The 57,671-nt window shown below is 41.3% G+C and carries 43 protein-coding genes, 1 tRNA gene and 4 pseudogenes (1 of these 48 only partly in view); 21 read left to right on the forward strand and 27 right to left on the reverse strand.

Annotated elements, in window-relative coordinates:
- The first annotated feature begins 1,176 nt into the window (after window positions 1-1,176).
- On the forward strand, window positions 1,177-1,839 hold the full coding sequence (locus MSVAZ_RS05215; RefSeq protein WP_048118905.1) for an HAD family hydrolase: 663 nt from the start codon (window positions 1,177-1,179) through the stop codon (window positions 1,837-1,839).
- A 44-nt stretch (window positions 1,840-1,883) separates the two neighbouring features.
- Here the strand turns inward: MSVAZ_RS05215 and MSVAZ_RS05220 are convergent, their stop codons facing one another.
- The 12 genes from MSVAZ_RS05220 to cdhA all read right to left on the reverse strand — a co-directional run bounded on the left by MSVAZ_RS05220 (window position 1,884) and on the right by cdhA (window position 16,923).
- Window positions 1,884-3,797 carry a beta-CASP ribonuclease aCPSF1 gene (locus MSVAZ_RS05220; RefSeq protein ID WP_048118906.1) on the reverse strand — a complete coding sequence of 638 codons (1,914 nt, stop codon included), beginning with the start codon at window positions 3,795-3,797 and terminating at the stop codon, window positions 1,884-1,886.
- Between the two features lie 109 nt (window positions 3,798-3,906).
- Entirely contained in the window at window positions 3,907-4,542 is a 636-nt protein-coding gene (psmB, locus tag MSVAZ_RS05225; RefSeq protein WP_048118907.1) for an archaeal proteasome endopeptidase complex subunit beta, read from the reverse strand.
- A gap of 249 nt (window positions 4,543-4,791) precedes the next feature.
- Window positions 4,792-5,304, reverse strand: coding sequence for an HDIG domain-containing metalloprotein (locus MSVAZ_RS05230; protein ID WP_048118909.1), 513 nt, complete (start codon window positions 5,302-5,304; stop codon window positions 4,792-4,794).
- A gap of 10 nt (window positions 5,305-5,314) precedes the next feature.
- Window positions 5,315-5,809 carry a transcription factor gene (locus tag MSVAZ_RS05235; RefSeq protein WP_048118912.1) on the reverse strand — a complete coding sequence of 165 codons (495 nt, stop codon included), beginning with the start codon at window positions 5,807-5,809 and terminating at the stop codon, window positions 5,315-5,317.
- Window positions 5,810-5,955: 146 nt separating this feature from the next.
- Window positions 5,956-7,131 (reverse strand): ATP-grasp domain-containing protein, encoded by a 1,176-nt coding sequence (locus tag MSVAZ_RS05240; protein WP_048123722.1) that lies wholly within the window; start codon window positions 7,129-7,131, stop codon window positions 5,956-5,958.
- 20 nt (window positions 7,132-7,151) lie between these two features.
- Window positions 7,152-8,216, reverse strand: a complete 1,065-nt coding sequence (locus MSVAZ_RS05245) for a 60S ribosomal export protein NMD3 (protein WP_048118921.1) — start codon at window positions 8,214-8,216, stop codon at window positions 7,152-7,154.
- Window positions 8,217-8,731: 515 nt separating this feature from the next.
- Window positions 8,732-10,141 carry an acetyl-CoA decarbonylase/synthase complex subunit gamma gene (gene acsC / locus MSVAZ_RS05250; RefSeq protein ID WP_048118925.1) on the reverse strand — a complete coding sequence of 470 codons (1,410 nt, stop codon included), beginning with the start codon at window positions 10,139-10,141 and terminating at the stop codon, window positions 8,732-8,734.
- 3 nt (window positions 10,142-10,144) lie between these two features.
- A complete protein-coding gene (cdhD, locus tag MSVAZ_RS05255) occupies window positions 10,145-11,470 on the reverse strand; it encodes a CO dehydrogenase/acetyl-CoA synthase subunit delta (protein WP_048122577.1) in 1,326 nt (441 codons plus the stop codon).
- A 245-nt stretch (window positions 11,471-11,715) separates the two neighbouring features.
- A complete protein-coding gene (locus tag MSVAZ_RS05260; protein ID WP_048118928.1) occupies window positions 11,716-12,477 on the reverse strand; it encodes an ATP-binding protein in 762 nt (253 codons plus the stop codon).
- A gap of 58 nt (window positions 12,478-12,535) precedes the next feature.
- The gene (cdhC, locus tag MSVAZ_RS05265) at window positions 12,536-13,957 is read right to left on the reverse strand and encodes a CO dehydrogenase/CO-methylating acetyl-CoA synthase complex subunit beta (RefSeq protein WP_048118936.1); all 1,422 of its coding nucleotides are present in this window, start codon (window positions 13,955-13,957) and stop codon (window positions 12,536-12,538) included.
- 24 nt (window positions 13,958-13,981) lie between these two features.
- On the reverse strand, window positions 13,982-14,494 hold the full coding sequence (gene cdhB / locus MSVAZ_RS05270) for a CO dehydrogenase/acetyl-CoA synthase complex subunit epsilon (RefSeq protein ID WP_048118938.1): 513 nt from the start codon (window positions 14,492-14,494) through the stop codon (window positions 13,982-13,984).
- 2 nt (window positions 14,495-14,496) lie between these two features.
- Window positions 14,497-16,923 carry a CO dehydrogenase/acetyl-CoA synthase complex subunit alpha gene (cdhA, locus tag MSVAZ_RS05275; protein ID WP_048118946.1) on the reverse strand — a complete coding sequence of 809 codons (2,427 nt, stop codon included), beginning with the start codon at window positions 16,921-16,923 and terminating at the stop codon, window positions 14,497-14,499.
- A 2,080-nt stretch (window positions 16,924-19,003) separates the two neighbouring features.
- Between cdhA and MSVAZ_RS05280 the strand changes: the two genes are divergently transcribed.
- The 3 genes from MSVAZ_RS05280 (at window position 19,004) to MSVAZ_RS05290 (ending at window position 21,130) form a co-directional block, all read left to right on the forward strand.
- Window positions 19,004-19,624 (forward strand): rhomboid family intramembrane serine protease, encoded by a 621-nt coding sequence (locus tag MSVAZ_RS05280; RefSeq protein WP_156150972.1) that lies wholly within the window; start codon window positions 19,004-19,006, stop codon window positions 19,622-19,624.
- Window positions 19,621-20,040, forward strand: a complete 420-nt coding sequence (locus MSVAZ_RS05285) for a hypothetical protein (RefSeq protein WP_231592457.1) — start codon at window positions 19,621-19,623, stop codon at window positions 20,038-20,040. The genes MSVAZ_RS05280 and MSVAZ_RS05285 overlap by 4 nt, the downstream gene beginning before the upstream one ends.
- 505 nt (window positions 20,041-20,545) lie before the next feature.
- Entirely contained in the window at window positions 20,546-21,130 is a 585-nt protein-coding gene (locus tag MSVAZ_RS05290; protein ID WP_048118952.1) for a TIGR00288 family NYN domain-containing protein, read from the forward strand.
- A gap of 39 nt (window positions 21,131-21,169) precedes the next feature.
- Here the strand turns inward: MSVAZ_RS05290 and MSVAZ_RS05295 are convergent, their stop codons facing one another.
- The 6 genes from MSVAZ_RS05295 to MSVAZ_RS05320 all read right to left on the reverse strand — a co-directional run bounded on the left by MSVAZ_RS05295 (window position 21,170) and on the right by MSVAZ_RS05320 (window position 27,211).
- A complete protein-coding gene (locus tag MSVAZ_RS05295) occupies window positions 21,170-22,147 on the reverse strand; it encodes a methanogenesis marker 12 protein (protein WP_048118955.1) in 978 nt (325 codons plus the stop codon).
- Between the two features lie 23 nt (window positions 22,148-22,170).
- Window positions 22,171-22,524, reverse strand: coding sequence for a DUF2103 domain-containing protein (locus tag MSVAZ_RS05300; protein ID WP_048123723.1), 354 nt, complete (start codon window positions 22,522-22,524; stop codon window positions 22,171-22,173).
- A gap of 268 nt (window positions 22,525-22,792) precedes the next feature.
- Window positions 22,793-23,230: an ACT domain-containing protein gene (locus MSVAZ_RS05305; RefSeq protein ID WP_048123724.1), complete on the reverse strand. Its 438-nt coding sequence runs from the start codon at window positions 23,228-23,230 to the stop codon at window positions 22,793-22,795.
- A 450-nt stretch (window positions 23,231-23,680) separates the two neighbouring features.
- On the reverse strand, window positions 23,681-24,985 hold the full coding sequence (locus MSVAZ_RS05310; RefSeq protein ID WP_048123725.1) for a phenylacetate--CoA ligase family protein: 1,305 nt from the start codon (window positions 24,983-24,985) through the stop codon (window positions 23,681-23,683).
- Between the two features lie 724 nt (window positions 24,986-25,709).
- On the reverse strand, window positions 25,710-26,717 hold the full coding sequence (locus MSVAZ_RS05315) for a DHH family phosphoesterase (RefSeq protein ID WP_048118957.1): 1,008 nt from the start codon (window positions 26,715-26,717) through the stop codon (window positions 25,710-25,712).
- A gap of 140 nt (window positions 26,718-26,857) precedes the next feature.
- On the reverse strand, window positions 26,858-27,211 hold the full coding sequence (locus tag MSVAZ_RS05320; protein WP_048118960.1) for a prefoldin subunit beta: 354 nt from the start codon (window positions 27,209-27,211) through the stop codon (window positions 26,858-26,860).
- Between the two features lie 494 nt (window positions 27,212-27,705).
- Between MSVAZ_RS05320 and MSVAZ_RS05325 the strand changes: the two genes are divergently transcribed.
- The 12 genes from MSVAZ_RS05325 (at window position 27,706) to MSVAZ_RS05380 (ending at window position 44,747) form a co-directional block, all read left to right on the forward strand.
- Window positions 27,706-28,779 (forward strand): M42 family metallopeptidase, encoded by a 1,074-nt coding sequence (locus MSVAZ_RS05325; protein ID WP_048118964.1) that lies wholly within the window; start codon window positions 27,706-27,708, stop codon window positions 28,777-28,779.
- 607 nt (window positions 28,780-29,386) lie between these two features.
- On the forward strand, window positions 29,387-31,783 hold the full coding sequence (locus MSVAZ_RS05330; protein ID WP_048118967.1) for a type I restriction-modification system subunit M: 2,397 nt from the start codon (window positions 29,387-29,389) through the stop codon (window positions 31,781-31,783).
- Window positions 31,780-33,084, forward strand: a complete 1,305-nt coding sequence (locus tag MSVAZ_RS18725; protein WP_052727889.1) for a restriction endonuclease subunit S — start codon at window positions 31,780-31,782, stop codon at window positions 33,082-33,084. The genes MSVAZ_RS05330 and MSVAZ_RS18725 overlap by 4 nt, the downstream gene beginning before the upstream one ends.
- Window positions 33,081-36,221 carry a type I restriction endonuclease subunit R gene (locus tag MSVAZ_RS05340; protein WP_048118970.1) on the forward strand — a complete coding sequence of 1,047 codons (3,141 nt, stop codon included), beginning with the start codon at window positions 33,081-33,083 and terminating at the stop codon, window positions 36,219-36,221. Before MSVAZ_RS18725 ends, MSVAZ_RS05340 begins: the two co-directional genes overlap by 4 nt.
- A complete protein-coding gene (locus MSVAZ_RS05345; protein ID WP_048118974.1) occupies window positions 36,221-36,937 on the forward strand; it encodes a M48 family metallopeptidase in 717 nt (238 codons plus the stop codon). Before MSVAZ_RS05340 ends, MSVAZ_RS05345 begins: the two co-directional genes overlap by 1 nt.
- Window positions 36,938-37,380: 443 nt before the next feature.
- Window positions 37,381-38,868, forward strand: coding sequence for a (R)-citramalate synthase (locus MSVAZ_RS05350; RefSeq protein ID WP_084626075.1), 1,488 nt, complete (start codon window positions 37,381-37,383; stop codon window positions 38,866-38,868).
- Between the two features lie 287 nt (window positions 38,869-39,155).
- Window positions 39,156-40,922: an acetolactate synthase large subunit gene (locus MSVAZ_RS05355; protein WP_048118980.1), complete on the forward strand. Its 1,767-nt coding sequence runs from the start codon at window positions 39,156-39,158 to the stop codon at window positions 40,920-40,922.
- Window positions 40,922-41,407, forward strand: a complete 486-nt coding sequence (gene ilvN / locus MSVAZ_RS05360; RefSeq protein ID WP_048118983.1) for an acetolactate synthase small subunit — start codon at window positions 40,922-40,924, stop codon at window positions 41,405-41,407. Before MSVAZ_RS05355 ends, ilvN begins: the two co-directional genes overlap by 1 nt.
- Before the next feature lie 292 nt (window positions 41,408-41,699).
- Window positions 41,700-42,707, forward strand: a complete 1,008-nt coding sequence (ilvC, locus tag MSVAZ_RS05365; RefSeq protein WP_048118985.1) for a ketol-acid reductoisomerase — start codon at window positions 41,700-41,702, stop codon at window positions 42,705-42,707.
- A 76-nt stretch (window positions 42,708-42,783) separates the two neighbouring features.
- Window positions 42,784-43,326, forward strand: a complete 543-nt coding sequence (locus MSVAZ_RS05370) for a nitroreductase family protein (RefSeq protein WP_048118988.1) — start codon at window positions 42,784-42,786, stop codon at window positions 43,324-43,326.
- A 176-nt stretch (window positions 43,327-43,502) separates the two neighbouring features.
- A tRNA-Arg gene (locus MSVAZ_RS05375) sits at window positions 43,503-43,574 on the forward strand.
- 381 nt (window positions 43,575-43,955) lie between these two features.
- Window positions 43,956-44,747 carry a hypothetical protein gene (locus MSVAZ_RS05380; protein WP_157206021.1) on the forward strand — a complete coding sequence of 264 codons (792 nt, stop codon included), beginning with the start codon at window positions 43,956-43,958 and terminating at the stop codon, window positions 44,745-44,747.
- Window positions 44,748-45,148: 401 nt separating this feature from the next.
- Here MSVAZ_RS05380 and MSVAZ_RS05385 read toward each other — a convergent pair whose 3' ends face one another.
- Both MSVAZ_RS05385 and MSVAZ_RS05390 read right to left on the reverse strand, forming a co-directional pair.
- Window positions 45,149-45,415: a type II toxin-antitoxin system RelE family toxin gene (locus tag MSVAZ_RS05385; RefSeq protein WP_048118997.1), complete on the reverse strand. Its 267-nt coding sequence runs from the start codon at window positions 45,413-45,415 to the stop codon at window positions 45,149-45,151.
- Window positions 45,405-45,620, reverse strand: a complete 216-nt coding sequence (locus MSVAZ_RS05390; protein WP_157206022.1) for a hypothetical protein — start codon at window positions 45,618-45,620, stop codon at window positions 45,405-45,407. The genes MSVAZ_RS05385 and MSVAZ_RS05390 overlap by 11 nt, the downstream gene beginning before the upstream one ends.
- Here MSVAZ_RS05390 and MSVAZ_RS20050 point away from each other — a divergent pair.
- The gene (locus tag MSVAZ_RS20050) at window positions 45,615-45,824 is read left to right on the forward strand and encodes a hypothetical protein (protein ID WP_157206023.1); all 210 of its coding nucleotides are present in this window, start codon (window positions 45,615-45,617) and stop codon (window positions 45,822-45,824) included. The two genes, MSVAZ_RS05390 and MSVAZ_RS20050, sit on opposite strands and share 6 nt — an antisense overlap.
- Before the next feature lie 167 nt (window positions 45,825-45,991).
- Here the strand turns inward: MSVAZ_RS20050 and MSVAZ_RS05395 are convergent.
- Window positions 45,992-46,387: pseudogene (locus MSVAZ_RS05395) on the reverse strand (IS1634 family transposase); the annotation flags it as partial.
- A 124-nt stretch (window positions 46,388-46,511) separates the two neighbouring features.
- Between MSVAZ_RS05395 and MSVAZ_RS05400 the strand changes: the two are divergent.
- Complete coding sequence (locus tag MSVAZ_RS05400) at window positions 46,512-48,281, forward strand: IS1634 family transposase (protein WP_048119006.1); 1,770 nt, start codon at window positions 46,512-46,514, stop codon at window positions 48,279-48,281.
- 193 nt (window positions 48,282-48,474) lie between these two features.
- Here the strand turns inward: MSVAZ_RS05400 and MSVAZ_RS05405 are convergent.
- Window positions 48,475-48,699, reverse strand: a pseudogene (locus MSVAZ_RS05405) (IS1634 family transposase); the annotation flags it as partial.
- Window positions 48,699-48,833, reverse strand: a pseudogene (locus MSVAZ_RS20055) (hypothetical protein); the annotation flags it as partial. The pseudogenes MSVAZ_RS05405 and MSVAZ_RS20055, both read right to left, overlap by 1 nt.
- Window positions 48,834-49,441: 608 nt before the next feature.
- On the opposite strand from MSVAZ_RS20055, the pseudogene MSVAZ_RS05410 reads away from it, so the two are divergent.
- Window positions 49,442-50,782, forward strand: a pseudogene (locus MSVAZ_RS05410) (PKD domain-containing protein); the annotation flags it as partial.
- Between the two features lie 151 nt (window positions 50,783-50,933).
- On the opposite strand, the gene MSVAZ_RS21765 reads toward MSVAZ_RS05410, so the two are convergent.
- Window positions 50,934-51,086 (reverse strand): polysaccharide deacetylase family protein, encoded by a 153-nt coding sequence (locus MSVAZ_RS21765; RefSeq protein WP_394297477.1) that lies wholly within the window; start codon window positions 51,084-51,086, stop codon window positions 50,934-50,936.
- A 545-nt stretch (window positions 51,087-51,631) separates the two neighbouring features.
- Here MSVAZ_RS21765 and MSVAZ_RS05415 point away from each other — a divergent pair.
- The gene (locus tag MSVAZ_RS05415) at window positions 51,632-52,141 is read left to right on the forward strand and encodes a hypothetical protein (protein WP_157206025.1); all 510 of its coding nucleotides are present in this window, start codon (window positions 51,632-51,634) and stop codon (window positions 52,139-52,141) included.
- A gap of 1,244 nt (window positions 52,142-53,385) precedes the next feature.
- Window positions 53,386-54,843: a right-handed parallel beta-helix repeat-containing protein gene (locus MSVAZ_RS05420; RefSeq protein WP_232316224.1), complete on the forward strand. Its 1,458-nt coding sequence runs from the start codon at window positions 53,386-53,388 to the stop codon at window positions 54,841-54,843.
- Between the two features lie 242 nt (window positions 54,844-55,085).
- Here MSVAZ_RS05420 and MSVAZ_RS05425 read toward each other — a convergent pair whose 3' ends face one another.
- The 3 genes from MSVAZ_RS05425 to MSVAZ_RS05435 form a co-directional block, all read right to left on the reverse strand.
- Window positions 55,086-55,619 (reverse strand): hypothetical protein, encoded by a 534-nt coding sequence (locus MSVAZ_RS05425; RefSeq protein ID WP_048119016.1) that lies wholly within the window; start codon window positions 55,617-55,619, stop codon window positions 55,086-55,088.
- A gap of 582 nt (window positions 55,620-56,201) precedes the next feature.
- A complete protein-coding gene (locus tag MSVAZ_RS05430; RefSeq protein ID WP_048119019.1) occupies window positions 56,202-56,657 on the reverse strand; it encodes a YqaA family protein in 456 nt (151 codons plus the stop codon).
- Window positions 56,658-56,944: 287 nt separating this feature from the next.
- Window positions 56,945-57,671: the 3' portion of an S-layer protein domain-containing protein gene (locus MSVAZ_RS05435; protein WP_048119021.1), read on the reverse strand. Its footprint extends 1,877 nt past the window's final position; the window shows 727 of its 2,604 coding nt (coding positions 1,878-2,604); its start codon lies beyond the right edge, outside the window; the stop codon is at window positions 56,945-56,947.

Below are 57,671 nucleotides of genomic sequence, written 5' to 3' on the forward strand. Positions count from 1 at the left end.
CTCTAATATACTCACTCTTTTACTTCCTTTAGTACTTAATTCTCAAAGATGAAGGGTGAGGAACTACCAAAATGTTTATATATGTAAGCATAAAATTTTATTGAAAGTCTTATTTCTCTCAGCAAAGCTCTTCTGATTATCCAAGTCAGGGCAATTTTTATATTTTCTTTTATTTATTCTTTTGATGCCATGCTTGACTTCAGAGGCTGACACTATAGTCCTGACATTCGTTTTGATAAAACTTTCTATCAGAGTCTTGCAATTAAATCAGACTGTTTATATTATTACTTTTAACTAGAATTCCCCTCTTAAAAACTGTTTCGGTATTGTTCTGGGATTTAGAGTCTCTTACTTAATTTTTTGAATTAATGTTTTTAAATTAATGTTTTTAAATTAATATAAATGTTTCCATATTTATAATTCACAGGAAATAAGCTCCAGATTCTCTCCTTAATTTTATTTGCTTAGAAAGCTTCGAATTAATTTCTTCAGTGTGCACGGTTTGGAAATTGCCGATAAGAAGGCACATTAAAAAGTAATAAAGTGACAACATCATAAAAAATATCAAATCAATAAGAAAAGTCAATAACATGTTAAAAGCACATGATATTCTTCGAATAACAGGCACAACGAAATGAAATTACTTTTCACCTTACCCTTCTTTGACTATTGATCTCGTCATTAGAACTTCTTTGAATTAAATTTATAAGATATTTAAATTCACGATAAACTTGTAAATTCATGGAAAAGGTGTTAGAAGATATAAAAAACACTTAAAATCTTTGATATATGGGTTGAAATCATGGTGAACCACCCCTACGCTAAAGACTCAGGAATTTTACGCTTCGTCACATAAACCTTCTAAATTTATAAAAAAATTATTTAATTCATGACACGGGTTTAGAAATATAAAAATGATTTAAAACTAAGGTTCTGCCGGAGATTTTCCGGGAAAACTTTAAAGCCTCAAAGCTATTTTTATCTTAATCCTCAAGGGTCTCAGTTACCTTGTATCTCAGTTACTTTGTATCTCAGTTACTTTGTATCTCAGTTACCTTGTATCTCAGTTACCTTATCCCAGGAATCCTGATTACCTTAATTCCCAGGAATCTTGGTTACTTAATTTCCCTAGAACCTTTATTTTAATCACTAATCTTTAATTCTGGAGTCAGAACTGTGTTAAAGGCATTAATTTTCGATATGGATGGCGTTCTTGTGAACTCTATGCCCTTCCATGCAGCAGCCTGGAAAAAAGCTTTCCTTGATATGGGTATGGAAATCCAGGACCAGGATATTTATGCAATCGAAGGTTCAAATCCCAAAAATGGTCTTCCTTTGCTTATTCGAAAAGCCAGAAAAGAACCAGAAGCATATGATTTCGAAACTATTACCTCAATCTACAGGAAAGAATTCAAAAGGGTATTTAAACTGAAAGCCTTCGACGGAATGAAAGAGTGCCTCGAAGTCCTTAAAACGCGTTTTCTGCTATCAGTAGTCTCGGGCTCTGACCATCTTATTGTTCACGAGATAGTTGACCAGCTTTTCCCCGACATATTTGATATTGTGGTTACAGGAGACGATATCACAAATTCAAAGCCTCATCCCGATCCTTTCCTTAAAGCTGTTGAACTCCTTAATGTGCAGCGGGAAGAATGCATAGTAATAGAAAATGCCATTCTGGGTGTAGAAGCTGCAAAAAAAGCCAAAATCTACTGTATAGGGATCCCCACATATCTGGAGCCTTCACAGCTTGGCAGGGCAGACCTTGTGGTAGGAGATCACAAACAGCTAATGCAACATCTTCTAAGCCTTGAGCCAGCTCACGGGTTCGGGGTATGATAAAATTTAGTTACTTCCAAAAAAGAATTGGGCCCCATATGGGGTCACAGTAACCTTACGGTTTCAAGGTTTGTAAGCGCCCTGGTTTCAATTTTCAGTTTCTTATAAATCGAACTTGCCAGGTCAACACAGGCCTTTTCATCTCCATGCTCGGTAAATACCCTTTCCGGACGGGGCTGCATCCTCTTGATGTAATCCATAAGCTGTCTCCTATCGGAGTGACCTGAGAAACCGTCAACTACCTGGACTTCCATGTTTAACTTCAGGATTTCAGTGCTTCCGCCCTTTCCTGCCATAGGGATCTCTTTCCATCCTTTCTGGATTCTGCGCCCGATTGTTCCATCGGCCTGGTACCCTACAAACACCAGAGAATTGCGTGGTTCATCGGCAAAGGCTTTGAAATAGTCCATAACCGGCCCTCCGTTCATCATGCCTGATGTCGAGATGATTACACAGGGGTGGGGGTTCTGAATTATCTTCTGGCGCATGTCATGGGAATCAACAGGCTTGAAGCATTCGGACAGGAAGGGGTTCTGGCCTTTCTGGAATATCAGTTTCCTCAGATCATTATTCAGGTACTCGGGATGTGTAGCATGAATTGCTGTTGCTTCCCAGATCATTCCGTCCAGATAGACCGGAACTTCAGGAATCAGTCCTTTCCTTATAGACTCTTCAAGCACTATCATAACTTCCTGGCTTCGACCCACTGCAAAAGCCGGGATGATACAAATTCCTCCCCTTTCCACAGTGTTTTTCACTACCATCTGCAGGTGCCTTTCGGCGTCCTTAAGTGAAGGCTGGAAAGCATTGGAATTCCCATAAGTAGCTTCACTGATAACCGTTTCGACTCTCGGAAACTTATTGACAGCAGGGTCGAAAAGCCTCGTCTTCTCATATTTGTAGTCTCCAGTAAATACGACATTATGAAGCCCGTCTCCAATATGGAAATGAGAAATAGCCGACCCCAGAATATGGCCTGCATTATGGAAAGTCAGTTTGATATCAGGAGCGATATCCGTTACTTCCTCATAGTCCAGAGGAATTGTGTGTTTGAGAGTCTTTGCTACCATGCCTGACTCATAGGGAATCTTTTTCCCTTCTTTTGCTGCCACGTCGATGTAGTCAAGCTGGAGCAGCACCATCAAATCCCGAGTCGGAGGCGTACAGTAGACAGGTCCTTCATACCCGTATTTAAAAAGCAAAGGAACAAGACCCTGATGATCCAGGTGAGCGTGAGTAACTATCACGGCATCGATCTGGTTTAAAGGAAAAACTTCAGGAACATACAGGTAAGGAGTCATGTTTTCGTCCGAACCTACATTGACTCCGCAATCGATCAGAATTCGAGATTCAGGAGTCGAGAGCAGGAAACAACTCCGCCCTACTTCTTTGCAGCCCCCAAGCGATGTAACCCTTACCCACTGATCTTTAGAAGTACACTCTTTGTGAATCTTCCTCCCCACCGATTTAAGGATTTCTTTTCTTTCCTTGAGGTTGTTTCTCATAAATTCCCTTACATTCTTTACTGTACGGGATTTGATAGGGGGAGTACGCACAACCTTTGGAATCCAGCCAATCTGCTTTGTGATTTCACGGAGAGTAGCGCCGTGCTTTCCGATCACAAGACCAGGCTTTTCAGCTTCAATAATTACTTCTCCGGAATCTGGGTCAAAATAATAGCTTGAGATTACGGATTCTTTTGGAACAACTTCTTCGATTATAGAAATAGAGTCTTCAGGAGTTGCAAGCACCCTGGGGTCAGGGCGCATTGCAATCCGCGTTCGGAGTTCTTTTGCGAGGTTGCGAATAATGTTCCCATCGTCTGCGAATTTGCGGGGCTCTTCGGTATATAGCACAAGCTGAGGCCCTTCAAATTCCACATCGGTAATTGTAACTCCCGCGGGTAGATTTTTCTCAATTTTATGTTTGAGGTCTAATAGTACATCTTCAATAGGCATCAAGAATCTTCCTTTTTGTCAAAAAATGGAAAAGTATATAGATATTGGAAAAACGATAGATTGAAAAAGATGTTAGTTTAGTGTTAGAATAAAAAACCAACAGTTTAAGTTATTTAGGTAATGAAGCTCTTATGGATTTTACTTCTTCAGGGTCCAGTCTCCTGAACGCCTCCTTAGTAATCACAACTACATCGATGTTCTCTCCAGACGCTGAATCCCTTTTAGTTGCATTGTGGATCGCTCGGATAGCAAGGTCAAGACCTTCTTTTATAGTCATGTCTTCCCTGTACTGGTCTTCAAGCACTCCATATGCCATGGGAGAACCGGAACCTGTAGCCGATATCCTTGTCTCTTCGATACTTCCTCCAAGAGCGTCAAGTGAGTAGATCCCAGGCCCATTTTTGTCAACTCCCCCTATAAGGAGCTGGACCATCATGGGATAGTAACGGTTGGCATTTAAGAAGTTTGACATTAAAGTTGCAATACCTTTTATTGTCATCGACTCGTTTCTACGCATCTTATAGAGCTGTGATTCTACATTTACGAGCCTCACAAGCTGCTGGGCATCCCCTACCGAACCGGCAGTGGTCATTGCTACAAGGTCGTCGATCTGGTAAACCTTCTTTGCAGTTTTACTTGCGATGAAATTCCCCATTGTGGCTCTCTGTTCACTTGCGAGCACGATACCATCGGTACAAACTACTCCTACGGTAGTTGTGCCCTTTAGATATTTGTCATTATCCATAAACATACCCTCATAATAAGTTAAAAATGAGAAAATGTCGCTAAAAAAAATGTTTTAGTGAGGTAAGTATTTTTAACTTAAATAGCAGGATTTAGCACTTCATTATCTCATTATTAATATCGCTATATATAAGTTTTCCTTCTCTTTTTTATTGAACGCGTCTAAATTTAAATTCGAAGGAAGATTTGGTAAAATAATTTTTCATTTACAGGAGATTCAAAACTCCTGATATCCCGAAAAATCCAAAATTTAAAGAAAAAGTCTCTCGACCTCTTCAGCAAGTTTATTTACTCTCTGAATCACATTTTCGGGTACCTCTTGCTTACGCATGAGCTCAATTCTCTCAGCTACAGTAATCCTGCTCGTTCCCTTAACAAGGTTATCGGCATGAGCAACTATTTTTTCCTCAAGGCTTCGTGGAAAATAATCGTCCTCCGGAAGCCCTAAAGCCCTTGCCTCTTCTTTTGAGATCCCTGCTCCGATATGTCTTTTTATTATTTCAGAAATCTCAGGCTTGAGTCCCTCGATCCTGGCTAGCCTGTACCCTTCTACTGCATGAGCGATTTTATGTGTTTTACATCTCCCAAGATCGTGAAGAAGAGCCCCGACTTCCACCAGTTCCGGGTTTACATCATGCCCTGCTGCTTTTGCCTTTTTTGCAATTTCAACTGCGAGTAATGCGACTTCCTTACAGTGTTCTATCACATTTGGAGCACATCCGTTTTCCTCAAGCAGGTTTATTGCTTCGGCTCGGGTAGTCAAGGTAGATCACTTACACTGAACTGAGAGCATCTACACGCTTTCTCAGGACATCAATAAAATATGAGTTATCGTAGAAGACCAGGTCTTCTCCACACATGGGGCAGAGAAACTCTGTTTCTGTAGCTTCGTCAAAAAGAAGGCGAACACAACCCTGAGGGCACATATAGAAAACATTGTTTTCTTCGAAATCAAGGCGAGTCTTCAGGTTGCGGAGCAATTTTTTCTTTTCCTTCATGAGCTGGTGCTCTATATCAGAAAAATCCAGGCGCCAGAGATATGTTAACCATCCACTGTTTGAATCTCTCTCCCGACGACATATTGCAAATTTGTTTTCGTTTAATATGAAGAGCGTTCTCCTCACGGTGTTCAACAGAACCTCGGTCTTTGCCGCAATTTCTTCATCCGTAACCTCGCCTTCAGGCATTTTTTCAATCATTTGTAGCCCTTCTTCCCCTACAAGGCTCAGGAGGTATCCTCTAATTACCTTGTCATTTATATCAACCAATATGTTCACCTCGCAAATGCCAGTATGAATTGGATATACCAGTATTAAAATTTACATTCCCCTTTTCCGGAAATATTTCTTAGCCAGAAAAAATTGAACATTCTAAACATTCTTAACTTTTAATTTTCATATATTCTCGGCAAATCTCAGGTATCTTCTCTTTTCAGCTGGTTTTCAATAAAAGCCCTTATCCTGTTTGCCCCTTTTTCAAGCGATAGAACTGCCTCTTCTCTTGTAGAGGTACACGCGAAAAGGGAAGTAAGAGGCCCATCAGGCTCTATAACAGTTCCCTGGGAGGGAATGTCAGCGCCTTTTTCCCTCAGAATGAGCTCCATGAGCTTTTGATCTATAAAAAGTTCTCGATCCGAGTAAATAACTCCTCGTGCAGCAAAACCTTTAGCTTCGGGTTTCTCAGGAAGTTCTCCTCTAAAGCAGCCAGCATGAGCCTCAAAAAGGTTAATGTTCATTGCCTTCTCGACAGTATCAAGACTTCCCTGGAACCTTGGGTTTATTTCAAGTACTACAGGCCCTTTTTTTGAAGCCAGAAAATCCACTCCGTTTGAGCCGAGGAGCTTGAACTCAAGCACCAGTTCTTCAGAAAGGGCTTCCATTTCCTCAGCTTGATTGGTCATAAAAGGGGTTATATTTCCACAATAAGCAAAGGGCAGCCGCGAAAGCCAGGGTATTCCTATAAGCTGTTCGTTAACAGCCACTGACAGGGCTTCGTTCTTTGTAGAAAGCAAGGAAACACTTGAAGGCGTTCCTTCCAGAAACTCCTGAATAACAATGGTATCTTCCGTAAGCTCTGGATTCAGCCCGTGTAATTCCTCAAGGATGGCTAAAAGCTCCTGTCTGTTCCTGGCAATTCGGTTGAAAATTCCTCCTCCGCCTGAAGCTGGCTTAATCATAACTGGATATTCTATTGCGTCCAGTTCTTCCGAGGAATAACAGCGTGGATGAGGGATTCCAATGGCTTCAAGCTTTTTCGAGAGATAAAGTTTGTCTGAAGCCTTCTGCATCGCATCCGGACTGCTGGCAAGTACAGGGCAGGGAAACTCATTGTGGTCAAGCATTTCCAGTCCCGAACCTGGGACAAGGGCATCAAACTCAAGTCCAAACTCAGCCATCTGAGCCTTTATCCTGGAAGCCTTAAGCTGGTGCAGTTCCTGTATAGTTCTGCACTCAAGAAATGCCGTGGCATGGGCACATTCCCGCAGGTCAAGGTCACAGAAAGCATCTATAGAACAGACCGTATAGCCAGCCCGGCTTGCAGAACAGACAACATTCCGGGTATCAAATCCGATTACAAGGATATTCTGCATGTTTCCTCTTTCTGGACCATTCATTTCGCTTGCGGAATCTCAGAATGCGCCAGTGCAAAGATTCCATATGGGGTTTTCAGGACAGGAATTTCACTTCCTGCTTCTGCGTTGAACGACATAGGTTTCTTTATGGCAACAGTCTCATAAGTTTCAGGGTCAAGCACCAGAATTGCATTGTCTTCGATTGAGACCAGCACTGTTAAAACCGCATCCCCTATATTGCCTATTTTCTCTGCACCTTTTAATTCTTCAGGGGTTGAGATAAATCTTGAGCCGTCCTCAAGGGAAGTTCCGTTAACCTTTTTTCCAGAACTCTTGATCTGGATAACCTTTCCTCTGAATCGAATCACATCTCCTGGCCCGAATTCGGGAAGACGTACAGCAAAAGTAATCCTGTAAAGGTTCTTTCCATCTTTCATTCCGACAAGGGTAGGAGATTCGGAAAAGTTGCCTCCAAGTTCAGAGTTGATTAATCGGCATACCTGCCTGCTAGCGTTCATGGAACCCATGTAAAGGTCTATCCCTCCCTTTTGCTCCACTTCCTCACTTATAAACGCAAGCCGGTCACCCTTTTTTCTCATGCTTTCCATGGCTTCTCTGGCAATGGTCATCGAGCGTTTATTCTCTTCTTCAGTAGGAAACCTGCCTGCTGCCCTGATCTGAATAATCGCTTCAAAGTACCCTCCGGACTCCCTGCTGCACATATCGCAAGCTGACCGCTGAATCCTTACCTCGGTTTCAGCTTCTGCGTGCACTGGTTCTTCTCTGACCACTGCATCGACTTCAGCTCTTACCATATACATATAAGGCGTAATCTCTCTGGGTTCAAGGTAGACTTCCACATCTCCGGCTTCGTTGTGGATGAAAAGGGCATCTTCTACAGCCTTTAGCACCACATCTTCAATATTACCAACATCTTCCCACCGGCTTCTATGGAAGTGTGCTCCACAAGCTGAACATATCCTTACATGAAGAACATGGGGCAATTCAATCAGTTTGAAAGTCTCAAAAAAGCAGTCCTTGCAAACTGAATCAAAAAGCCTGTAGCATTCTCTGCCGCATCTAGGGCATGTAATAAAATTCATCTGTAATCCTTACTTCACAATGTTCTTATAATAGTAAACTTTTCTTGAACAATAGTCTTCCTGGAATATTAATTTTTGAAAATATCAGAAAGGAAAATTTCTGCGGTATATTTAAGCAATTGACCTGTTAAGCTTACTCATGCTATTTAAAAATAGCTGGATTTTCTAATTTCTTTTTAGCATTCAGACTCCCCAAAGTTATAGAGTGCAAAAGTAGCAAAGAGCTCATATCTTTACAATGTAATAAAATTATAATTCAGGTATAAAACGATTTAAAATTATATTTTAGATGTTTAGTAATTAGTATTTGTCTTATATAAATATTTCTTAAATTTAAAAGGTATCAGAAAATACTAGAAATTAATTTTCACAGGTCTCGTTTTTCAGAAAGCTAAAAGCTATTTTATTACAAAACTGTCTCAAAAAATTCTAAATATATAATCCCACAATTGTTTAAAAAAGAAATTTCCGTGTCCTTTTGACACGGAATATTAATATTCAAATTTATTTTCTGATTATTTTGGAGGCCAGTTCTTTTCCATAAATCCAGGGAGCCTTCCTGAGTCCATTGGTCCCACAAGAACCTTTGCACCGAGTTTGTCCTCAATGTCACCCTGTAGACGGGCAGCAAGACCCGGAGTAATTACCGTGTTGTGGGTAACATCTTTCTTGAGGTCAAAGCCTGACTTCTCAAAAGCTTCCTTCACTTTATCAGCGGTCAGCTGCCCACCGGCAACAGATGCTTCCACACCGATACCGTCTGTGTTAACTGCAAGCAGCCAGCAGTTGATGCCGTTTGAGGCAAGATCGCTCTCTACTGTGTAGTAGGTAAGAGCAAAGTTTGTTGTGAAGAGAACTGGGGAATTCTCATCTGGGGTTCCTACCTTGTACATCTTCGAGTCCACAGCGACAGGAGACCTCGGGTCGGTGTAAATTGTCTCGGCCAGGTGCACTTCGGGCATGGTGGCGTATGGTTCCATGCTGTGGAGAAGCATAATGTCTCCGTACCTGATGGTAAAGACCGAGGAAAGAACTGTTTCCCAGTAGGATGCACTGACAGGGTCCGAAATTCCAGACATCCAGGCAGTAAGCGGCATAGCCATGATTGGATATGCGATCTCGGTATCGCCCATAATGCCTGCTCTCCTAATCTTCAGGAAGTTGGTAAAGGTGTCTTTCAGGCCTTTGCCACTTGGGTAGGTTCCTGGGTCGAGAACAATGTCCTTGATACCTGCTTCTGCAAAGGTTTTTGCGAGGCTCTTAAGGGTATCAAGGTCATTGAAAGCTGAGACTACGACAGGCACCTTATATTCAAGGGCCAGTTCTCCTACTTCCTTCCAATTGTCTTTGTTTGCAGCATAAAGCAGAGGGTTCTTGTCCTTTGCAACCTCAAGTCCTGCCTTCAGGACTGCAGGGTTAAAGGAACAGAGAATCACTGGCAATTCTGTGTTTTCTATAACTTTCTTGACAGCTGCTGCAAACTTTGCAGGGTCATTGGATGCAGCTCTTATTGCTACACCGTCAAGGAGCAGGTTGCGTCCGACGTAGAACTTTTTGTAGTCAGTAATTTTCTTAACTCTTTCAACAAGGGCAGCTTCCTCCATTGTATCAGTAACATCGAAGAACATCTTTGTCTTGTTGAAGAAGGTCAGCTTGTGACGGTAAAGCACATCGTCGCCACCAATCTTGGCTACTCTGTCGCCTACACCTATTGCAACTTCACGAATTTCCGGGGCAAGGAGCTTGTCAAGCTCTGCGAGTTTCTTTGCAAACTTCTTCTCCTTTACAAGGGGTGGGCAGTCTGTTGTCTTCCCGGATCTGTCGATCAGCTTGGAGGCAAATGCCATACAGGTAGGCTCACCACATTCTCCACAGTTGGTCTGAGGAAGGTATTTGTAAGCTTCTAATGGGCTGTTTATTTTCATGTTTTACACCCCCGATCCGATCCAGTTAGCAAGGTCAATAGGCTCTGCCTCAATTGAACCAAATAAAGTCTGGGTAATGTGCTTCAGGACAGCAACCGAGGTTGGGTGCATCATCATGAAGAGGTCGTTTCCTGCAATAGCAAGAGAGAGACCTGTAACGATTTCCCAGATTGGTCCTCTGTATTCTCTGGGGCCCCAATCCGAGTCTTCCTTCAGTGGTGAGCTAACCATCCAGGACTCACGGGCACCCCATGCATTGGTGGTACCGGATGACATTGGGAAGGTCAGTTCTTCGTCACCCATAAGGGCTGCGAGGCGGATACGCTCCATGTTGGTGTAAGCGTAGTCGAGACCATAGCCGAGTGCTGCAGTGGTTGGGTCCATGATGATCCTGTCTCTTGGGACGTTGCACTGCTTCATGAGCTTCCTGTTAAGCTCCTTCTGGGAGTTCATATCCAGCTGAGTCCATGAAAGGACATCATGGTCGTACTTTAATGCAGCCTCTGCAATCTTTGCGTAGTCAAGGTTCAGGCTTGCAGATGCAATCAGGCAGCGCTCGCCTTCTGCAACTTCTGCAGCTCTTGCAAGGACTTCAGGGTCTTTCTGTGGGTTCCCGGAACCGCCTATTGCGATTGGGACATCAACAGCCTGAAGTACTTCTTCTACAGTCTTTGCTGCTTCCTTAGCAGGTGTGTCTTTAACCAGTGGGTCGGTTGAAATCAGGTGGATTGTGATCATGTCTGCGTTGAACTTTTCAACGTTCTTCTTTGCCCATTCTCCTGGGCTGTCCATGACCTCATCATAGTTCTCCTTGACAGCTTTTGCAAGACCGATTCTCATATCGAATACATCAATGGTAACCTGGTTCCTGTTGGGCATTACGGCGTCAGGGAAGAATGGAAGGGCTTTTTCGCCACCAACCAACACTCTCTTTCCACGGCTTCCACCATCTGCAGAGGTGTTACCTATTGGGACTTCCTGAATAGGGGTTGCCCATTCTGCAAAGTTTTCAAAACTGAATTTGGCAGGAATGAGATCCTTAAACTTAGGAGCTGCCAGAGCAGGGGAAATAGCAGGGGCAGCAGGGGCACCAGCCGCAGGGGCACCAATGCCTACAGGGACGCCGAATATGCCAGCAAGTCTTGCGAAGTGCTGTGCAAGTACTGCATTCTCCTGTCCGAGGATAGCAGCAAGCATCGGGTCAAAGCCGCCTCCAAGTCCATCGAGTTCAATCTCAATGTCCCCTTCTATAGTTACACCTTCAAGGGAGAGTATATCTACATCCTTGAACATGTCTGTCATTTCTGATAACTTAGCTTTCTTTGCCATGTAAACCTCACCTTTTCTGTAAGTTTTCCGTTTTGATGAGTGACTGTATAAATAAAGAAATAATACAGATTTTACTTCCAGATTCTTCCCCGATATGGAAAGAAAAATTGAGGCAGAAGTAAACTCTGCCACATATTTCACATGATTTTGAATATCATTTCAAGCCCTTACAAAGGGCAAAGGGATCCATATCTCATTTCCGGCACGTTTTTCTGCAATATTACAAATTCAAAAGAAAACCGGGATTAGAATCCCAGTTTTTTCACAATACTTTCGATTTCTATTGCAGCAATTGAGTCGTCCGAAATTTCGAAGAGAGGTACGCCTTTTATATCCATTTCCTCGATTTTAGGGTCGAGTGGAATCATACCTATCATGTTAAGTTTCAGGTCCTCTGCCAGTTTGACAAGCTTGTCGCGGTTAGCATCTGTAACCTTGTTTGCAATAACGTGAATTCTACCAATGTTTGAGTCCAGTTCACCCACAAGTTCATGAATTCTCTCAGCAGTCCGAAAACCCCTTCGAGAAGCGTCTGTTACGACAATAAGGTCATCTATGTCCCGTATAATCTTCCTGCTGAAATGTTCAAGACCGGCCTCTGCATCAATAATAACTACATCATAATTCATGATCAGTTTATCCATGATGCCACGGAGAAGGTTGTTTACATAACAGTAGCATCCTGAACCTTCGGGCCGGCCCATGACCAGGAGGTCATAGCCAGGCATTTCTTCGATGATCTCATAAACCTTGCTTTTAAGTACGGACTCTTTATTCATATCGGGATTGTCAGGCCTTGGTTTTGTGATCTCAGCCTGTAAATACTCCTTTGCATCCCCGATGGTTTTTACGTTCTCACAGCCAAGAGTCTCAGGCAGGTTAGTGTCTGCATCTGCATCAACTGCCAGGAGAAACTGACCTTTTTTGGAAAGGGAGCGGATCAGAAGAGCCGCTACCGCTGTTTTACCAGTCCCACCTTTTCCCGTTATTGCAATTACTTTTGTCACAGAATACCCCATTGGATTGTTTTTCGTCTTAGGCGATTACTTAGTCACCCAACTACGTTTAGTCCTTCTTCTCGCTGATGACCATTCTTTCAATGGAGATCTTTGCCTTCTTGAAGGTGATCTTAATTCCACCAGCCTTACCAGCAGGCATCATTGGCATTGAAGCCATTGCAGGCATCTGGAATCCGGCTGCAGGCATCATCATTGGAGCGGCTGCAACAGCGACTTCCTCTTCTTCTTCCTCTTCCTCTTCTTCCTCTTCTTCCTCTTCTGCAGCTGCCCAGCTAGCAACGACCGGGTGGTTCTTCTCCTGCAGGAAAGCCTTCAAGGAATCAATGTCAGTTGCATCGTTCTCAGTTGCGATCTTATCTTTGATGTCTTCTGGAATAGTTTCGGCAATCTTTTCCTTGAGCATGGATGGGAGCCAGACAACTCTGTTCCAGCCACCATCAGCCTGGATAAACTTGGGGGAATAGAAGTAGGCGACACCGATACCGAGGAAACCTACGATCTGCTTTCCACCGCCTGTCTGACCTGCCATAGAGGAGAAACCAAGACCGTTAGGGGCCATTCCCTGGTATTCTCTGCTAACCCAGCCAATACCGTCAACCTCAGGGATGTAGAATCCGACAACTTCAAAGCAGCCACAGGAGGTGTGTGGGGAGTCGAAGAAGGAGTGGAGTTTAATCTTGCTAAATTCGCCACTTGAAAGCTTTACAGCAATGTCATTGACACCGGAGTATTCACCGGTGTTGGAATCGAGGAGTTCACCCTTCTCGATTGCAAACTGAGGTCCTTCTGGGTCTACCTTTGCTGCTGCACGGCCGTCGAACCAGTTGATTGCACCACAAAGAGAGACTCTGTCAGGGGAAACTACACAGACGTTGGTTGGAGCAAAAGCCTGACAGAGGGTACATCCATAGAAGACGTCAACATCTTCGTCATGGAGGTTCTTTGTCCTGGCATCTCTTGTCTTGAAGATCTCCTTTGCTTCTACCAGCTTGTTCTCAACTTCAGCCTTGTCGGTGTAGAAGGTCACCTGCATCTTCTCAATAAAGGGAAGCTCGGTCTTGAAGAGCATCATGACAGCTTTTCCGAAAGAATCAAGGGAGTCCATCTTTGCAGCTGTATCCTTGGAGATTCTCATCCATACATCATATCTCTGGTTCAGGTGCATAATGCCCTGGCAGTAGTTGATGAAATCGTGGATACGCCTCTCGATGACAGATTCAAGGTCAGCCTCTATGAGTTCTCCACCGATGTTGAAGACCATTGCCCAGGGGTAGGTTTTACCCTCTTCCATTTCCTTGAGATCAGGGCCGATAATCGTAACTTTGTCATCTTCGATCTCGTCCATGGGTTTTGCACGGACAAGTTCCAGACCCAGGGACTTTGGGCCACCTAGTTCAACAAACATTCCTTCCTTTCTTACTCTTTCTCCTTCAAACATTGGGGAAATCTCAAATGGGAATTCTGCCATTATATTTCGCCTCCTAAATTAAACTTATAAAAGGTCAATTACCTCATCCAGTGCTGCGATGTGATCTGCTTTGCTAAGGTTTCCAAAGGACATCGTTGCATTCTGGATGTAGCTCTTGTCTATCGAAATTGCTTTTACATCACTGAAGTTTTTAGTTGCTGACAATACCTGGTTGATGTAGTACTTCTTGTGGCCCAGGAGTATGATTGTGTCATAGTTACCATTGCCATCAAGTCCTGGCCAGTTAGGATCTGTCAGATAGAAGCCAAGCGCGTGCAGGTTGATGTACTTGGCATTGACACCCTTGTCCACAAAACCAATCATTGAGCTACCGGTTGCTGCAATCGGGATGTTCTTTGCTTTTGAGATCTTCACTGCACGGTCCAGAACCTCGGGGTCGAGAACTCCGGTTCCAACTACAAAAAGTGGCTTTTTAGCCTTTGAAATAAGCTTGGCGGCTATTTCTGTGCTTATAGCTTTTGAGGTCTTTACACCGTAGGTGGTAAACAGTTTTGTATTCTTAGTAGTGTCAACCATCTTCAGGCCTCCTTGCAAAGTCTCTTAAGGTTAGTCGGCTGTGCAGAGACATCGAACTTAATTGCCGGACCGGAAATGATCTTCTTCTTCTTCCAGTCGATTTCCCAACCGCGCTCGGATTCAAGCATCTTCAGGAGCATTTCACGCTTGGCAAGTGGGAGATCAGCTTCATTCCTGACAAACTTGTACAAGTCTTCGGGTAGCACACCAAGGTACTTTTCACTAAGCTCCATCCAGTGGGTCAATTTAATGGACCTGCCCATGCTGTTATCGGATACACGAATACAGTTCTTTGCCAGCATAACACAGGCTTCCTGCCAGGTTTCTGCAGTGGTAATCAGGAACTCTGGAGATGGCGGGATTGCCATTTTGGAACCGTTTCTGCTGTCGTAAAGTTCCCATTTGCTGTCGTCGTAGGTCTTTGCGATCAGAGCTCTCCTGTATTTACCGCTGTGGGGACCAAGTACTGCAGGAATACCATACATGTTACACCCGGTACCGATAGCTGCTGCCTTCTGTGAGTAAGCACCCCATGCAAGCCCGACTGCACCGACACGGTTGATTGCGTAGTCAGCAATCTCGGCAAGGTTGCCTGAAAGGTTCCTGCTTGCAAAGATTGCAGCGACCTTGTGGACTGTACCCGATATGTGGGCATTCGAGACGCATGATCCGGTGTTAAGGATGTTACCTTTTTCGAATCTACCTGGGTATCTCTCGTACAGAGTCTTGCCGTCAGCATCCTTGTACATACCGATATCCATTGCAGAACATCCTGAAACTGCAACGATGTAGTTCCTGTTAAGGAATTCTTCTGCGATGCTGTATACGTCTTTGGAGCCTGCAGGATAGTTGGCACATCCGATAATTGCGATGACACCCGGGGTGGTACCCATAACCAGATTCAGGCCTTCTGCCCTGATTTCTGGATCGCTTACCTGACCTCTTCCTGCTCTTACAAAGCCTTTCTCTTCGGCAATGGCCTTCTGGGCAGCCTTCTCGATCAAGCTCAGAATGGGGATTTCCTTGTTACAAACCTGCTCGCACCTGCGACAGCCTACACAAAGGTCATGCAGCTCTTCCAGAGCAGAGTAGTCTTCTCCCTTAGCCACTGCAATTGCTGCAGGGATTCCAAGCTCTTCTGGACATGCCAGTGCACATTCTCCGCATTCCACACACTTGGAAACAAGGGCTTTCATTTCGTCGTCTGTAGGGATGGCTGAGAGCCCTTCGGCTTCGCGAATCGGGGCCATCTTCAGAGCGACCTTGGGCACAAGTTCTCCCAGTTTCTCGTAGTCCAGCATTACACAGCCAGGAATCTTGCCAGTTACCAGGTCTTCTACGATTGCATCCACATCATCATTGGTCCTGTCATCCAGGCCGTACATGATCTTTTCATTGGATGCGATGATCGGGATCTTAAGCTTCTGTCCTTCCATGACGAGGTCAGCTCTTACGCACTGTTCGTCAAGAACGATTACATCAGGAATTCCGGAGCGTACGATCTTCAGTTCCTTTGAAATGGTACCGACAATCTTTGCATAGGGGGCTTTCCGGTCTTCTCTCTTGTACCTGGTCATGTCGAATGCAGTACAGCAGAGACCTCCGATTTCCATCTTGTCAGTCAGACCATTGTCTTCCATGTAGTCCATGATGTAGGTGACACCGGCAACGTTGTGCCCAATGGCAATGATGACTGGCTTGGAAGCATCAATTGTTCCCATACCTACTTCAACAAGAGGAGCCTCAGGATCGGATTTCGGGAAACCGAGTGCAGTAACCTGAGCAATATCGGAAACTTCCATACCTACGTGGTCAAGAACTCCAGCAAACATTGCCTTGTTATCATAGTCAATTGCTGCTGCTTCCTGTCCTGCGTGTACAGTTGCAAGTAACTGGCCTACCTCTTCTTCAACATATTCCATTATTGGTTTGAGTTCGCCGAGGGTCTTCGGCTGCCGACCTGTGACAAGCTGAATATTGGGGGCAATAACATTCGAAGCGCCCATGTTAATCGGCATATCTCCCCCGAAGAGGTCAACAATGTGATTAAGCAGGTGGCGGCCGTGGGCACTGTGACATGCACAACCAGTTAGGCAGCGCAGGAAGAACTCTCTTGCAGCCTGACCTTTCATATCAATACCACAGGCACCTCTCTTGTTTCCTTCCAGGTTACACGGTCCAAAGGTACAGTAGCAACACTGGTCACACATGGGGGTGTAGACCGGCTCGTAGCGGTCAAACAGTGTAAAACTCCAGTCCCTTAATGTGGCGATTGTGGGGAAGGGGGTCGGACCCATCGGGCCAAGTTCTTCTTCTGCTCCTTTTACTTCTTTGGCAACCTCCTTTGCTGCCCCTACAATATTATTGATAGTGATCTGAACGGATTCCAGATCTTCTATAGAAAAACTCCCGGTAGTTAGTTTGCTCATTTGAGCTTTACCTCCTAAATTTGTATAAAGTCGACTTCACCAAGACGATTGCAATTTCTAATTTTTCGGCATATTTGTAATTATCAAACACTCCTTGCCGTCTGCTTAAAGTTACAACCGTGTAAGTAAATGCGCTTCTGGTAAAATGCTATTAGCTACTTTTTTTCAAATAGCAAATATTTCACCAGCGTTTTTTCAGCTAAAGTCGTTTTTAGAGGAAATATTTCCACATAAAAGTCGTTTTTAGGGCTTAATCGCTCTTCAAATCCATTTTTACGCCCTTTATCTCAAAAAAACCGTTTTTGCCAACGATTGAGACCTAAATAATAAGCAGAGGTCGCTACCGATGGATAATAAACACTAATTAAATGTCTTAACGTACCAAATCTATATAATATTTTCTAATTTGTAACACGCATTTCGAGATGGGTAAAGTGGGAATGTTCAAAATCAGTTGACTTTGTGAGTTTATTTTAACTATGTATTCAAAAAAGAAGTTAGTGTCTTTAGACATGGGTTTTTTAGAAAAAACCATTATAACCCTGGTGTTTTATCTCTTTGTGCTATTACTTGTTAACAATTATACGTTTTCCTCATATTTACAACAAGTGATTATGTAAATATTTGTTATCAAATGAGGTAATAATCCTTAGCCAAAACTTATCCTTACGGGAGATATAAAAATGAATAAATGTTTTCAATTTTATAAATGTTTGTTGAATAATTAAATCGAAAAATATTTATAGGTTTAGCATTGCCATACTGCTTTACACAGTAAACGCCGTAAACTATTTTTGTATTTTCACAGGCAACATGTAAATATAATATCTATATTAAGATATTAATTTGTTTATTTTTTCATTAAAATATTATATAATCAGATAAAATATAACATAAATTCATTCTCTAATAAGCTACTCTTGAATAGGTTATTCTTGAACATAATGAGAACAACTTTTAAGGAATTGATTTTGAGTTTCCCACGAGCTTTAGCCTCTGATTTATTTCATCTAAAGTTTGGACGAGGAAAAATTGGCTTAGGAATGCTTCAAATATAATATCAAAGGTTTTTGTTGCCGAAAATGATTATTTGGGAAAATAGAACTATAGGTCAACTCCCAGACTCAAAAGATGAAGTCAGATTTTTATCATTCCTTAGTTAATAGACCTCTGAAAAACGGAATTTTAAATAAGGTGAACGTCTAAGCCATAGTATTCGAAAATTTACTGGCTTACACATAAAGCAATTAAGCAGACACTCAATTAATTCATGAGCAGTTCTACGAATAAGGAGTCAGTTCTAAATTAAGAGTTTTAAAATGATATAAAATATGTATCCCTCTTCAAATTCAATGGAGAATTTTCCAACTTGAGAAATACACAGTAATTTTATCATCTAGTTGTAAAGTTAATACATCTCTTGGTATTGTTTTTCAGACCTGGTTAAATTCTTAAATTTTCAGCAAATACATGAAATTTACTTTTACCCATACGATTTGGAGAGGATACTAAAATATCAATTACCAGGTCAAAAACGATATTGCCGATATCATTCTAAGCTGAGATTCTTTATCTGAGATACAGGTGAAATACTCTAATAATACTCTAGATACTCTAAATACTCGATACTCTAAATACTCTAATGATACTCTAATCGCTTCAAATTCTATAATTGCTTCAAATTTAAGGTGTGATGAGATTAAATGAGAATAATTAGAATATAAACCGGAGATAATTAGAATACAAACCGGAGAATGATTAGGATATAAACCGGGGAATATAGAATATAAACCAGATAATTATTAGAATACAAACCGGAAATTGATTAGAATATAAACCGGAGATAATTAGAGTACAAACCGGAGAATGATTAGAATATAAACCTGAGATTGATTAGAATATAAACCTGAGATTGATTAGAATATAAACCTGAGATTGATTAGAATATAAACCTGAGATTGATTAGAATATAAACCGGGGAATATAGAATATAAACCGGAGAATAATTAGAATATAAACCGGAGAGTAATTGGAAATATGTTTGACCTTAATGCAGCTTACACCCCTGGAGGCGGAACAGGTGGCAAGTAAAGATTCTGTTTTCGCAAGCCCTTCAATGGTAATAATTGCCCTGTGCACGCTTTCATTCTTCCTGGAAATGATTCCGGGCATAGGTGATGTTTATTATAGCATTTTTTATTTTGACCCCATTTATCTTGTAACAAGGCCCTGGACGCTTGTTACATACATGTTTCTGCACAATGGTTTATTCCATCTTTTATTCAATATGCTCGTCCTGTACTTCTTCGGAACTGCACTTGAGCGGCGGATAGGGAACAGACAGCTTCTGGCAATTTTTTTCACCGCCGGAGTTCTATCGGCAATAGGGTATACGTTTTTAAGCCAGCCAATATTCAATATCTCGCCTGGTCCAATGGTTGGCGCAAGCGGAGCAATCTACGGGGTCTTTGCAGCCCTTACAATACTTGAGCCTGATATTCGTGTTTATGTCTACTTTGTCCCGATGAAGCTAAAACATGCCCTGGTGCTTTTTGCTCTGTTTGATTTTCTGATGGTAAACTCATCTGACATGATAGCCCATACAGCTCACCTTAGCGGTCTCTTTGTCGGTCTTTATATGGGCTTCCGAATAAAGAAAATCGAGGAAAATTTAAGACCGGGATATATCGGCAGGTGGTGACTCTGGAAGGAAATGACCTTCTGGAGGGCACATACTACTATCCAAAACCCGATCCAGGAGAGAAAATTCCTATCCTGATTTTAAATTTCAGGAGACTATTTGCAGCATGGTCTCCGGATTTTAAAAAGACCCTATACTTTGAAAAAAAACCCGAGAATGAAAACCTCAAAAGGGTGAGGGAAATTAATCTTCTCCATGTCTATGACTGGCTTGCGGGCAGAGAAGGAATGATAGAACTTACTGACCCGGAGTTTGAGCAGTTTATGGAAGTTTATGAGGCTTTTCTGGAAAGGCTTGGAGAAATCCAGTACCTCAGGCGTAAAAAAGGAAGAAGAGCGGAAAACATCTTTGAACTCAAAGAATCTCCATACGTTATTCGAGAAGTAAAAAAGGGACCCTTTTCCGACAATTTATAAATAAAATTACTACGTTTTATAGATCTACGATTTTATAGATCTACAATGTTATAGATCTACGATGTTACATATCTATGATGTTATAGATCTACGATGTTATAGATCTACGATGTTATAGATCTACGATGTTATAGATCAGGATTTTTGTTTTGCCGGAGTTTCTTCCTTCCTGTTCGCAGGAAGATTCTCAGGGTTTTCAATCCAATCGTTCATAGAAGGATAGAGTTGCAAACGTTGATTGCCTTAATATGCAAATGTTTTACTACAGAAAAGCAGATATAAGGTATCATCGGATTGAATGCAAAATTGTGGTATCAAGATATAAATCTTAGAAATTCGGAACTTTAAACCTCAAATACTGATCGCGGAAGCATAAACTCTGTACCGGCAGATTGGAGGGCTGCTGGTAGTGTAGCTTCCCCCAGAGTTAGTGCTGTATTGTCATATGGCGCAAACAAATAAGGTACAGGTTCCGTGAACTGTAAGATCACAGAGGACATTGATAATGAAACCTGTAAAAAGCGGAATCGACTCAATATCAAAATACCTCCGCTCGAAAAAAGAAGTTGGCAGGCGGAAAATAGGGCTTTTAGTGGATGGTCCCAATATTCTCAGAAAAGAATTTGATGTAAATCTTGAGGAGATAAGGGACGTCCTGAAAGATTATGGAAATATCAAAATTGGGCGCGTTTTCCTTAACCAGTACGCCTCTGACAAGCTCGTGGAAGCTATCGAAAATCATGGACTTGAACCTATAATTTGTTCGAGCGATGTTGATGTGCGCCTCGCGGTAGAGGGCATGGAGCTAGTATATAATCCTAACATTGATACTCTTGCAATCGTTACAAGGGATGCGGACTTCAAGCCGCTTTTGAACAAAGCAAATGAGCACGGCAAAGAAACTATTATTTTTGGAGTCGAGCCCGGTTTTTCCACAGCACTAAAGAATTCGGCGGACTATGTTATTCTTATGAAGAAAGACAGAATGAGCAGTTATGATGAGTCCGATGGAATAGGACCAGGTGAAGGAAAAATTGATACATCGGAATATCAGGACAGTATGTATGAAGAATCCATAGAAAAGACCTGATTTATGCCTGTCCTTTTTTGATATTCCTTTCTCACTTTTTTAAGAGTAGTTAACCTCTACGCCAAGGATTTCTTTCTCTCCTGCAAAAACATCCCGTGCGATCTCGGCACAGCCTATTGCAGCATGCCACTTTCCAAGGCACTGACATTCTTGCCCCAGATGTGCACGGATTTTTTTCTGCACATATTCGAATTCGCCTACGGACCCTGCAAGAAAAACCTCTCCGATTGTTCCATAGTCCTTAAGAAGAAGCTGCATTGACGCAATTTCCATGGCTGCAAACAGCGAAATAGTATCAAGGGCCAGGAGGGCAGGCCTTTCTTCTTTTTCGGCTGCAAGGAAGAGTTCTTCCCGATCTTTATATGGAGTCATTTTCAGAGCTCCGGCTTCCATAAAAGCCTGGTTGGCGGTAAAGTGCCCGTAATCCACGTCCCTGATAGCTTGCAGGTCAAGGGGCCCGTGATGAACACCCGGGGCAAATATGCAAGCATCGATTGCCCCAATTACCTTCCCATCGGCAACGGCAAGAGTAACAGTGTTTGAACTTATATCGGAAACCACGAAGTTATTATAACCAAGGCATAGGATATGGTAAGCAATTCCCAGTTTTTCGGGACTTGTAAGATGGGAAAACACCTTCATTCTGGAATCGACTTTGCTCTCCGTATGAAGGCCAGGGATTGCTATTGCCGGGATTCCGGAGTTCCGAATGGCATCAAAAACTCTTGTGCCCCCTCCTGTCTTTTTTCCCGCCCCTTCAATACTCTTGAGCCCTCTTCCTTCAAGGTTTCTAACATCCTTAATTGTGGAAAAACCGTCTCCCATCGAGTACGTCAGTGCAATAAGGTCGATTGTCTCACGCCGAATTCCAAAATGCTCCTCAAGCGAGGTCAAAATCTCATTTTCGGACATGGCTGCTGCCTCAGCCCTCTCAAGCTCAAAGGTAAGGGTATTTTCCCCTTCGATGAAAGCAAAACGCATTGCAGTGGTGCCATGATCAATCCCTATAAAAGCCAATTACCTGTCTCTCCTTTAACGCCTCAGAGGGCAGTTTTCAAGATTTCATTCAGTTCATTCATAATTCTATCTCCCTCTTCAGCGGTCCCAACTGTTGTTACCAGTCTTATTTCCTGAAAACTTCTGCCTTCAGAGAGCAATAGCCTCAAGTTCCCTCTCGCATCCGCACGCAGTACTTTCCCAGTGAGGCTGCCTCCAGCAATGCCTTTTACGGAAATTACGGTTGGGATTACCTTTTTTACTTCAGGGTGCTGGCTCACAAGCTTTACAAGTTTTTTACCAGCCCTTCCCCCAATAATTGTTGTATGAGCTCCACCAAGCTTATTTTTTGAGGAACTTTGTGCATTTTCCTGTAATTTAATTTTATTTTCAGTCATTGTAGTCAAATCGGTAACCTGTTTCTCTGGCACCTTTTTCCTTTTCTTATTTATTGTTTTTATATTTATCACGTATATCTATTTATCTGGTCAGAATCTCAAAGAAGTGGTTCAGACTATAAACCTTCTTATCAAGGTTTTGTCCTGAAGCCAGAAGCTGTAAAAAGAAGATCTCCAGAATCCCAGGAACACAAATACTCCAGATTCTGGATAATTTCGTTTTTCTCTAAAAACGCTTTTTTTGTGAAAGTCCGTTTTTTCGTTAAAATCAGATCTTTTCAAGTTCCTTCATGCTTATGAGCTTGATGCCTTCTTCTTCAAGTGTTTGAATTGCCTTTTCAATGTCGTTGACCCTGACTATTAAAAGGGCTTTCTGATCCCTGGTGACAAAGGCATATGCATAGTCAATGTTGATCTTGACTTTTCCGAACACTTCTGCAATACGGGACATGCTGCCAGGGACATCATCCATTTCGATTCCCAGAACATTGGTTTCGGAAACGGTAAATCCTGCATCATGGAGTATGCTGTGAGCATAGTCGGACCTGTCCACAACCATGCGAATTATTCCGAAGTCTCCGGACTCGGCAATGGTAAATGCCCTGATATTTATGCCGGCGCTTTTCAGTTTATTTGCGACGTTTGCAAGTCTGCCAGGTTTATTTTCCGCAAAAAGGGAAATCTGCTTTATAATTTTGTCATCCATTCCAGCACCCATGTCCTTATATTGCTTGTTCTTTGTCCTTATACTGTTTATTCATATTCTCTCTTACTATTTTTTATAGTCTTCTTACCAGAGTATAATATAAGTCTCGATGTCAAGTAACATCTCCATATCAAATATAATATAGTCTCTATGTATACTTTAAGCTTACATACAGTTTTTAAGCTTATAACCAGTTATAATCAATTCAGCAGTAAATCGCCTTATTTAGAGTCCTATTTAGAGTGTTATTTACTGATATTGTTCTTGTATATAATCTAAATCTTTTCTGTACTGGCTATTTTATTCTTCACTGGCTATTTTATATTATATCTGATAACTTTACTTTATTCTGGCTCAGCATGGTAACAGAAACTCGAGAGATTGTCCCCAGAAAAGTGAAACCTGCAGAATAGTAATATTTGCAGGTTTTGTTTTCGCTCTTTGAAGCTTTCAAATCTTTCTCTTGTCGATAACTTTCTTTGATTTTCCTTCAGAACGGGGCAGAGAGCCGTGCTCCACCAGTTCCACCTCGACTGCAAGATTCAGTACGCTTTTAAGTGCGCTCGAAATCTTCTTTTTAAGTGCCATCATGTCTGACATTTTATCGCTAAAGGCAGACTCATGCATTTCGATCTGGACTTTCATGGAGTCAAGGGGTCCAATCCTGTCTACAATGATCATGAAATGGTTTCCTACTTCAGGAATCTTCATAAGGACCGATTCTACCTGTCCTGGGAACACATTGATTCCGCGCACGATAATCATATCATCCGAACGCCCACTGATGCGTGTAATCCTTGGATGGGTTCTTCCGCACACACAGGGCTCCGAAAGCTTTCGGGTAAGGTCCCGTACTCTGTAACGGATTAAAGGAAGAGCTTCTTTATTAAGAGTAGTGATTACGAGTTCCCCAATCTCGCCATCAGGAACAGGCTCACCTGTTTCGGGATTAATAATCTCAACAAGGAACTTGTCTGCCCAGATATGAATTCCGCACTGTTCCGAGCATTCGGTAAAGAGAGGACCGCTCATTTCTGACGTCCCGTAAATATCAATAGCTTTAATCCCTGATTCGTCTTCTATACGTTTTTTGAGTTCTTCGGACCAGGGCTCGGCCCCGAAAAATCCCATTTTTAATTTAGTATCGTCCCTGATACTAATACCTTCTTTCCTTGCAGTCTCAATCATATAAAGGAAGTAAGAAGGCGTGCAGGCTATAGCAGTGACGTCAAGGTCTCTCATAAGCTCAAGCTGGCGCTCGGTGTTTCCGGAGCTTGTAGGAAGTACGGTTGCGCCCAGTTTTTCGCTTCCGTAATGAGCACCAAGCCCACCTGTAAAAAGTCCGTACCCGTAACTTACCTGAAGGATATCATTTTTTCCCATTCCAACAGAAGTAAATCCTCGTGCAAGGGACTCTGCCCACTCATCAATGTCATTCTGGGTATATCCTACGACTATTGGTTTGCCTGTTGTACCTGAAGAAGCGTGGAAACGGGCGAGTTTTGAGTTCGGGACGCAAAACATACCAGTTGGATAGGTATCTCTGAGATCCTGTTTAACTGTAAAAGGTAACTTCCTGATATCTTCAAGAGTTTGGATGTCTTCCGGCTTAACCCCGTGTTCATCAAACTTTTTTCTATAAAAAGGAGAGTTTTCATACACATAATGTACAAGTTGCTTCAACTTTTCTTCCTGCAGCTTATTCAAATCCACTACAGGCATTGTCTCTATCTCAGGATCCCAGTATTCTGGCATTTTTTCACACTCTGTATATCTTATATTCTGGGCTCTCGATATCAGGCCCAATAGATTCTAGCTTTTTTCCTGCATATCTCATTTCATGCCGCTTTAAGGTCATGTTTCAGTTCTCTGTAATTGCTTTTTTACTCCGATTGCTTTCTTACTACGGAGTTTATTATTTTCGAGTTTATTATTTTCAAAGGAGATATACTTCCGGCAAATATAATATGAAGATTAGCTGGAGTAATATGAAGTTTAAGCTAGATTCTCATATAAATAAGCTGTTAGGACGAAAAAAGATTTTATAAGTAAAACTAAAAGTTTTACCAGATGCAATTCCCTGATGCAATTCCCCGATGCAATGGCAGTGTGCCAATTATTCTGTAAAATCACAAATCTCAAAAAATTGCAGGGTCGAAAATTCTATATCGGAAGATCAATTTTCTCCATTGTACGCAAAAAATTGACTTCAAATTTACAGCAAATTTGAGACACTGCCGATGCAATTCCCCGATGCAATTCCCCGATGCAATTACCAGATCAGTTATCGAACTCTGGTCATATGAAACAAAATAAGATTTTAATTATACTACGAATTAAGGGATTTTTGAAGTATATTCTGAAAAATGAACCCATTTTGGTTATATTCTAAAAAATGAACCTATTTTGGTTATATTCTAAAAAATGAACCTATTTTGGTTATATTCTGAAAAAGAAAACTTTGTTTTACTTTAAGAAATCACTCATTTTCAAACTCTTCGATATCATCTTCAAAAGAGATCTCTTTTGATGTTCCTCCAAGAGAAGCTTCAAGAATCTTCTTTGTTCTTTCCCTGCATTTATCCAGCACTTCTTTCATATCACCGATCACATCGATTCCGGCAGCTCCGGAATGTCCGCCGCCTGTACCGTTGTACTCGTTACTTATATCTTCCATTAGCTGGCCAAGGTTGACCCCGGCACTTACGGCGTCACGCTTTGCTCTTGCACTTATCCTGACGCTTTCACCTTTGGATGTGCCAACAAAAGCGACATCTGCACCGATATTAATGAGCATGGAAGATGCAGAACCTCCGAAAGAGCTGACATGGGAAGATGCTATCAACATATCCTGTACTCTATCGAGCTCGAGGCGGCTTGCGGCTTTCAGGATAGCTATGCGCATTGAAATATCCTGTGGGGTAGCAGCCATAAGATCCAGCACTTCCCCATACTCAACGCCGCTATCCTCTATAATTTTGGATACTACCCGGAACGTATCTGCCGATGCATGTTTGAAATGCCCGGTATCCGTTACGATTCCTGTGAGCATCCCGATTCCCACGCGCCGGTTAATAGGTGCTCCCATTGCTTTTAAGATATTGTAAACTATTTCTACGGTAGAGGTACTGTTCCTGTGCAGGTAGAATTCGGCATTTTCTGTCAGAGCAGTAGTTGTATGATGATCGATAACGCAATACCTGGTAAGTTCTAGGTCATTTAATTGTGCTTTTGTGGAGGTATCAACCACAACGACAAAACCGTAATCAGCCGGATTGGGTATATCAACAACCTCAATGCCAAGTCTCTCTATAAGCACAGCAGCTACACGGTTGCAGCCGTCCACAAGTCCGACAGTGCCTCCAATAGCTTCGGAAAGAGCAAAAGCACTGCTAACCGCGTCCGGATCTGCATTCCGGTGACACAAATATAAAATATTTCGATAGTCAAGGAGCCGGTTGAAAAACTCCGCTTCATTAACTTCCATTGTCCACTCTGGCTATCGTTTTTATAGATATTGATCTCCCTGGATTCAAGAATTTCGAGATTTCGGCATGGCTTATTTTATGAGTTTTGGCAAAGCTATAATTTATTTAATATTCCTTTATGCTGGAATAAAAAATAAAATTATTGTGCTCTGGCGCCTAAAGCCTGCTGAATCTGCTCTTGAAGCTGTTTAAAGCGAGATGTGAGCCTTTCTTCCTGCCTGGAAATGGACTGAAGCCTGAGTGAGAGTGTTTCTTCCCTGTCTTTCAATTTTGTAATGGACTCTTCCTTGCTCGTTTTTATTACTAACTCCCCTACATTGCGGTAGACTACTGCATCGTCAGTAAGTCTATCTAATTCGTCCAGAGCCATCTTTGACTCTTTTTGCATAGCTTCAATCTGTGATTTTTGCATAGCCAGAGCCTGTATCTGCTGCTGTATCTGCTGAAGCTGTGCTATCTGATTCTGAACTTGAGGAGGTAATTCTGCGGTCATATGATTTTCACCTGAGTCCTCAATAAACCTAAAGGGATTTTAATGTTTCTGTTACAGCTTTCGAAAAGTTTCCCTTCGCCATTGAAATTAATCTGGAGCCCTCCTGCCAGAAACTCAAATAACAGATTAATCCTAAATACCAAACAGTATAATATTTATTGATCTGAAGGATATCTGAGTATAAATGATCTGAAGGATATCTGAAGTATAAAATGATCTGAAGGTTATCTGAAGGATATCTGAAGTATAAATGGCTGGTTAATCTCCAACTCGATGGTCTAAAGAGAAAATTGCTTGAGAAGGAATAATTATAAAAGAACCGTTTATCAAAAAGAGACCATAAAAAACCATTTATCAAAGAGTTGTTGTAAAAAAACCATATAATAAAGGGGAATAATAAGGGGATAATTATAATTAACCTTATTAAATTATGATTGGTCTCATTAAGATCAATTTGAACTTTAAATTTATTGATATTCAGGAGATATTCAAAGATGGAAAAAGGCGGAAACCTTAGAGAGATTAAATCTCTGCTTGAAAAATTCACCAATGCACACGGGATCTCAGGCTTTGAGGATGATATTCGAGAACTCCTTGAAAAGGAACTTGAACCCTATGTTGATACCATGCGCAGAGACTGTATGGGAAACCTTATAGCCCTCAAAAAAGGAGAAGGCCCTTCCATAATGCTGGCTGCCCATATGGACGAAATCGGGCTTATGGTCAGGTATATTGACGATAATGGCTTCCTCAGGTTTGTCGGTATCGGGGGATGGTTTGACCAGACCCTTCTTAACCAGAGAGTTGTACTTCACGGCAAAAAAGGTTCAATTCCCGGAGTCATCGGGTCCAAGCCTCCTCACGTAATGAAAGAGGAGGACAGGAAAAAGCCAGTGAAGCTGGACGATATGTTCATCGATATCGGAGCAAAAGACAGGGAAAATGCTGAGAACCTTGGAATTGAGATAGGAACGGCAGTTTCTATTGACCGGGACTTTGTGCCTCTGGCAAACGGAAAGATAACCTCAAAAGCCCTTGACAACCGTGCAGGCGTCGTTATCCTTATTGAGGTTATGAAGCGGCTTTCCAAACATAAAATCGGAGCAAATGTCTATGCCGTAGGTACTGTCCAGGAAGAGGTAGGGTTAAAAGGTGCAAGAACCTCTGCCTTTGGGGTTTATCCGAACCTTGCGCTTGCCCTTGATACAACTATTCCTGGAGACCACCCGGGCATTACTAAAACCGATTCTTGCCTGGAAATCGGGAAAGGCCCTGTAATTACATTAGCCGATGCGTCCGGAAGAGGCCTTATAGCTCACCCGCAGATTATTAAGTGGCTTAAGGAAACTGCCACTGAAAATGAGATCCCTTACCAGCTCGGCGTTGGTTCGGGAGGCACAACAGATGCGACCTCAATACACCTTACAAAAGAAGGTATTCCTACAGGTACAGTCAGCATAGCCACTCGATACATCCATTCACCTGTTGAGGTCCTGGATATGGCGGATATTGACGCGTGCGTTTCACTTATTGTAAAAGCAATAGAAAACGTAGGTAAATATTTCTGAAGCCCTTTTGAAATAACTGCAATAGGTAATTTTACGCAAGAGTCGCATACACTTTGCTCTGTGTGTTGCGGGAAAAACTCTTGCAGCTTTGTTTTTCTGACTTTTTTTCCGTTTTTTTTCTGCATATAATCTGTGTTTGTCGGTGGCTCAGTCACCGGTATGAATATTTATTGTTTCAGCTTTCAAGGGGTGACTCGCTTAAGAGTGGAGCCTTAAAATGAAACGAAAAAAGTTAAAACTGTAATTAAACATATTTCATTAAATAATTCTAAAACGGTGCTATTAAGGGCTAAATAAAATTCTTATTGTGAAACTCCAGGCAAGCTACAGAGAACAGACTTCATATATCATTTAGATACAGAGAACAGACTTCATGTATCATTTAGATACAGAGAACAGACTTCATACAGCATTTAGATGCAGAGAACAGACTTCTCATATAACATTTTATATGTTCATCAATACCGGCAAAAAGGGAAAAGCTCTTGATCCTCGATAACAACCATACATAATTAAGCTAGTACAATTCCTGCATGTTCACATTTAACGATCCAATCAAGCGAATACGATTCCAGGTAATAATTGAATAATTCAAGGTTTGCGTAACATGGCTCTTAAAAAATCCGAACTTTACTCTTCTCTCTGGTCCAGTTGTGACGAACTGCGTGGCGGAATGGATGCCAGCCAGTACAAGGACTATGTACTCGTTCTGTTATTTATCAAATATGTCAGCGATAAATACGCCGGTGTGCCTTTTGCCCCTATCATCATCCCTGAAGGTGCAAGTTTCAAGGATATGGTCGCACTCAAAGGCAAACCAGATATCGGCGATCAGATCAACAAGAAAATAATTGGTCCACTGGTCAATGAAAACAAGCTGTCTGATATGCCGGACTTCAACGACGCTACCAAGCTCGGCAGCGGTAAAGAACAGGTGGACAGGCTTACCAATCTCATTTCCATTTTTGAGAATCCTGCCCTTGATTTTTCGAAGAACCGTGCAGACGGTGACGATATCTTAGGCGACGCTTATGAATATCTGATGCGTCACTTCGCAACGGAAAGCGGCAAAAGTAAAGGGCAATTCTACACTCCGGCCGAAGTCAGCAGGGTTATAGCAAAGATACTCGGTATCCGCCAGGCCAATACGACAAGTTCGACCACGGCTTATGATCCTACATGTGGTTCAGGTTCGTTGCTTTTGAAGGTCGCAGATGAAGCAAAAACCAAGATAACCCTGTACGGTCAGGAAAAAGACGCAGCTACGTCAGGTCTTGCTCGCATGAACATGATCCTGCATGAGAATCCTGAGGCACTTATTGTGCAGGGCAACACCCTGACAAATCCCAGGTTCAAGGACGGCGAAACACTCAAGACTTTTGATTATGTTGTCGCCAATCCGCCTTTTAGTGACAAACGCTGGAGCACTGGCCTTGATCCAATGAAAGATCCCCATGAGCGTTTCAAGCCTTTTGGGGTTCCGCCTTCCAAGCAGGGAGATTACGCTTATCTGTTACATATCGTTCGTTCGCTAAAGATCACAGGAAAAGGAGCCTGCATCCTGCCGCACGGCGTGTTATTCCGTGGTAATTCCGAGGCCGATATCCGCCGTGCCCTCATACGCAGGGGTTACATTAAGGGAATTATCGGTCTTCCAGCCAACCTTTTCTACGGCACCGGCATCCCGGCCTGTATCGTTGTTATCGACAAGGAGGACGCACAAAACCGCAAAGATATCTTTATGATTGATGCCAGTGCGGGTTTCATGAAGGATGGTCCCAAGAACCGTCTCCAAGCTCAGGATATCCGCAAGATTGTGGATGTTTTCAATAAGAAAGCTGAGGTCCCGAAATATTCGCGGATGGTCAGTTTTGAAGAGATCGAGAAGAATGAGTTCAACCTCAACCTTCCGCGCTATATCGACAGCCAGCAGGCTGAGGACTTGCAGGATATTGAGGGACATTTGCATGGAGGCATTCCTTCTGCTGATGTGGATGCTCTCCAGCGGTACTGGGATGTCTGTCCACAGCTTCGGCAAGCCCTGTTCAAGGAGAATCGACCTGGATATCTGGGCCTTGCTGTGGACAAGGCAGATATCAAATCCACAATCTACGAGCATCCTGAGTTTGTTGCTTTCACAGCCGGTATGAATGCACATTTCACTGCCTGGCGCACTAAGAGTTCTGCTATGCTCCGGCAGTTGCAGGCAGGCTGCCATCCAAAGGAAATTATAGCCACGCTGGCAGAAGACCTGCTCGCTCACTATGAAGGTAAGCCTCTCATCGATAAGTACGATATTTATCAACACCTGATGGATTACTGGGAGGAAACGATGCAGGACGACTGCTATCTCATAGCTGACGAGGGATGGAAGGCTGAGACTTCTCGCATTATCGAGAAAGATAAGAAGGGAAGAGATAAAGACAAGGGCTGGACCTGCGACCTTGTGCCAAAGCCGTTTATTGTGTCCCGTTACTTCGCCAAAGAGCAGGAAGCTATCGATAAACTCGCTTCTGAGCTGGAAAGCATCACTGCCAGCATTACAGAGCTGGAAGAGGAACAGGGCGGCGAAGAAGGCGCATTCTCCGAACTTGATAAGGTTAATAAGGCCAATGTCGCTGCACGCCTGAAGGATGTAAAAGGCGATACGGAAGCAAAGGACGAAGTTGCTGTTCTAAACGACTGGCTGAAACTCGCCAATAAAGAAGCAGACCTGAAAAAACGTCTTAAGGAAGCCGAGTCCCTACTTGATTCAAAAGCCTGTCATTACTACCCCAGGCTGATCGAGGATGATGTCAAAACGCTGGTTGTGGAAGACAAATGGCTCTCTTCACTTGATATGGCTATCCACGGCGAGATGGACCGGATCAGCCAGTCCCTTACTCAGCGTGTGAAGGAGCTTGCCGAACGCTATGAAACTCCTATGCCGCAGATGACCGACCGCGTTGCTGAGCTGGAGGGAAAAGTTAACCGGCATCTGGAGAGGATGGGGTTCAAATTATGAGCGCGGAATGCAGTGCCGAGAACATCCCTTCCGGCTACAAAAAGACAGAGATAGGGGTGATTCCAGAAGATTGGGATGTTGTCACTACCTTAGATGCATGCTCTAAAATCCAAGATGGAACTCATTTTTCTCCACAGATCTCTGGAAATGACTATCTCTACATTACCTCTAAAAATATTCGATTCGGTTATTTTGACATATCTACTGCCTCTAGAATTGACACAGCCCAGCATCAAGTGATTTACAGGCGTTGTGATGTAAAAAAAGGTGATCTTCTTCTTACAAAGGACGGCGCAAGTACAGGAAACGCCGCACTTAATACGCTTGATGAGGAGTTCAGCCTACTTTCAAGCGTCGCTTTTTTGAGATTCCATCAGAGTAAATACTGTGCAGCTTATTTCCTCCAGCAGATTCTAACCTCTTCTGGACAACACCAGATTCAAGATGCTATGGCAGGTAATGCGATTACCCGTTTAACTCTTGAAAAAGTCAAAAAACTTCGCTTTCCTGTGCCACCTACTCTCGCCGAACAAGAAGCCATCGCCGAAGCTCTCTCCGATACGGATGCCCTTATCGAATCCCTTGAGCAGCTCATCGCCAAGAAACGCCAGATCAAACAGGGCGCCATGCAGGAGTTGCTGACTGGTAAGAGAAGGCTGCCGGGGTTTAGTGGGGAGTGGAAAGTGAAGTTGCTTGATGACCTATTCGACTTCAGTGGTGGACTGTCAGCTTCTCGTGATCAGCTTTCCATGGAAGGATATTGCTATCTGCATTACGGAGACATTCACACATCGAAAAAAAACTTTATTGATGTTAGATCTGAACAACAGGACATACCAAAACTCAATATCTCTTTGAAAAAAGTGGCCTCTCCATCATTGCTTAATGATGGAGACGTTGTCTTTGTAGATGCTTCCGAAGACGACGAAGGCACGAGCAGACATATTGTAGTTTTCAATAAAGATAAAATCCCTTTCATTTCAGGCCTGCACACTATCGTTGCAAAGAGCAAGAAAAACGAATTGGATAAACAGTACCTACGGTACTGTTTTCAAACTGATGACGTAAAAAAACAGTTTTATTTCTTTGCTGTTGGAACCAAGGTTTCTGGGATTAGCAAGACGAACATCGTGAAAATCACGCTTCCGGTTCCTTCACTATCCGAACAAGCCGCCATCGCAGCTATCCTCTCTGACATGGACTCAGAAATTACCGCGCTGGAAGAAAAGCTTGCTAAGGCTCGCCAGATCAAGCAGGGTATGATGCAGGAACTGCTTACAGGGAGGATTAGATTAGTATGAACATTGGAAAACCCGAAAGAGCCACCCAGGACCGAATAATCTCTCTTTTTCATGATGAGCTTGGCTATCGCTACGTAGGCAACTGGATTGACCGGGACGGTAACAGCAACATCGAGGAAGGACTACTCAATGCCTACCTGACAAAAAGCAGCTACACCCCCACCCAGATAGGCGTTGCTCTCTACAAGCTGGACATTGAAGCAAACAACCACAACCGAAGCCTCTACGGCAACAACAAAGCTGTCTATAGTCTGTTACGTTATGGCATTCCTGTGAAAACTGAGGCTGGAAAGGTCACTGATAACGTCTACCTTATAAACTGGCAGGAGCCGGAGAAGAACGATTTTGCCATTGCCGAGGAAGTAACACTCAGAGGAAACCGCGAGCGTAGGCCTGACATCGTGCTCTATGTAAACGGCATTGCAATCGGCGTGCTGGAACTGAAAAACAGCCGTGTGACAATCGGTGATGGAATCCGCCAGAGCTTATCCAACCAGAGCCCAGAGTTCAACGAATGGTTCTTCAGCACTGTCCAGTTCATCTTTGCAGGCAACGATTCCGAGGGCTTAAAATATGGCGCTATCGGCACGCCTGAAAAGTACTTCCTTGAATGGAAAGAAGACGAAAAGGATAACAGCCGTTTCAAGCTCGATAAATACCTGCTCAAGATGTGTAATAAGGACCGACTTATAGAGCTGATGCATGACTTCGTGCTCTTTGATGGCGGCGTCAAGAAACTACCACGGGTTCACCAGTATTTTGCTGTCAAAGCAGCACAGAAACATGTTATGCAGCGCAGGGGAGGTATTATCTGGCATACACAGGGCAGTGGCAAAAGTATTGTCATGGTGCTGCTTGCCAAATGGATACTCGAAAACAATCCCAATGCCCGCGTGGTGGTAGTCACAGACCGCGACGAGCTGGACAAACAGATCAAAAGAATCTTCAATGATGCAGGGGAAGATATCGAACGTACCACCAGCGGTCGCGAACTGATAAGCATGCTCGGCCAGGCCAAACCACGTCTGCTCTGCTCCCTTATCCATAAATTCGGCCGTAAAGGTGTTGACGATTTCGATGCGTTTATCAGAGATCTGGAATCCCAGCCAGGTAAAGCCGTAGGCGATATTTTTGTCTTTGTGGACGAATGCCACCGCACCCAGAGCGGCAAATTGCACCGGGCTATGAAGGCGATCATGCCAAATGCTGTCTTTATCGGTTTCACAGGTACACCACTGCTCAAGAAGGATAAACAGACCAGCCTGGAAGTTTTCGGCGGCTACATCCATACCTACAAGTTTTGTGAAGCGGTAGAAGACAAAGTAGTGCTCGATCTAGTTTATGAATCACGCGACATCGATCAGCGCCTTGGCTCCGAGACAAAAATAGATGCATGGTTTGAGGCAAAAACCAGAGGACTTAACGACTGGCAGAAAGACGAACTCAAAAAGCATTGGGGCACCATGCAGAAAGTGCTCAGTTCACGCTCTCGCATGGATCAGGTGGTAACTGACATTATTTTTGATTTTGGCGTAAAAAAGCCTCGCCTGACCAGCGAACGCGGAAATGCTATTCTGGTAGCTTCAAGCATCTATGAAGCTTGCAAGTACTTCACCCTCTTCCAGAAGACACTTTTCAAAGGCAAATGTGCCGTGGTAACCTCCTACAATCCGCAGGCTCAGGACGTAACAAAAGAAGATACAGGCGCAAATACCGAAACAGAAAAAGAGTTCATCTACAACACCTACACCGAGCTGCTCAAAGATATAGAAACCAGGCCAGGCATGACAAAAACCGAGACCTATGAAGAGAAAGCAAAGGATCTGTTCACTAAAGAACCGGCGAACATGAAATTGCTTATCGTTGTGGATAAACTTCTCACAGGCTTTGATGCACCTCCCTGTACCTATCTCTACATAGACAAGTCAATGAAAGATCACGGCCTGTTTCAGGCAATCTGTCGCACTAACCGGCTGGACGGAGACGACAAAGAGTTCGGTTATATTGTGGATTACAAAGACCTTTTCAAGAATCTGGTAAACGATAAAGGGACCGGAGCACTTCAGGTTTATTCCTCCGAGCTTGACTACAGCGCTGGCGGCGCTAGTCCGGAAGTGTTGATGCAGGACCGCCGGAAAAAAGGTAGGGGGCGCCTTGACAATGCTTTAGAGGCATTGGCTATACTCTGCGAGCCTGTTGAACCGCCGAAAGGAGAACTGGAGCACATTCACTACTTCTGTGGAAATACGGAAATCCCAACTGACCTCCAGGAACGCGAAACTCAACGTGCTGCTCTCTACAAAGCTACTGCTTCACTCGTTCGTTCCTATGCAAACATTTCCGACGAACTGGAAGCTGCAGGATATAGTAGCTCAGATATTTCTCGCATTAAACAGCTACTGGAATATTACCGGAATATCCGTGAGATCATCCGCAGGGCTAGCGGTGAAAGTCTTGATCTGAAAGCTTATGAAGCAGATATGCGCCATCTTATCGACACTTACATCGAGGCAGCCGAGCCCAGAAAGGTTTCATCCTTTGAAGATATGCCTCTTCTGGACTTGATCGTAAAAACGGGAATTGACAAAGCCATTGCAACTCAGCTTGATAGACTGAAGGGCAACAAAAACGCTGTTGCTGAGACTATCGAGAACAATGTCCGCAGCAAAATTATCAAGGAACAACTGAACGACCCGGCATATTACGAGAAGATGTCTGCCCTGCTGGAAGAAATTATAGCAGCCAGGAAGGCAAAAGCCATTGAATATGAGGAATACTTAAAACGGATTGCGGATCTGGTAAAGCAGGTGGAGGCAGGACATGAGGACGATATCGTCGATGTACTGAAGAAAAGCCCTGCTTTAAGAGCACTCTACAACAACCTGAAAGACTGCGGGAAAAAGTTAGAGGGCCAGATAAAAGAAAACGACGAATACGGCGAATATATATTACCCAGCGATCCGACTCTTGACCTGGCACTGAGACTCGATGAAACAATAAAAAGGGTAAGGTCCGATGACTGGCGTGGTGTTGAACCACGTGAAAGGACTATAAAGCACGCCTTGTACGAGGTCCTGCATGACGAAGCAGAGGTTAACCGTATCTTCTTTATCATCAAGGCACAAAAGGAATACTGATGAATACCCAGATCGAACTTGGTGATATCACAGTAGACGTAGTTTTCAAGGATATCAAGAACATTCATCTGAGCGTGTATCCTCCAGCCGGTAGGGTAAAAATCTCTGCTCCTTTGCGAATGAATATTGATACAATTCGTGTTTTCGCCATTTCCAAATTAGGCTGGATCAAAAAGAAGCAGAAAAAATTCAGGGAACAGGAGCGTGAAACTCCCCGTGAGTACCTGGATCTTGAAAGCCATTACGTGTGGGGAAGACGCTATTTGCTTAAAGTTATCGAAGTTGATGAAGCACCTTCTGTCGAATTGAAACATAATAAGATGATATTGCGAGTGCGACCTGGAGCAGATGACAAAAAGAAGCAATCTGTTATTGATGCATGGTATCGTGAACAACTCAAGAAAGCTGTGCCACCGGTAATTGCCATGTGGGAACCATTACTGGGAGTGAAGGTAGAGCGGTTCTTTGTGCAAAGGATGAAAACAAAATGGGGAAGCTGCAACCACAAAGCACGTAATATTAGACTCAACACTGAACTTGCCAAGAAGCCAAAAGAATGTCTTGAATATACCATTGTACATGAAATGGCACATCTGCTGGAGCCAACACATAATTCTCGCTTTATAACGCTAATGGACCAGTTCATGCCAAAATGGCAGTTCTGCAAGGATAAACTGAACCAGTTACCGGTCAGCCATGAGGAATGGGCTTATTGATACAATTCCTTTGTACCCAATTACCAGTTTCTATGTATCCTTTTCAAATTTAATTCCTTATGACTTCTTTAAAGTCACATTCAAGTTGGTTCAATGACTTGCTTGCTTCATTTTTGTAAAATAAGGGCATTCTACAAGCCCTTCATTAATCAGTTATGTAAACTGTTCTGAGCCGTGAAAGGAATCTACCTCGTTTTTGTTAACTGTAAACTAAAAATACTATGGTATACCTATTGAGGAAAAGTTTCAGAGAGCCACAGCGTAAACCAGGAAATCTTCCTGAAAAAGCCGGGTTCCTGAGAAAAAATATATGTAACATTTGTATTAATACATTGGAGCTTACAAAATAGGACATAATATTATAAAATGACAAGTATTATATAGATATTATTTTCCTGTTTTGCCGAAAGAATCTATCTCAATAAAACAAAGACTGAGGGATTATATTATTCGAAAATGTCCGCTTTCTGGATACTACTTTGAGAGACGGTGAACAAACACCTGGCGTTGCCCTTACAAAGGACAAGAAGCTTTTAATCGCCCGAGCGCTTGATGAGATGGGAGTCTCGATAATTGAGGCCGGTTCTGCCATCACTTCCAAGGGTGAAAGAGAGTCTATCAAGGCTGTTGCAAATGCAGGGCTTAAAGCTGAAATTTGCAGCTACTGCAGGATTGTAAAGTCCGATGTTGACCATGCTCTGGAATGCGATGTTGACTCTATCCATCTTGTAGCACCTGTTTCGGACCTTCATATAAGGACGAAAATCAAAAAGGACCGGGATGCAGTACGGCAGATCGCAGCTGAAGTAACGGAATATGCCAAGGACCACGGCCTGATTGTGGAATTGAGCGGGGAAGATGCCTCGCGTGCAGACCCTGAGTTTCTAAAGGCCATCTATGCCGACGGAATAGCTGCAGGCGCTGACAGGTTATGCTTCTGCGATACTGTAGGTCTTCTGGTACCTGAAAGGACAACCAAAATTTTCCGGGACCTGACTTCCTCGCTGAAAGCACCTATCAGCATTCACTGCCACAACGATTTCGGTTTTGCAACTGCGAACACGGTTGCTGCCCTGGCTGCAGGGGCAAAACAGGCCCACGTAACTGTTAACGGGTTAGGAGAAAGAGCTGGAAACGCATCCCTTGAAGAAGTAGTAACGAGCCTGGAATGGCTCTACAAGTACAATACAGGTATCAAGCATGAGATGATCTACCGGACTTCAAGGCTTGTAAGCCGGCTTACAGGAATTCCCGTATCACCAAATAAGGCTCTTGTAGGTGGAAACGCATTCACTCACGAAGCAGGTATTCATGTCCACGGTCTTCTTGCCGATAAGGCGACCTATGAGCCGATGAGTCCGGGATATATCGGAAGGCAGCGTCAGATCGTACTTGGAAAACATGCAGGACGCAGCTCGATTACTCTTGCCTTAAAGGAAATGGGGCTTGTAGCTGATGAGGCCCAGACCGAAGAAATTTTCAACCGGGTCAAGCAGATGGGTGACCAGGGAAAACACGTAACTGATGCTGACCTGCACACTATTGCAGAAACCGTACTTGATATTTATAAGGAACCACTGGTAAAACTGGAAGAGTTTACCATTGTGTCCGGAAACCGTGTGACTCCAACGGCATCGATAAAACTTAACGTAAAAGATAAAGCTATAGTACAGGCAGGAATCGGGAACGGGCCTGTAGATGCTGTAATCAACGCAATCCGGAGAGCTGTAAGTTCCTGTGCGGAAGATATTATCCTTGAAGAGTATCATGTAGACTCGATCACTGGTGGAACCGACGCCCTTGTTGAAGTAAGGGTGAAACTTTCCAAAGATGGAAAGGAAGTTACTGCAAGCGGAGCCAGGACGGACATAATTATGGCCTCCGTAGAAGCTGTAATGAACGGCATGAACCGCCTTATCCGGGCCGAGTGATTTCAGAAAATGAATTATAAAAATTTTTCAGGAGGGCTGTTCTGTCCTCTCCTCTTTTTCCTGCTGGAAAAATTCTTGAAATCACGCACCGCTGATATTTCTGGATCAGGAAAAACCTTATCCATTATATAACATGATCGATTATGATATATTTACAAAATTAATAACTAGAAAATGTGAGTGTGAGAGATAAATATTTTTAATGAACACACCCTTACTGGAAATGTACTCATCTCCAGGTGAGTGCCCAGTTAAATCACCGTTAAGAAATAAAAAGGAGTTAAATAATGACAACCGGGTCAACAGAAAAAGTTAATGGCGCAAGGGCTCTGATCAAGTGCCTGGAAAAAGAAGGTGTTGACACCATCTTCGGATATCCAGGAGGGCAGATCATTCCCTTCTATAACGAAATTTATGATTCGAATCTGCGCCATATACTTGTGCGTCACGAACAGGCAGCAGTTCATGCTGCGGACGGGTACGCCCGTGCGACTGGAAAGACCGGGGTCTGTGTATCCACTTCAGGTCCCGGAGCAACCAACCTGGTAACAGGGATTGCTACTGCATATATGGACTCAGTACCTATTGTAGCCTTAACCGGCCAGGTTCCAACGTTCCTGATAGGTAACGATGCTTTCCAGGAAGCCGACATTAAGGGAATTACCCAGCCCATTACCAAGCACAACTACTTAGTACAGGATGTAAACGAACTCCCGAGAATCGTAAAAGAAGCCTTCCATATTGCTTCTACCGGAAGGCCTGGCCCGGTATTAATTGACCTTCCAAAAGATGTACAGAACGCGGAGATCGACTTTTACTATCCTGACAAAGTAGAGCTTAGAGGATATAAGCCAACTTACAAAGGCAACACCCAGCAGATCAAACGAGCCGCCGAGGAAATTGCAAATTCCTGCATGCCTATTATATACGCAGGTGGCGGTGTGATAAGTTCTAATGCTAGCGCCGAGCTTGTAGAGCTGGCTGAGACAATTAACGCTCCGGTTACGACTACTCTTTTGGGAATCGGTGCAATTCCTACCGAACACCCTCTGCATGTTGGGATGCTTGGAATGCACGGGACCAAATATGCGAATTATGCAATTCAGGAATCCGATCTCATTATTGCCGTGGGCGCAAGGTTCGATGACCGCGTGACCGGAAAACTTGAATCCTTTGCACCCAACGCAAGGGTTATCCACATCGATGTCGACCCTGCAGAGATCTCAAAGAACGTAAAGGTCCAGATCCCAATCGTCGGAGACGCAAAACAGGTACTCAAGTCCCTTAATAAATATATCAAGCGCTGCAACTCCGAAGCATGGATTGAAAAGATAAAACAGTGGAAGAAGGAATATCCACTTACCTATAACCAGATGTCACCTGATGTTATAATGCCCCAGTTTGTCATCGAGCAAATCTCTGAGGCTTGCAAGGATGCAATTATAGTTACTGAGGTCGGACAGCACCAGATGTGGGCTGCTCAGTTCTTCAAGTATAAAAAACCCCGAACCTTCATTACATCAGGCGGTCTTGGCACGATGGGCTACGGTTTCCCTGCAGCCATAGGAGCAAAGGTTGGCAAGCCGGATAAAACAGTTATTAACATTGCAGGCGATGGCTCTTTCCAGATGAACTCTCAGGAGCTTGCAACTGTAGTCCAGAACGACATTCCTGTTGTTTCCGTGATCCTCAATAATGGTTATCTGGGCATGGTCAGGCAGTGGCAGGAGCTGTTCTATGACAAACGGTATTCTCACACATTTATTAAGGGCAGTGTCGATTTCGTCAAACTTGCCGAGGCCTATGGGGCTCTTGGACTGCGTGCGGAAAGGCCGTCCGAAGTAAGACCTGCAATCGAAGAAGCTGTTAACTCAGGTAGGCCTGCTGTTGTTGATGTGATTGTTGAGTGCGAGGCAAACGTTTATCCTATGGTGCCGGCAGGGGCTGCAATTAATGAAATCCTTGATGTGGAAGAACATGCAGACACTCCCTGCGCCATGCCAAATTTGCGTAAGGCAAAAACTGATAGAGTTCTCGACCTGGAGGAGCAGTAATGAAACATACACTGGCAGTCCTTGTGGAAAATAGGTCAGGAGTCCTCTCAAGGGTGGCTTCGCTCTTCTCAAGGCGCGGATACAATATCGAGAGCCTGGCTGTTGGAGTCACTGAAGACCCAAAAACCTCCAGAATGACTATAGTAGTTGATGGAGATGACCATGTTCTCGAACAGGTTACTAAACAGCTTAACAAGCTCGTTGATGTGATCAAAGTTTCTGATATCGGGGGAGACGAAGCCGTAGAAAGGGAACTAGCTCTTATTAAAGTTGCAGCTGACGTGAGTGCGAGAACCGAAATTATCCAGATTGCGGATATTTTCAGGGCAAGGATAGTGGACGTAGCTCCTAAATCCATAACTGTCGAAGTAACTGGAGACGAAGCCAAAATCCAGGCAATCGAAAAACTCCTCAGGCAGTTTGGGATTAAGGAAATGGCCAGGACAGGTAAGATTGCTCTGGTCCGCGGCCCAAAGAAGGTTTAAATAATAAGGGCAGGTAAAGAAAGGTAGCTGCTTAATTATTTTTACAGATTGGGGCAGCCGGGGGCGTTTTAACCCCCCAAAGCTTCACTAAGAGTAAGCCTGAGGTTTCAGGCCTCTGCTAAAACTTCAAAAGCTGCCCTATCCGAAAAAAGCAACTTTCCATGAATCAACTCAAGTCGACTTAATTCACAGGGAAGTGAACGGATTTAATAAGGATTTAATAATAATATGCTTCCCACAAAATATTAGGAGCTTTGCTCAAAAACTGAAAAATTCATCAGGAGAATCTAATATGGCAAATATAATTTATGATAATGAAACTACTTTTGATGCACTTAAGGACAAAACTATCGCAATAATGGGCTACGGAAGTCAGGGTCACGCTCACGCCCGCAACCTCCATGAGTCAGGGCTTAATGTTGTTGTTGGGCTCAGAAAAAGCAGTTCAAGCTGGGCAAGAGCCGAGAATGACGGCCTGAAGGTCATGACTGTGGCAGAAGCTGCAAAAGCTGCAGATGTTATCATGATCCTCCTTCCGGACGAAAATCAGGCATCTGTTTATTATTCTGAAATCGCACCAAATCTGGAAGCCGGTAACGCACTTGCTTTTGCACACGGTTTTAATATTCACTACAACCAGATTGTCCCCCCGAAAAACGTTGATGTTTTCATGGCTGCTCCCAAGGGCCCTGGTCACATTGTCAGAAGAACCTATACCGAGGGTATCGGGGTCCCGGCTCTGATTGCAGTCTACCAGGATGCAACCGGAAACGCCAGGGAAATTGCTCTTTCATATGTCAAAGGGATCGGTGCAACCAGAGCAGGAGTCTACGAAACTACCTTCCGTGAAGAAACCGAAACCGATCTTTTCGGAGAACAGGTTGACCTTTGCGGAGGACTTTCATCTCTTATCAAGACAGCTTTTGAAACACTTGTTGAGGCAGGATACCAGCCTGAGATGGCTTATTTCGAAACCTGCCATGAAGTTAAGCTCATTGTTGACCTTATCTATGAAGGCGGGCTTGAGAGAATGTGGCATTCCGTTTCCAACACCGCAGAATACGGCGGTATGACAGTCGGCCCCAGGATTATTAATGATGAGTCCCGCGAAGCCATGCGTGAAGCCCTGAGAAGAATCCAGAACGGCGAATTTGCCAAGGAATTCGTGCTCGAAGGCATGGTCAACCACCCCGTACTCAAAGCCATGGAACGCCAGGAAAAGGAACACCAGCTTGAAGTTGTCGGAAAGCAGATCCGTGCAAACATCCCCTGGCTCAACAAGAAGATTGACGATGACTGATTCTACAGTAATTGACAGCCTGTAGACAGAAAATTCATAAATCTGGAAATCTAAAACTCAATCCGGAGGGAAAGTAATGCCAGTAAAAGGAGAAAGCAAAGTCATTAACACTATCCTTAACAGACGGAGCGTCCGAGAGTTTACGGACAAAACTGTTAGCAAGGAAGATATCAGCATAATCCTGAACTCAGGGCACTGGGCTCCTTCCGGATTGAATAACCAGCCCTGGCGTTTCATTGTTATTAGGGACCGGGAGACCATCCAGAAACTCTCGGAATGCACGCATTATTCAGGTATCGTGGCAGGAGCTCCTCTGCTTATTGCGACTTTCCTGGACAATGAAACTTCTTATAACAGGACAAAAGACCTCGAAGCAATAGGGGCTGCAGTCGAGAATATGCTCCTCACCTGCTGTGATCTCGGCCTTGGCGGGGTCTGGCTTGGAGAAATCCTTAACCAAAAAGAGAAGGTCAATTCCATTCTTGACTGTCCTTCCGATCTTGAGCTAATGGCAGTTCTTGCAATCGGAGAACCGGTTCCAAAAGAAAGGACTTCAACACGTAGAGCTCTCTCCGAAATAGTGTTTAATGAAAAGTACGGCCAGAAATGGGAAGAGTAAAACATCCTGAGATTCTCAGGTTAAGTTTCCTTTTAATGATTTTTAAATATTAAATACAAAAGGATATTTTAATATTATTAAGGATTAAGTTTATAAGCTATTTAGCACTATAACCAGCCAGTTAACTGATTATGGTTTTATCTGTTAACGAACTGATCTTAACTTTTTCATAGTGAAGGTCTGTAGTGTAGAGGATATCACTGGAGCCTCCGGAGCTCCGAACCTGGGTTCGATTCCCAGCAGACCTGTTTTTTAAAAAATCTGGTAAGGTCTGGTTTTATTTTTTATATTATTTGCCGGGCAGAAAGTATAATACTGAAATAAAACAGAATATAAGTTAGAAGGTGTAATTTATGGCTAGAGGATTTAATCGTCGCTTCCTGCGTGCTGGAAGAAGGTCATCTTTAGTTCAGTTAATTCTCATAGCGATAATACTGTACTTTTTACTGAGGATTATTTTACCGCTCATTTGGACTCTCATATTGATTCTTGTTGTAATTTTACTATTGAAAATTGTGCTGGAAAATCTTTAAATTGACTGCACTCTCCTTTTTTTACGACTTTTAACTCTCTTCACCTATGCTTTTAAATATTTTTTAATCATCTTTTCTTACGATGTAGGTGATGCATTGTCAACCAGCAAGAAAATTTGTGATTTTTGTCTGAATCAAAATGGTGAAGAAGTTTTCATGGAAGAAATAAATGATTCACTAATTTGCCCCAAGTGTAAAAATTGCATCTTTATTGATTTAGAAAATTATAAGAATGCTTGGTATAAAAATGCAGAGGGAATTTTTCCTTTTCTCCGTCCGGAACTAACTTCAGATGATTTGCCGAATCCTCGGTTGCTTTTTCTTTATCAAGATTGTTATCAAGCACTCTTAATAGGCCGTTATAATGTTTCTTTAGTGATGATGGGCGTATTACTCGAAGCAGTTATGAAGGAAAGGATTGAACTCAAACTTGGAGAGTATTTTAGCAAACTATTTGGTCCTTGCCTACAAAAAATAGAAACTCACAAATTAATGAGCCAAGAACATATTTTCTTTCTTCGAAAATTCAAAGATATAATCCGAAATCCATATCAACATGATGATGAAGCTGATATTATGAATGGTATTTACATGCCGACTTGGCCAATTAAATTTGAAAGCGAAATTTCTGCAGAAGCCATTGGAGACCTTATGAAAAACATAAGATCCGGCAAGATAAAACCAAAATTTCTGCCTGTTTCTGAAATTCCTGCAATTCGATCTTTTGCAAAGCAGTCTTATGATCAAAAAAGAGCAATAAAGCTATTCACTGAAGTACATGATTTTTTAATTGAAGTATGCAAGTTTTACTTTAAAGAGTGTGAATACCAAGAGCACAATCTAAAATATGGAACAGGACTCGAAAAAATAGAACATTACAAAATTTAGCTTTGTAAAAATCTTCATAACTAACTAATCTTAATAAATTTAAACTGAATTGTGATATCATTTTACTTATTTATTTTCAACCTCTTGAAGTTGATTTAGATAGGTTTTTTACAGCCCCAAAAATGAAGTATTTGTATATAAAACGCACATGATATTCTTCGAATAACAGGCACAAACAAATGAAAGTACTTTTCACCTTATCTTTTTTTGATTATTGATCTCGTCATTACTTGGGTAGTAAGGTTGTCCTAAGTTTGGTTTTTCAAACCATGCTAAACGAATCCGTGAATTGCCACACAAGACTTAGATATGATAAGGAGCAAAATATCAAAAGGAGCCTCGGGAGCCAGTTTTATTCCGCACTTTCATGCTAAATCAAAACGTCAGGTAATGAGTGAGAATTAAAGACGGCCGTATTTTTTGTGCGCTTGCTCTTGTGTCAAGATGTCAAAAACAACAATTTCATTCTCTTCAAAATCAACGGTATAGAACGCCCTGTAATTCCCGATTCGAAGGCGGTACACATCTTCTTTATAACCTTCTATTCTGCACTTATTACCGCCCTGAAACCCATTTTTTAGATCTTTTAAAGCTTCAGCAACTTGTTTTTTTCTACTTTGTGGCAGGTCATCAAGAACTTTTGCTTTTATGAAAACTTTAAAGGTCATCCACGCTCACGTATTCTTCGCGGTGTTCTTTAAAGTGTTTTTTGGCTTCTTCCGCAATTCGGTCTATCTTCAATCTAGATTCATGATTCCTATACTCTCTGATTAATTTCTCAATGACGGTATTGTAGTCATCACCCATAGAGCCGATTTTTTTCAATTCGTCGCGGTTTTTCTTTGAAATTTGAATTGTGGTTCCGTCTTGCATGATAATCATTATAATGATTATAATATTTATAATTGGCTCTCTTGCTCCTGCATTGACTTCTATGCTCAATTCTTCAAGAGCTTTGAGTACAGGCGATTAGAGGCCAGTACTGAAGAGATAAGGCGTAACCAAGGAGCAAGAAGAGAATCCAGTCCGGGAGCCCAGAAAGGCCCAGGCAGGGGAAAAATAGGGAACCCTGATTAAGAGGACATGTAAAAACTGTAATCAGCCTTTCGAAACATATATTATTTTTTTAATATTATATAATTTTGAATAAAAACAAAACAGTTATTATTCATTCTTTCTGTATAAAGAATTCCTAAGAATTTGGGAATAAAAGACTTTATCCTAGCTTCGGCAGGTTAACGCAACTAGAGATATATATTTTCATATTTCTCTCCCATGAGACTCAATATTTTCCAGTGAATTTCTTCCATATTCAGTATTTCTGACTTTGTTTTCCCTTTTTTCTGCGTTATAAGTTCTGTAATTCCCTGAAACTTGAAAAATATCCATCTCATTGTTGATCTTTTTGTTGGTTTCCCTTTTTGATCTGGAACCGTTTCATTTTCTTCTTCTAACTTTGTCCTTAATTTCCATTCTGCAATAGAATAAATCATTAAGCCGAGAACCATTATCATTGTCAACGCTTCAATTCTTGATTTATTCTTGAGATACACCTTCGATATGCTAAAGGCATCACTTTTCAAAAATCGGAATCCTTTTTCTACTTTATCCTGTCCTTTGTAATACTTCAGCATCTCTTCAGTTTACATTTCGACCCCCCCTTAAAAATTAAACATAATTTATTTTTTTATCATATTGATTACGACATCAAATGGATTTTTTGTCAAAGTTTTTTTCAATAATATCTTTCAAATAATATCTTACATGAAAAAAACGGATCAAAAAGCAAAAACCAAAAAGCTTTCTCCTTCTGCAAAAGGTACTAAGAATTTTAAAAAAATATCCCACCTTTTAAATGCCAAAACTTTCTCCCAAAAAACGGAAACACCTTTCGTTTTAATCGTTTGCCGCGAGTTTCTTGACATACTCGGCTTTGACGAGATCATCAATGATAATGTTAGATGGGATAAAGATCAGTGGTCAGTTTCTCCTGCAACACTTGCAAGAAGTATCATTTTAACTCCCTTTTTAAGAAATGATAAAAGATGTCCTCTTTACCGCATTGAAGAAGCACTTGAAGGTCTTGACTTGAAGCTTCTTTTTGGTGGGAATTATCTACGTACTGATTTCAATGATGATCATCTTGCGAAATTACTGGATCGGATTGCTGAGGCAGGTAGTACTGGATTATTTAGCAGAATAGCAGCCAATTCTTATGTGAATTTCAAAATCCCTGTTAGCCATATACTTCATGCAGACACAACATCCCATGTATTTTACGGAGAATGTAAGGTCTGTGAACAGGAAGGTTATGAAGGGTTGAATGTAACTCATGGACACAGTAAAGACAAGCACCCTGAAATGAAGCAAATTATGACTGGAATGCTTGTAGATGAATATGGGATTCCAGTATATGAACAAACACTGGATGGAAATACTGCAGATAGTACCTGGTTTAAGAGTGCAATACAATATTTGCAGGGACTTTTTGGTGATAGTTGTGGTGGCTATACATTTATAGCAGATTCAAAACTGGTTAACAAAAAGAATATAGAGATTATATACGGAGATAAAGATCCAATAAGATTTATATCTCACTGTCCTTCCAATTTTAACTCTAAAATTGCTGAAAAAGCGATAAAAAAAGCTTATTTGCTGAATGATTGGGAATATCTTGGAATTTGTTGTGAAGATGAAAAATCAAAACGAGCTGCAAGATATGATGCTCAAGGTTTTGTGAAAACTATCTATAAAAATAAGCTTCGATTGGTTGTGATCAAGGGTGATGATGCGGAAAGCAAAGTAAAAAAGAGTATTGAAAAAGAGAAACAAGCGATTGTGGATGACGTAAAGAAGTCGTTTAAGGAACCATTTTCCTGTGAACCAGACGCAGAAAAAGAAATTGGTGCGTTCCTTAAGAAGCATAAAAACTCATTGCTTGACATTAAACTCAGTGTTGAAAAAATAGTCACAGAAAAAAGGTCGAGAGGAAGACCTTCTAAAGATCAAAAGCCTCCTACTATTATTGAAAAATTTGTAGTCAAGCTGGATAAATTGACCGAAAATGAGAAGCGTGTGGAAGAGTACAAACAGGACAAAGAATCCTTTGTTTTAATTACCAACATTCCAGCAGATGAAAAAAACAATAAGCAGATACTTCAGGATTACAAAAAACAAAGAGTTATCGAAGCCAATTTTGAAGAATTGAAAAAACCTACTATGGTATCTACCATTTTCCTAGAAAAACCTGAGCGTATTGATGCGTTGATGATGTTGCTTCATGTTTCACTGCTCATAAGGGTATTGATGAGGGTTATCACCAGAATGAACCTTAAAAATGAAAATGAGCCATCACTAATTGATTTTGCTGGAAGACCTTTAGTGAATCCTACTGCGGATAAATTGTTAAGGTTATTTTCACTGCATAGTGTTGTCACTGTAGGGGATGAACATATTATTTATTCAAAGTCTGGGAAAGCAGATCATCTGTGCAAGTTGTTAGAGCTGTTGGGACTTCACTCAGAAACAGGATAATCCCCTTAGTTGTAAAGCACGTAGAACATAAAAATCAAATTCCATAGCTGAAGCTATGGAATTTTGGGTTGAATTCAATAGAGGGAAGATGAACTAATGAATATTTTCAACCAATTAGAATCCAAAAAGGGGCAAATACTACAAAGTCTACGAAAATTCGGTGGAAAAATTAAAAGGGGGTCGAAATGTAAACTTCAGGAGAAAGACTGATATCATTACTTGCAAGAATGAAAAGTCCCATTTTTTCCATTTCTTTTAAAACAAAAGCATCATTAACCTTTATAATTCCATCAATCCTGTAACATGTCTTTAATTTTTCATTTTTTAAAGGTCTGCCTTTTTTACCTGCTTCGCGTTTTTTAATGGTTTTCAAATCTACTTTTTCAAAAAGAACGGAAGGGAAATCTGCAATCCATTTTTAGGAAGTTTCTCATCGATCAATTTGTCAACTTCAAGCTCTTGGAAAACTCCAGCAATAAGACCAAGGTGACCTAAGAAGCTTGTACGTTTTATTGGGGATTCAACTCTTCGACTGTTGTTTTTATCTGCCATGGAAGATCAAGAAAAGAGATATGAAAATTAATTATATTAACTTATATGTTTACCTGCCGAAGCTAGGTTACAAAATGTCCATAATTATTTATATAGTTAATGTACTGTTGTATCATATACGGTATGAAATATATCTAAATTTATAATTTTTTGCATAATGGGGGTGGGGTAAAAAACATGAGCAAAACGTATCCTCTTCAAATTGTATGGGTAAAAGTAAATTTTATGTATTTGCTGATAATTTAAAAATTTAATTAAGTTTGAGAAACAAACTCAGGCGATGCGTTCAACTTTATAACTGTATGATAAAATAGTTGTACATTTTTTGAGTTGGAAAATTCTCCATTGAATTTGAAGAGTATATAGCAATAATGCGACAATAAAAACAAGAAACATTCAACAGTTCATCTCTACTACCCAATTTTGGTACTTCCCATTACTAACAGTAGTCCAATTTGTGGTTCCATTGCAAAAAAACACTACAAAGTCATAAAGCGGGTGATAAAATGAATACAAAACAAAAAATGTCCATTGCATTAATTAGTATAATACTATTATCGGTAACTGCGCTCGCAGCTTCCACGACAAAGTCTACAAATGCTCCAGCCCCTGTAGCTACCTTTACTGCCTCTCCAACATCAGGGAACGCTCCACTGTCAGTGAAATTTACTGATACAAGCACCGGTTCTCCCACTGAATGGAAATGGAATTTTGGAGATGGATCTAAGATAATAGATGGAAATACTTCCGACTATCAGAATCCAACTCATGTTTATTCAAAAGCTGGAACTTATACGGTGAAAGAGACAGCAATTAATGCAGTGGGTAGAAACACAGTAACTAAATCCAATTATATCAAAATAACAAATGCTCCAGCCCCTGTAGCTACCTTTACTGCCTCTCCAACATCAGGGAACGCTCCACTGTCAGTGAAATTTACTGACAAAAGCACTGGTTCCCCCACTGAATGGAAATGGAATTTTGGAGATGGATCTAAGATAATAGATGGAAATACTTCCGACTATCAGAATCCAACTCATGTTTATTCAAAAGCTGGAACTTATACGGTGAAAGAGACAGCAATTAATGCAGTGGGTAGAAACACAGTAACTAAATCCAATTATATCAAAATAACAAATGCTCCAGCCCCTGTAGCTACCTTTACTGCCTCTCCAACATCAGGGAACGTTCCACTGTCAGTGAAATTTACTGACAAAAGCACTGGTTCCCCCACTGAATGGAAATGGAATTTTGGAGATGGATCTAAGATAATAGATGGAAATACTTCATACTATCAGAATCCAACTCATGTTTATTCAAAAGCTGGAACTTATACGGTGAAAGAGACAGCAATTAATGCAGTGGGTAGAAACACAGTAACTAAATCCAATTATATCAAAATAACAAATGCTCCAGCCCCTGTAGCTACTTTTACTGCCTCTCCAACATCAGGAAACGTTCCACTGTCAGTGAAATTTACTGACAAAGGCACTGGTTCCCCCACTGAATGGAAATGGATTTTTGGAGATGATTCTAAGATAATAGATGGAAATACTTCATACTATCAGAATCCAACTCATGTTTATCCAAAAGCTGGAACTTATACGGTGAAAGAGACAGCAATTAATGCAGTGGGTAGAAACACAGTAACTAAATCCAATTATATCAAAATAACAAATGCTCCAGCCCCTGTAGCTACTTTTACTGCCTCTCCAACATCAGGGAACGTTCCAATGTCAGTGAAATTTACTGACAAAAGCACTGGTTCCCCCACTGAATGGAAATGGAATTTTGGAGATGGATCTAAGATAATAGATGGAAGTACTTCCGACTATCAGAATCCAACTCATGTTTATTCAAAAGCTGGAACTTATACGGTGAAAGAGACAGCAATTAATGCAGTGGGTAGAAACACAGTAACTAAATCCAATTATATTACAGTAAAGTAATAAATATAAACTAAAGGTTAAGATCGGAAGTGGGGAATTTATTAGGTTCCATTGCAAAAAATCAGAGCATTTTACAAAATCGTTGAAAACCTTTACAATAAGGAAATTTTAGTGAGCAAATTTGGGTTAAAATAATATTTGAAGGAAATAATTATAGCCTAAAGTACAGAAAAATTATTTTTGCAACGGAACCTCCATGTGTTCCTATTTCATGACCGGCTGCATCAATAAGTCTTATAAGTTTGGGGTGATGTTCAGCAGCATAACCTAATATAAAAAATGTGGTTCTGTTGCAAAAAATCATAATAAGGATTCAATTGAATAGGGAGAAAATCAATAAAACGATAATATGCTATCTAATTCTTTTAATTTACATTTCGACCCCCACCCAAAAAACATAACTTAATTTTTTTATTCATACAGTTTGTTGCTAATTTTGCTCTCCATTCTGTATTAATAACTTAAGCTTCTCTATGCATATTTATAGGTGCCTAAATTTTTATTTACTTTTCTAAATTTAAACTGGATTTTTTTGAACATTTTGGGATTCAAGTCAACATCATTGATTTTATTGAGCATGTGCCTAAATATAATCCAATAAGTTTATACAGTTGTTGAAAAAATCACCTTATTTTTGAGAGGGGGTCGAAATGTGAATTTAAGTGAAAACATTAGACACTTTTTTATTTAGAAAATTATAAGAATGCTTGGTATAAAAATGCAGAGGGAATTTTTCCTTTTCTCCGTCCGGAACTAACTTCAGATGATTTGCCGAATCCTCGGTTGCTTTTTCTTTATCAAGATTGTTATCAAGCACTCTTAATAGGCCGTTATAATGCTTCTTTAGTGATGATGGGCGTATTACTCGAAGCAGTTATGAAGGAAAGGATTGAACTCAAACTTGGAGAGTATTTTAGCAAACTATTTGGTCCTTGCCTACAAAAAATAGAAACTCACAAATTAATGAGCCAAGAACATATTTTCTTTCTTCGAAAATTCAAAGATATAATCCGAAATCCATATCAACATGATGATGAAGCTGATATTATGAATGGTATTTACATGCCGACTTGGCCAATTAAATTTGAAAGCGAAATTTCTGCAGAAGCCATTGGAGACCTTATGAAAAACATAAGATCCGGCAAGATAAAACCAAAATTTCTGCCTGTTTCTGAAATTCCTGCAATTCGATCTTTTGCAAAGCAGTCTTATGATCAAAAAAGAGCAATAAAACTATTCACTGAAGTACATGATTTTTTAATTGAAGTATGCAAGTTTTACTTTAAAGAGTGTGAATACCAAGAGCACAATCTAAAATATGGAACAGGACTCGAAAAAATAGAACATTACAAAATTTAGCTTTGTAAAAATCTTCATAACTAACTAATCTTAATAAATTTAAACTGAATTGTGATATCATTTTACTTATTTATTTTCAACCTCTTGAAGTTGATTTAGATAGGTTTTTTACAGCCCCAAAAATGAAGTATTTGTATATAAAACGCACATGATATTCTTCGAATAACAGGCACAAACAAATGAAAGTACTTTTCACCTTATCTTTTTTTGATTATTGATCTCGTCATTACTTGGGTCCTGCTTTCGGCAGGTCGACATAAAAATCCATTCAATTTTTCTATTGATATCGTTTTTTTCAGAACTTTTGAATTTCCATTTAAATCAAAAATTACTAAATGTTAACCATGATATAATTAATATATATTTATAGTAATTGAGATAAAAGACAAACCCTGCTATATACATAGTCCGTATGATACTGGTTATTAACTGAACCTACAAAAAATAACAATTAAAGATATTTCAATGTTGGGATGTGCTTGCTGCCGAATGTAGGTTACAACCACGGAAAACACGGAAAGCACGGAAGAAACACGCCTTTACTACTGATTTCCGTGTCTTCCGTGCTTTTTGCCAGCTTCTCAACAACTGGGTCATATGGACCTATATCAGACTTATCGTATGTCCTCTAATCCCGCAGTTCTCGTTCTAAATGATTTCTTGAGGCTCTTTTTCTATATTCTCAAAATCTAGAAAATGGTAACATACTTTTAGATTTTATCAAACATTCTTATCGGATTTAGGTGTTCATCTATACAACGATTTGTGCATCTCTAATAAATTTTATCATGACTACGTTCAGACGACCTCGATGTTGTAAAAGATGCAGGGAATCTTTTTATTGGAGAATTGCTTTATAATTTCCAATGTTTCTATAGCTTTATTCTTTATGCCCTTACGAGGAAACTCATGTAACTAAGAGGAATTGGCGTGAAAAACAGGAGATTTTTTCTAAATTCAATATATAGCATGTTTTTGGGTTCAACAATTCTTGATGTAAATAATCCTTTCAGAACTTTTTTTTATAACTATGCAATTATAAATATAAAAATACAGTTTAAAATATTCCCAAATATGCCTGAAAAATGAATAATGTTTCATAGTGTTTAGTAAAAAGTCATAAATTTCAAGGAGATGTATACACGTTATTTGACCAATATCTGTCTATTAAGAATAATAATGAATTTTATTATGATCTCCTCCAGGTGACGCCATTGTTAACACGAGAATTAGGGATCTTTTTATTGGTAGGTTTTCTTCTTCTTGCAAGTGTTCCTACAGCTTTATGCGCAACTAGCTCATCAATAGTGTACGTTGCGGGGGATGGCACTGGAAAATATAACTGTGATGGAAAAGACGATCATATACAGATAAATCAGGCCCTTAAGTTTGTAGCTGGTAACTCTAAATACACCACTGTCCACCTCAAAGGTCCTTTTACATATGTTATTGACGATACTCTTTTAATCGGTAGTAATACTATTCTTGAAGGGGATTCAAGTGCTGTGATCAAACTTGCTAATAATGCAGGCTGGGTTGCAATGAAACCCTTGATCAAGCAGATGAGTAATTCCGGGAATAATAACATTGTAGTAAGAGGTTTCAAGGTTAATGGAAACCGTAAAGGCAATTCCAAAGTTTCGTTGGGTGGCGGGTACTATAATATGATGTACTTCACTAACTGCAACAATATAAAAGTATACAATATGTATATGTATGATGGTCTCGGCGATGGTCTGAGGGCAAATTCCTGTAAAAACATTCAGTTTTATAACAACAAGATAGACAAACTGGGGCACGATGGCCTGTTTGCTATTCGTAGTCAGTATGTACAGGCCTGGAAAAACAGGATAACCTGCAGGACTAACAGCGGTCTTAGAATCTGGAACTCAAACGGTGTAAGACTCTATGGTAATGTGATTGACTCTTTCTACGACTGGACTGCAGGCGGTCCAGGGATTCAGATAGAAAAAGGCGGGACTGGTACAGGTACTATGGATAATATTAGTATATACAATAATGTTATCCATAACACCTATGGCCCTGGGATCTGGATTTTCAATTATGATACTACTTCTTCTAGTAAAGATCTTGGAAAAAATATTCGTATTCACCATAATGTCTTTTACAGAACAGGCACCAATCCCAGCATTAAATGGGTTGGTGGTATTGTAATTAGTGGATTCCACAATACTTACATTGAAAATAATGTCTTTGATGGCATATATCATGTGGCTATTGCCAATTTGTATCCAGAAAATTATTCTCCAAATTACGCGTCTACATCTCCATACATAACAATTGCCCGCAACAATATAATTGTAAATACCCTGAAACGTAAAAAGAGTCCAAGTGGGACAGGGTATGGTGTGATGAATTATCTTATCAGTAACAACCATAAATTATATATGCAGTATAACTGCCTCTACAAAAACGCAGTAGGAAATTATAAAAATTGCACATCGAAAACTGACATCTATGTAAATCCACTATTTGCGAGCCAGACAAAACATGATTACCATCTGAAGTCAAAAACTGGAAGATGGAATGGAAAAACCTGGGTTAAAGACACAGTAATCTCTCCCTGTATTGATGCCGGACATCCATCGTGGGGTTATTCTCAGGAACCGAAACCCAACGGAAGCAGGATTAATATAGGCAGGTACGGAAATACAATATATGCATCAAAATCAAAGAGTTAACGCATTATATCTGCGTTACTCCTTTTTTGAGTTGGAAAATTCTCTCTTGAATTTGAAGAGGATACTGAAAAAGAAATCCTGTAAATTCTTAAAATTTGAGAACAAAACCATAAATTCTGAATAAATTGTACTCTTTTCCCGGAAAGGAAAAGAGTATTTCAAATCAGTAATTTCCAGAGCTCCGATTTCTAGAGCTCCGATTTCTAGAGCTCCGATTTCTAGAGCTCAGGAATAAAGCGATATTATTTATAAAACGTCTTTAAAGTTGAGAGCATCAGGTTTCGGAAAAGTCCTTCGGTTTCCACCTTTAAAGAGTCGTCATTCATACATTTTACGGCTTCTTTTAAGGGCTCTTCCGAATCAAGCACTTTTTGTATGGTTTTTTCATCGGTTTCCACTGTAATGGAAGGCCCAAATTTTGAATTCGGATCAGTAGGAGTTTCATAGCTGTAGAAATCTCTTATTTTTCCTCCTCCCATAAGTAAGGTCACGTAAAGCATCTCGCCGTTCTCAAGTTTGATTTTCCCGGCAATTTCCTCACTGGCCACAAGTCTTTGCAGAACTTCAGGAACTTTATCAAAATTATTGTTATAAAGCTCGGCTTTTGCACTCAATTCTGCAAAGAGAGTATTTTCGGTAGTAGTATTCTCTGGAGCATTATACAGGTCGGCTTCTTGGATATTGCCTGCATTCGAGACCGCTCCTGCTATCGGGACAAATAAAAGCATAACAAGAATGAAAAGACTTAAAACTCTGGTTTTGCTGCAAGGAGACATAGCTGAAAATAAGAGGCAGGTATATAAAAAAGTTATTGATACAAATATTACACTGAAGTAGGACAAAAAAAACTAGAAAATAAGACTTACTCAGTTGAACTGAAAAATCAACAGCATCCGATCATTAACTGTCTAAAGCTTAACTTTAATACACAGTCTTTGACGTAATTGAGATTTTATTCCTCAAGTAAGTAAGTCCTGTGAAGTCATTAGATATTTATCCAAAGTAAAGTTAAATTGTGTATGAAATAAAAAATGAAAAGAAAACGAAAAAAATAAAAATGGAGGTTATTATTAGATATTGAGCCCGTTTTTGAAGGCCTGGAAGACAGGCAATAAAAATGAATTAAAGCAATAAAATCAATTAAATTTGCTTTAACAATTAAATATTGTATCATACATTATATAAAGATATCTATTTGTTTTCTATTTGTTTTCACCGAGAATATAATTACCTGAGTGAATTATACCGAAGAAAAGAATTACTTAAAGGAATAAAAATTAATAAAAACTAATAAAAAAATTGTATAAACTAATATTCTTGAGAAAATAATAAGTTAAGTTTATCCCGAAAATCCTGAATCAATTGCTGAAAAAAGCTGTCAGATAAGCAATAGCAAAATACCGTCCGAATTTCCCAAGGAAAACCAGGATAGAAAAGTATCGAAAAGGAAGCTGCATCAGCCCGGCAACCATGGTAATCGCGTCTCCGATACCTGGCACCCAGGTAAAAAGAAGAGTGTAAAGACCATATTTTTTAAAGAGCCTTTCACTTTTCTCAAGCTTCTCCGGAGAAGGAGAAAGGAACTTCTCAAGTATCGGACGCCCTTTAAGCCCGAGATAATAAGTTGTGCACGATCCGAGATAATTGCCTGAAGTCGCTACCAGAACGACAGCAAATGGGTTAAAGCCCTGATAAATGAGAGCGACTACCAGTGCTTCCGATCCTAACGGCAAAACCGTGGAAGCTAGGAAGCTAAGGACAAAGAGGTTCAGATAACCATAATTGGTAATAAAGGAACTCAAAGCTTCAAGCATTCAGTTCTACAATCGTAGTTCAGTATTTTAAGCTGTCGTCTAGACCATCAAATCAAACACTATTTTGTAGCATTTCTGCATCTAACTAAGAATTTTCAGTCAAAGCAAAAAGGAATTCCAATCAGGATTAAAACAGAAAAAAGAAGTGGAGAGCCAGAAATCCGAAATTTGATTTCCAGCTTCTACCGCAGCACAGGTATTAAAGTTATATTAAAGACGGGTTCATTTTTTGGAATGAACCCATAAAGCTATAATACAAGCTTTAATACGAAAGCCAGATGCGTTAATTAGTTTCTTTTCTTCCGCAGGATAACAAATGCTATGGCGAGTATTCCAAGTGTAGCCATCCCACTGAAGAAAGGAGATTTTTTTGTCACTTCATAACTTTTGTCCAGTCCTCCGACTTCAACAGTATACGTCCCTGGCTCACCCTCAGTGTGTGAGAATTCGATTGATTTGTTCTCACCCGGATTAAGGGTTATATTCTGGGAATCAACCGATTCGTTATTAACCAGCAACTCCACTGTGGAGTTTCCTGTGACGTCTCCATTGTTCACAGCATTCACCTTAATATTTACCGCGGTTCCGGCTTCAACTGAAGCAGGCTGTATCGTGAGGTCTGAGAAAGCGAACTGTGCGACTTTTTCCGCCACCTCTACCTGGGTTTCTCCTTCTTCATAACCGGTCTTTGTGGCATTTATCACATACGTACCCGGAGAAGTAACCAGGTAAGATGTGATACCTTTTGCGTCTGTCTGTGCGTCAATTATCTGTCCGCCGAAAAAGACATCTGCCCCGGAAACTGGCTTGTTTTCCTCAGAGTCCGTGACCTTTATATCAATCTGGTCTCCTTCCCGGACAGTTTCGGGAGAGACTGAAACCAGAAGTTTCAGGACACCCTGTGCGAGGACATCCACATCCTTAGTTCCGGAAACATAACCTTCCCGGCTCGCAGTTACAGTGAAGCTGCCTTCATTGCTGGGGGTAAAGGTGAGATTTCCGCTGTCTCCGGTA

The organism is Methanosarcina vacuolata Z-761 (assembly GCF_000969905.1).
GTDB lineage: Archaea > Halobacteriota > Methanosarcinia > Methanosarcinales > Methanosarcinaceae > Methanosarcina > Methanosarcina vacuolata.

Bases quoted from the DNA above. Each gene is read 5' to 3' on its own strand.
- ilvC (WP_048118985.1), top strand. From the start codon at position 41,700: ATGGCAAATATAATTTATGATAATGAAACTACTTTTGATGCACTTAAG.
- acsC (WP_048118925.1), bottom strand. From the start codon at position 10,141: ATGAAAATAAACAGCCCATTAGAAGCTTACAAATACCTTCCTCAGACC.
- MSVAZ_RS05315 (WP_048118957.1), bottom strand. From the start codon at position 26,717: ATGGAAGTTAATGAAGCGGAGTTTTTCAACCGGCTCCTTGACTATCGA.
- MSVAZ_RS05430 (WP_048119019.1), bottom strand. From the start codon at position 56,657: ATGCTTGAAGCTTTGAGTTCCTTTATTACCAATTATGGTTATCTGAAC.
- cdhD (WP_048122577.1), bottom strand. From the start codon at position 11,470: ATGGCAAAGAAAGCTAAGTTATCAGAAATGACAGACATGTTCAAGGAT.
- MSVAZ_RS05305 (WP_048123724.1), bottom strand. From the start codon at position 23,230: ATGGATGACAAAATTATAAAGCAGATTTCCCTTTTTGCGGAAAATAAA.
- psmB (WP_048118907.1), bottom strand. From the start codon at position 4,542: ATGGATAATGACAAATATCTAAAGGGCACAACTACCGTAGGAGTAGTT.
- MSVAZ_RS05385 (WP_048118997.1), bottom strand. From the start codon at position 45,415: ATGACCTTTAAAGTTTTCATAAAAGCAAAAGTTCTTGATGACCTGCCA.
- MSVAZ_RS05415 (WP_157206025.1), top strand. From the start codon at position 51,632: ATGATGGGCGTATTACTCGAAGCAGTTATGAAGGAAAGGATTGAACTC.
- MSVAZ_RS05370 (WP_048118988.1), top strand. From the start codon at position 42,784: ATGCCAGTAAAAGGAGAAAGCAAAGTCATTAACACTATCCTTAACAGA.
- MSVAZ_RS05310 (WP_048123725.1), bottom strand. From the start codon at position 24,985: ATGCCAGAATACTGGGATCCTGAGATAGAGACAATGCCTGTAGTGGAT.
- MSVAZ_RS18725 (WP_052727889.1), top strand. From the start codon at position 31,780: ATGAGCGCGGAATGCAGTGCCGAGAACATCCCTTCCGGCTACAAAAAG.
- cdhB (WP_048118938.1), bottom strand. From the start codon at position 14,494: ATGGTTGACACTACTAAGAATACAAAACTGTTTACCACCTACGGTGTA.
- MSVAZ_RS05240 (WP_048123722.1), bottom strand. From the start codon at position 7,131: ATGCAGAATATCCTTGTAATCGGATTTGATACCCGGAATGTTGTCTGT.
- cdhA (WP_048118946.1), bottom strand. From the start codon at position 16,923: ATGAGCAAACTAACTACCGGGAGTTTTTCTATAGAAGATCTGGAATCC.
- MSVAZ_RS05390 (WP_157206022.1), bottom strand. From the start codon at position 45,620: ATGCAAGACGGAACCACAATTCAAATTTCAAAGAAAAACCGCGACGAA.
- MSVAZ_RS05320 (WP_048118960.1), bottom strand. From the start codon at position 27,211: ATGACCGCAGAATTACCTCCTCAAGTTCAGAATCAGATAGCACAGCTT.
- ilvN (WP_048118983.1), top strand. From the start codon at position 40,922: ATGAAACATACACTGGCAGTCCTTGTGGAAAATAGGTCAGGAGTCCTC.
- MSVAZ_RS05400 (WP_048119006.1), top strand. From the start codon at position 46,512: ATGAAAAAAACGGATCAAAAAGCAAAAACCAAAAAGCTTTCTCCTTCT.
- MSVAZ_RS05220 (WP_048118906.1), bottom strand. From the start codon at position 3,797: ATGCCTATTGAAGATGTACTATTAGACCTCAAACATAAAATTGAGAAA.
- MSVAZ_RS05425 (WP_048119016.1), bottom strand. From the start codon at position 55,619: ATGTCTCCTTGCAGCAAAACCAGAGTTTTAAGTCTTTTCATTCTTGTT.
- MSVAZ_RS05245 (WP_048118921.1), bottom strand. From the start codon at position 8,216: ATGAATTTTATTACATGCCCTAGATGCGGCAGAGAATGCTACAGGCTT.
- MSVAZ_RS05345 (WP_048118974.1), top strand. From the start codon at position 36,221: ATGAATACCCAGATCGAACTTGGTGATATCACAGTAGACGTAGTTTTC.
- cdhC (WP_048118936.1), bottom strand. From the start codon at position 13,957: ATGGCAGAATTCCCATTTGAGATTTCCCCAATGTTTGAAGGAGAAAGA.
- MSVAZ_RS05330 (WP_048118967.1), top strand. From the start codon at position 29,387: ATGGCTCTTAAAAAATCCGAACTTTACTCTTCTCTCTGGTCCAGTTGT.
- MSVAZ_RS05355 (WP_048118980.1), top strand. From the start codon at position 39,156: ATGACAACCGGGTCAACAGAAAAAGTTAATGGCGCAAGGGCTCTGATC.
- MSVAZ_RS05300 (WP_048123723.1), bottom strand. From the start codon at position 22,524: ATGACTGAAAATAAAATTAAATTACAGGAAAATGCACAAAGTTCCTCA.
- MSVAZ_RS05290 (WP_048118952.1), top strand. From the start codon at position 20,546: ATGAAACCTGTAAAAAGCGGAATCGACTCAATATCAAAATACCTCCGC.
- MSVAZ_RS05340 (WP_048118970.1), top strand. From the start codon at position 33,081: ATGAACATTGGAAAACCCGAAAGAGCCACCCAGGACCGAATAATCTCT.
- MSVAZ_RS21765 (WP_394297477.1), bottom strand. From the start codon at position 51,086: ATGATTTTTTGCAACAGAACCACATTTTTTATATTAGGTTATGCTGCT.
- MSVAZ_RS05325 (WP_048118964.1), top strand. From the start codon at position 27,706: ATGGAAAAAGGCGGAAACCTTAGAGAGATTAAATCTCTGCTTGAAAAA.